Here is a 55,999-nt window from a genome sequence, read left to right as displayed (position 1 = left end):
GTCTCGCCCGTCAGATGGCCGGTCACGGGTGGCGTGCGCAGGCGATCCATCACGATCACCCGATGCGGCATGCCGTCGAAGAACCACAGGCCGTTGGGCACGTCCGAACGGGGCTGGCCGAAGAACAGGCGCTGCGCGAAGTCGGTGCCGCTGGCGAGTTCGATCTCGCCCTCCTCCCGCTCTTCCGGGTAGCGGGTCAGCGCGTAGAAGCGTTCCCGGTCTTCGGCAGTGGCGCCGAGCAGGGTCGGATTCGGGTTGAACCAGCGCATCAGCCAGGCGTGGATGTCCGCCGCGCCGAGACGTCGGGCTTTCACGCCGGCATTCGCCAGCCCGCCGACGAGGCGGTCGCAGATCGTGGTCAGCGCCTGCTCGGGCGACTGGCCGCGCCGCGGGGTCGGCGCCGCGGACGTGCGGCGGTAGACCACCATGCGCACGCGCCGCACCTGGCCGCGCCACGGCAGGCGCGTCACCGTGGTGTCCTCGAACAGGCCACCCGGCTTGGCGATGGCCCGCAGATGATGGGCGAAGAAGCGCAGGTAAAAGTCGCTGAACGCGCTGCCCTGTGCGCGCGGCTGCAGGTAGTTCGCCAGGGAGCGCAGATAGTTGTCCCAGTCGGCCTCATCCTGGGCGTAGAGCTGCACCACCCAGGGGTTGTCGTCCAACTCGTCGAAGGAGTCCTGCAGGGCGTTCTCCAGCGCATCGCGCGCCTGCCATAGCCAGGCCATCTCGCGGCCCTCGGTGCCGACCGGCGCCAGCTCGAAGAAGGCCGCCACCGACTGGCCGTCTTCCAGCAACATGCACTTGCTGCCGGGCAGGTACTCGACCCAGGGCAGCAAGTCCGCGAACGACGGCGCGACGCCATAGAGCGCATCGTGGTCGGCCTGAGTGGCCGACCTGCGCCGGCCCCGGCCGAGCGCGCTGCCCGGCTCGGCGACACCCTGTGCCGCCAGGGCCGTTACGTGCCGTGCCCAGGCATCATCGGCCGCATCCACGGCGTCAGCAGGCGATGCGCCGGGCTTGCGTGACCACGGCAGCGACCAGGCCATCAGTAGTCCTCCACGCGCTCGCCCGGCATCGCGTACTGCACGCGCTGGTAGAGCGGGAACACCGTGCTGTAGCCGGGCACCGGCACCGGATCGGTGCCCGCCAAGTGCGGGAACACGTACATCACCAGGTCGGGGTTCGGCAGGCGGTGGAATTGGCGGTAAATCTCGTTCTGCGCGGTACGGGTGTAGCGAGCCTGCACGCCGGGCGCCGCCTGCACATCGGCATCGGCCAGCGGCCGGCGCAGGCCCTGGCGCGCATCGAGCAGTTGCCGCGCGGCCTGGCCGCCGCCCGCGCTGCCGCCGGTTTCCCGATGCCAGATGTCGAGCATGGTGCTGTCGCCGTGCGGCAGCAGCTTCTCCTTGCTGGTAGCGCAGCCGCCGAGCAGGGTGGCCGCCAGCAGCACGGCGGCCGCGTCAATCCAGATCCGAGGCATGGGCTTCTCCGGTGCGGTGGTGGACCCGACGCCCCTTGGCGTCGTAGTCGATGTCGAGCGGCTGCTCCAGATGCACGGCCACCTTGGCGCCGGGCTGCACGTAGACCGCCGCGAAGGCCTGGCCGTAGAGCTTGTTGACCCAATCGGCCATGTCGCGCACGCCGCCCGCGAGGATGCGGCCCATCGCTTCGTTGCCGCTGATGCCGACGGTGCCCAGCGAGCCGTTGCTGTTGGCGACCACGGCCACGCTGCCGTTGTCGGACTTGATGAGCGAGGCCGCGCCCGCGCCGGCCGCGGTGATGAGCGCCTGGCTGCCCAGGTACTGCTGGGCGTTGCTGCGCCGCTCGCCGCTGACGCAGGGAATGCCGTAGGGGTCGCTGATCCAGCCCAGACCGCCCTGGATGCTGGCGCCGTTGTGACCGGAGTTGCCGCCGCTGCTGCCGCCCTTGCTGCTGTCCTCCGGCACCGTGCGGATGGTGCCGTCCTGGAACACGAACGTGACCGAGCGGATTTGCCCGCGCACGCACGAGAGCGTCCAGTCGCCCGAGGCCGTGCCGCTGACCACGGCGCCGGCCACGTCGGGGATGTCGATGCCGTTGGCCGTGAGGTTGTCCGGGCCGATCAGCACCTTGAATGGATAGGGATCGTTGACGGTTCCATCGATCGGCACGCGCCCGATCAGCGCCGTCATGGCAATCGACCCCATGAGCGTCGAGTTCGACGGCACGGTGTAGACAGCCTTCGTGGATGCGCCCACCGCGCGGCTGCCGACGTCGGCGACGGATTCCGCTGCGGCCGACAGGCTTTTCTGGGCCGGCCCGAAGCTCAGGGGAAAGCTCGGCTCCTTGCTGCTGTTCTTGGCGTCGACCTTGGCATCGTCGGGCTCGACCCACTGCGTGCTAGCGACGCCGCGGTTGAAGCGCTGGCCGTCACCCTCTTCGAGCCCCAGCCCGACGGGCAGATCGGACGGGCCACCCTTGCCGGAAAGGCCGTCCAGTTGCCGCTGCAGATCCTGCAGCAGCCCCTGGGTCTGCTGCCTGTCGCTGGCCACCTGATTGCGCTCCTGCTCCAGGCGGTTGCGCTCGCCTTCCAGCGCGCTCTGGATGCGTTGGTCGATCGCGCCTTCCCGCGCACGCAGGCGCTCGTTCTCGGCCTTGTGCTGCTTGTTGTCGCCGAGCGCGCTCTGCAGCTCGGTGCGCAACTGCTTCACCTGGGCCACCAGCGTGGCGACGGTATCGCGCGGCGTGTCGCCAGCGATGCCCAGGGCTTTCATCTCCTCGGGCGTGAGCGTACCGGCCGCGCCCTTGGGGGCGGGCTGGCCGCCGGGGGCGCCGGAGAACAGCTTGATGCCGACGAACACCAGCAGCAGCGCCATCGGGATCAGCAGCCACTTGAGCAGCGGATTACTCTTCATCGCGCGCTCCTCCGGTGGAGCCCGCCGCGGCGGCCGGCGGCAGGTTCACGCTGGCGTCGATCGGGCTCAGCGCCGGCAGCAGCGACTCGGCCAGGCCGTGACCGCGCGTGACCAGGTAGAGCACCGTGGTGTCGGACGCGGTGCCGGCCGGCCCCAGGTTCGGATGCTGGAAGGTCGCCGCCACGAAGTTCCCCTGCAAAGCGCGCGGGTCGAGGTCGAGCCAACGCGCGGCGGTGTTGGTGAGCCGCACGGCCGTCACCCACTGGTCTTCCAGCCGCCACGCGGCCAGTGCCCGCGCGTGCACCGGCAGCGTCGGCAGCAAGGTTTCCAGCGCGAGGCCGCGGCGCAGGTTCACGCGCCCGATGCCGGCGACCGGCTCGACGGTGCGCAGCGGCGCGTACAGGTTCTGTGCGGCATGGCGCGTCAGCACGACCGGTACCGGCGTCTCGCGCCGGGGAACGGATTTGTCTGCGGGCGCGTCGGCCTGCTCGTCCGCGCCGCTTGCCGCACCGCCGCCGTAGCGCTTCGCGGGGGCTTCCGCTTCCACGATGCGCACCGGCTCCAGCGGCGCCTGACCGTCCTTCGCCGGCTCGGCGGCGATGTCGAGCAGGATCAGCGCGCCGGATTCCACGTCCTGCAGTTGCAGCCGCGTGGGCGGAATCGGCTCGCTCGCCCGCAGGTAGATCGCGCCGCCCGCACTCTGCACGCGCAGGTGGTCGCCGACGCTGGCCGGCACGCCGACGCGCACATTGCGGTCGATGAAGACCACGCGCTCCTGGCCGACCACCAGCGGCACCGGCAGGGGCAGGCGCTCCCAACGCAGGATTTCCACGGCCTGGCTGGCCGGCACGAAACCGAGGGTCAGCAGGACGCCGGCCAGGGCCGACAAGGCAACGGACTTCATGGGGAGTCTCCCTGCAGATGGCCGGAGGTGTTGGCGGGCGCGCCGGCCTGGGTCGGCGTCGGCGGCGTTTCGATGCGCTGGGGTGCGCTGGCGTAGCAGTCCAGCGCCAGGCCGAAGGGGTTGTGCTCGGGGTCGATGTCCAGCCGGACGACCTTGATGGGGTAGCGCACCAGGGCGCGCTTGACCTGCTCGGAGCCGTAGTATTCGTCCGCGCTCACGTCGAGCGTGACGATCCAATCGCGGTCGGAGAGCACCTTGACGCGCGCGGCCGGATCATCGCCGTAGCCGCGGCCGGGAATCTCGTAGATGCCGCGCACGCGCTGACGCAGCTCGCCACTGGCGCGCCGGTACTCGTAGTCCTGTTGCAAAAAGGCCCGGCAGCTCGGCGTCAGGTAGGCCGACAGCGCGCGCAGGTTGCGCGGATAGTCTTCTTCGCCGTTCGTGGGCCAGCGCTGCACCTGCTGCCAGATGTAGAAGGAGAAGGCATACACGCTCTCGGGCGGCACGTCCCACCACTTGCGCGTGCTGCCCGAGCGCAGGTCCGGCGGCACATGGATGGTCAGACTCTTCGGTGCACTCCACCAACCGAAGCCGAGCAGCAGCGCCACCACGAACAGCGCGCCGGCCCCCAGGCGCAGCGTCTTCACATGCGCCTGCAGGTGCGCAACCTCGTTCTTGAAACGGCTCATGGCGCCCCTCGATCGGCGTTGCGCCGGGTCGTCCAGTAGCCCGAGCGGGTGATGAGGCGCCGGCCGCCCAGGAGCGCTGCCAGCGCCGGGTGCCGCAGGGCCAGCCGCCACTGGAGCTGCCGGTACAGCCAGGTGTCGGGCCGGCCGCGCTTCTGCGCGCGCAGGAAACCACCGCCGACGAAGACGCCCAGCGCGATGCCGGCGACGATCAGCGTGGGCACCATGGCGATGCTGTGCGTGAGCCAGGCCAGCGGCAGGCCGAGCGCGAACCCGGCTGCGGCCGACAGGCCGGCGCAGATCCACAACTCGTCGGCGGTCAGCCCGCGCACGACCACCGGCTGGCGGTTCAGCCGGTGCGGCAGGAACGTCACCAGCGTGTCTTGCGGGGTCTCCGAAGGGACGGCCATCGCTTACCGCCCTCAGAGCACGCCGGTGGCCTTGGTGAGCAGCCAGATGCCGACCACCAGCAGGATCGCGCCCACGGCGACCGTCAGGCCGAACTGGCCCCAGGTGGCGCGGCCGGTGTGGATCTCCGAGTAGCGGGTGTAGGCGTGATAGCAGACACCGACGAACATCGAGGCGACCACGAGCAGCGCGATCAGCAGCACGATGTCGTAGCCGTAGTTCTGCAAGGTCTGCAGGATGCCGCTGCCCTGGCCGCGTGATGGGTCTTCCATGGTCGGCAGGCCCTGCGCGAAGGCCGACAGCGGCAGGCCCGCGAGCGCGAGCGTCAGCGGCAGCAGCGGAGCGGCGATGCGGGACGGAATGCGATGGGATGTCAGTGGCGTGTTCATGGCGTATGGCCTTTCGTGACGGTCAGGAGAGGAGGAAGAAGGTCAGTACGAGGTACATCGCCACGAAGCGCACGACGACGGCGAGGAACTGACGTTCAGTGATGCGGTGCTCGGCCCAGCCGACGTAGGCGGTGCGCATGGCCCACACGCCCCACAGCAGCAACACGGCGAACACGAAGCCCAGCACCACGGCAGCGACGGCCGAAGGCGCAAAGCCGCCGTTGGCCTGGAAGGCGGCGACCTGATCGGCAGAGGGCGTCATGGCGACGGCTCCTCGTCGTCGGCGCGGTCGCGGCGGACGTAATCGCCGGCCAGCGGGACGGGATCGCGCGGCTGGGCGCGCTGGGGCACGAGGTAGTCCTGCAGGCCGGCGCGGACGCGATTCAGGTCTGCGCGCAGTCGGGCGTAGTCGAAGTGGTAGCGGGCGCGTTCCTGCGGAGCGGCGCTGGTGGCGTGCTCGGCGAGGCGATCGATCAGGTCGAGCTGGCGGGCGAGCGCGGCGAGCTGCTCACGCTCCAAGGCGAGGCTGTCGGCGGCGAAGGCAGGCTGCAGCGCCGAGAACGACACAGCCAACACCACGGCAAGCGCAGGCCATGCGGATGTGCGGCGGTCGGTCTGTCCCATCGTGCCATTCCCCGTTGATGCGGATGGCACGATGCTGTGGCGCGCTCTCGCTTTGCGCCGCAGGGAATGGGAACTACGGCATGACCGGATTTGTTGGTCGCGCTGGCCGGCATTAGGGCAATGCCTGGTGGATTTCTTGTTGGCTAGTGCCTGCCACCTTTTGGTAGAATTGAGCAAACTTGGCAATCCAAAGTCACGAAAGACCAAACCAGATGGTTTTCAGATGAGTGGAGTCGAAAGCGAGATCCTCACGCTGGAGGAAGTCGCGGCCTACCTCAAAGCCGGCAAACGGACGGTCTATCGCCTTGCCCAGAAAGGAGAGATTCCGGCGTTCAAGCTTGGGGGAACCTGGCGCTTTCGCCGCTCGGAGCTGGATCGGTGGATCGCCGAAAGCATCAACAAGAAGAAGCCGGAGGCCGAGTGAGCGCGGACCATGCCAGCCGCCGAATCACGCTCGGGGAAGAACAAGGGGAGGATCGCCGTTGACGACACAGCAGCTTCTGACGCCGCACCAGAGCCAGTACTTTGCTTGGCTGCTGACCAGGCGTGCAGCAGGCGACTCGGTGGAGTCTCTGGCCTCGACCTTGGTCGATTCGCAGGTCGATCTCAATCCCCATCAGGTCGATGCTGCCCTGTTCGCCTGCCGCAACCCTCTGTCGCGCGGGGTCATCCTTGCGGATGAAGTTGGTCTCGGCAAGACCATCGAGGCGGGCCTCGTCATCTCGCAACGCTGGGCCGAGCGAAAGCGCAGGATTCTCATCGTCGTCCCGGCTAACCTGCGTAAACAGTGGCATCAGGAACTGCAGGACAAGTTCGGCCTGCAAGGGCTGATCCTCGAAGCTAGGAGCTACAACGCGATCCGCAAGCAGGAGCAGCGGAACCCGTTTCAATTCACCTCCGGCCCGGTCATCTGTTCCTACCAGTTCGCAAAGGCTAAGGCCGACGATGTCAAGGGCATCGACTGGGACCTGGTTGTCCTCGACGAAGCGCATCGCCTGCGCAACGTCTACAAAACCAGCAACGTCATTGCCAAGACCCTCAAGGAGGCGCTGTCGCATGTCCACTCCAAGGTGCTCCTGACCGCGACGCCGTTGCAGAACTCGTTGCTAGAACTCTACGGACTGGTCAGTTTCATCGACGACCGCGTGTTCGGGGATCTGGACAGTTTCCGCTCGCAGTTCACCGGCCGGGAGCAGGCCTTCAGTGGCCTGCGTGACCGGCTGGCGCCCATCTGCAAGCGCACCCTGCGCAAACAGGTGCAGCCCTATGTTTCCTACACGGCGCGCAAGGCCATCATCCAGGAGTTCACGCCATCGAGTGAAGAACAAGAACTGTCTAGGCTTGTCGCTGATTACCTGCGCCGCCCGAACCTCAAGGCTCTGCCCGAGGGGCAGCGCCAGCTGATTTCACTGGTGCTGTGGAAGCTGCTCGCGTCCAGCTCGCACGCCATCGCAGGTGCGCTCGAGACGATGGCCAAGCGCCTTCAGGGAGTGCTGGACGAAACGGCTGAAATCCCCGATCTCGTCGAAGAGCTGGATGAGGACTACGAGTCGCTCGACGAAACTGCAGACGAATGGAGCGATCAAGGCCCCGGCTCTACGGCGCTGAACCGCTCGGAGCGGGATGCCATCGCGCAGGAAATCGAAGAGCTTCGCCACTTCAAAGAGCTGGCCTCCAGTATCCGCGAGAACGCCAAGGGCAAGGCGCTGCTCACCGCACTGGATCGGGCTTTTGCGGAACTGGACCGGCTGGGTGCGGCGCGGAAGGCCATCATCTTCACCGAGTCCAAGCGTACGCAGGAATACCTGCTCAACTTGCTGGCTGACACGCCATACGGCGACGGCATCGTCCTGTTCAACGGCACCAACAGCGATGCCCGTGCGCAGGCGATCTACAAGGACTGGCTCAAACGCCACGAAGGCACCGACCGCATCACCGGCTCCAGGACCGCCGACACCCGTGCGGCACTGGTCGAGCACTTCAAGGAGCGCGGCAAGGTAATGATTGCCACCGAGGCCGGAGCCGAAGGCATCAACTTGCAGTTCTGCTCGCTGGTCATCAACTACGACCTACCGTGGAACCCGCAGCGCATCGAACAGCGCATCGGGCGCTGCCACCGTTACGGCCAGAAGCACGACGTGGTGGTTGTGAACTTCGTCGATCTCAGCAACGAGGCGGACAAGCGCGTCTACGAACTGCTGTCGCAGAAGTTTCAGCTGTTCGAGGGCGTGTTTGGGGCGAGCGACGAAGTGCTGGGTGCCATCGGCTCCGGTGTCGATTTCGAGCGGCGTATTGCCGAGATTTATCAGAACTGCCGTGACCCGAACGAAATCAAGTCCAGCTTTGAGCAGCTCCAGCTCGATCTCTCTGCCGAGATCAACGAGGCGATGGTCAAGACACGACAAGTGTTGCTGGAGAATTTCGACGAGGAAGTGCAGGACAAGCTGCGCATCCGTGCCGAAGACAGTCGCAGCGCCCGCAGCCGCTTCGAGCGCATGCTGATCGAGCTGAGCCGTGCTGAACTGGGGGATTGTGCCAGTTTCGACAATGACGGCTTCAACCTGCATCGTTTGCCTCAAGGTCTGTCGGAGGTTGACGTCAGCCTGGGCCGCTACGAACTGCCGCGCCGTTCTGGCGAAGCGCATCTGTACCGGATCAATCACCCGCTGGCCCTGTGGGCCGTGGAACGGGCCAAGTCCCGCCAGCTGGACAATGCGCGGCTGGTGTTCGACTACGACGGATATGGCACCAAGGTCAGCACCCTGGAACCCTATCGCGGCAAGACCGGCTGGCTGACCTGCAAGCTGATTTCAGTCGAAGCCCTGGGCAATCAGGAGCAGCACCTTCTGGTCTCGGCCGTCACCAGCGATGGCATCGCACTGGCAGAGGACGACCCGGAAAAGCTGCTGCGCCTGCCGGCCACCGAGCAGCCCGCAGAACTACTCGACAGCGCGGAGTCTCCTGCGTTGACCGCCGATACTGAAAGCAGGCGAACGGCAATCCTGCGGGAAATCAACCAGCGCAACCTCGGCTACTTCGAGCAGGAAGTCCAGAAGCTGGATGCCTGGGCGGACGACCTGAAGCTCGGCTTGGAGCAGGAGATCAAGGAGATCGACCGCGAGATCAAGGAAGTGCGTCGAACCGCCGCGACCTCGCCGACGCTGGAAGAAAAGCTGTCATGGCAGAAGAAGCAGCGCGAACTGGAAGGCAAGCGCAGCAAGCTGCGCCGCGAGCTGTTTGCCCGGCAGGACGAAGTGGAAGCGCAGCGCAATGACTTGATCAGCCAGTTGGAGCTACAGCTCCAGCAGCAGGTTGAAGAACGCACGCTGTTTGTCGTCGAATGGGAGCTGGTGTAGTGAATAATCAATTGGCACCGTTAGACCTGAGTATGACCAAGCCGCGGTTGAAGCGCGCCACGAATTGAGGAGAGATATGGCTAGCGGAAAATTGTTGCGGCAACTTATCAAATCTGGAGTTCATGGCGATGCCGCGGCTTTTCGTTCGGCATCCGAGGCTGTTATCAAGGAGGAGCGAGAAAAGAATCATCACCTGCTCGCTAATGATCTCGAACGCCTGCTTTATGGCGATCAGACCTTTGCCGGGAACAGTAGCCGCAGGTCACACAGCCTTTCCGGTCTGCCAACAAACAAGGACAACGGTCTTGCGCTGCTTGAAGAGCGCGCGGTTGTGCGAGAGGAGAAAGACATTGTCCTGTCCGATGCGACGCAGTCGGCCCTGGACGAAATCCTAATGGAGCACAACCGGGCCGACACATTGCGCTCCTACGGCTTGCAGCCTGCGCAGAAGCTGTTGTTTTGCGGTCCTCCAGGTTGCGGCAAGACCTTGGCTGCTGAGGTCATTGCCAACGCCGTGTCCATGCCGCTCGTTCTGGTTCGCCTGGACTCGGTGATTTCATCTTTTCTCGGAGAAACGGCTGCCAATCTGCGCAAGGTCTTCGACTATATCGCGCAGCAACCCGTCGTCGCGCTGTTTGACGAGTTCGACGCACTGTCCAAAGACCGTGGTGACAGTGGCGACCATGGCGAACTCAAGCGCTCCGTCAACGCAGTCCTGCAGATGATGGATAGCTATCGGGGGGAAAGCATCCTCATTGCCACGACCAACTACGAAACGTTGCTCGACAAGGCTATTTGGCGGCGCTTTGATGAAGTCGTGCACTTCGAGATGCCGAACTTAGAGCAGATCAAGCGTCTGCTCGCGCTCAAGTTGTCAGGGATACGGCGCAACTTTGAAGCTGATGATGCGAAAGTAGCTTCGCTGTTCAAAGGCATGTCGCACGCGGATATCGAGCGTGTCCTGCGAAGGGCTGTCAAGGAAATGATTTTGTCTGGCCGCGAGTTTCTGGAAAAAAACCATCTGAATAACGCGCTTGCCCGCGAGTACCGGCATAAGGACTAAAAATAAATACAGAAAGGACGGAGCGACGGCATGGCCTATGAACACTTGCGCCTGGAACGGGAAACACCGATCAATCTGCGTCATCCGCGAAAGTATGGGGGCGGACTCCAACCGGAGAATCCGCGTGCATATGGTGCAGAGCTTTCAAATAAGCTCCGAGATGCAAAATCCCGTATTTTGGATCCTGAACAAGCAGATATCGGCGGCTTCGATAATCGAAAACTGCTAAAGATCCGGTTGCATGCTGGGGATAAGAGTGTTCCTCCCTTTGATGCCATCCCTGGTGTCGAGATCGTTAGTCAAGAAGACGAGGCGGTTGTTCTGGCTTTCGCCACCGAGGAAGGCCTGGCTGAGTTCGAACGGCGTTTGGCATCGTTGGCGCGCGACGGTAGCGTTACACGAAAGGAGCTGCTGTACGCCATCGAGGACTTCGACCACTGGACACCGGAAGACCGCACTGGCAATGCTCTCCGCGAACAGGGATTTCCCGCACGGGCGCCATTCACGCTTGATATTGAGCTCTGGCCTCAGGAGCGGCAAGACAAGCGTCAGGCCATGTTCAGCGCCTTTGTGGCCTGGTTGCAGGAACGCGGTATCGAGAAGCTGGACGCGCTTCAGCAACCCTCGCTTGTGATGCTGCGCGTGCGCTGCAACCAGCAACAGGCAGAACTGCTTCTGCGCCACCGGGACGTTCGCAAGGTGGACTTGCCGCCTCGCCTGGGCGTTTCCGTTCAGCTGTTGATGACAGACATCAACCAGTTTCCGGCAGTCGATCCACCGCCTGCTGATGCGCCTGCGATTGCTGTTCTTGACTCCGGCTTGACCTCGGGCCACCCTCTGCTGGCCGCAGCGGTCGGCGATGCTCAGGGCTATCTGGAGCCGCATCGAAGTGCTCATGATGCAGCGCCGTGGCATGGCACTTTCGTCGGTGGACTTGCCTTGTACGGTGATGTCCATGGTGCCATCCAGCAGCGCCAATTCGTCCCGCAGCTGCGCCTGTTCTCCGGCAAAGTGTTCGAAGACGACGGACAAGACCAAACCGAGTTCGTCGAAAAGGCGGTCGAGGACGCCGTGCGCGACCTGCACGCGCAATACGGCTGCCGGGTCTTCAACTTAAGCTATGGCGATCTGAACAAGGTCTACGATGGCCGTCATGTGCGCGGGCTTGCCTACACGCTGGATCGGCTGACGCGCGAGCTGGGGGTTCTGTTCGTAGTGCCAGCGGGCAATTTGCTGTCATCCCAGTTGCCAGCCGATGCCCGCGCGAGTTACCCGAACTACCTGTTCGACGGCCACGCCCGCCTGCTGGACCCCGCCACATCGCTCAACGCCTTGACCGTTGGCGGCTTGAGTCTGAACGAGGCCACACGCAATGCTCAGCGCCATCCCAACACGATTGAAGACCACGTATTGGCACGGGCGGAGCAGCCGTTTCCATTGACTCGCAGCGGTCCTTCCGTCAGCGGCGCCATCAAGCCCGACGTGGTCGCGCCTGCCGGCAACATCGCCTTGCGGCGCACTGGAGGGGGCACAGACCATGCCGGTCTGGGAGTGGTGTCGCTCAACGGCGGCTTTGCCTTGGGGCCGGCATTCAAGGAAGACATCGGCACTAGCTACGCCGCCCCCCAAGTCGCCCACCAAGCCGCGCGGCTACTGGCCGAAGTGCCCGACGCCTCGCCCAACCTGCTGCGCGCACTGATCGGCGCCCATGCCCGCTGGCCGCAAGCCTGCGAAGCGCTGTTGAACCCCGACAACAATGCCGAAGGCCGCGACAAACTCCTGCGCCTCGTCGGGTATGGGAGCGTGGACGATACGGCGCTCTTCCGCTCGCTTGATCACACCGTCACCCTGCTGGCCGAAGAGCGCGTCGGCAACGACCAGCACCACTTCTTCGAATTACCTTTACCAGACGCCTTTTGGGATGGGGGCCGCCGCACGCGTGAGGTGACCGTCGCGCTCGCCTACAGCCCTGCCGTGCGCACCACGCGACTGGACTACCGCAGAGCCAAACTGTGGTTCCACCTGGTGACGGCTGGCAGCCTGGATGAGGTCACCCAAGCCTACCGGCGCAATCGGGAAGAAGGCATGGGCGAACGTGCCAATGGCCGCTGGCTGCCCAACGACACCCGCAAGAACGGCACGTTGCAGGTCTCTCGATGGCGCTTCAAACAGGCGCTGGCCAACGGTCACAAGGTGTTCGTCGTAGTGACCCGACAAGATAGTCCTTGGTCCGATGGGCGCGATGGGGACGAGCCCTATGCCGTCGCCGTGGTACTGGCGGATCGGGAGCAGGCCAACGCTCAGCTCTATGCCCAAGTGCGGGCGGCGCTGCAAGCCCGTGCCCAGGCACGTGCGCGTGCTCGGATTGGCGGGAGGGGCTGATGGCTGCGCTCGAACCTCAGTACATGACCATTCTGGAGACGGTGCAGGCCAAGCGATTTGTGCCTTTGCGCTCGCACCAAAATTTCAGATCCCAATCATTGGGCTATCCGGGGAAGCAGGTGCGTCATCATGGATAACACCCGCGACCCGTCACTTCGGCTTCGTCCATGGGCATCGCTGGTGCTCTTTCTGAGCGCCTATTCGCCCCTTATGCTGATTCTGATCATCAAGGATTACGATGCAACCAGCCCCGGTCTGCTTCCCCAGAATCCGGTATTCAGCGGCATCCTGTTGCTGATCGCAGTGTTCAGCAGTTTGGCTGTGCTTCGTTCCGTCAGAGAAATCGATGGCGGGCTGACGGTGACGGTCACCAAGGCGTCCAACAAATCGGGCGACATGTTCGGCTACACCATCCCCTACATGCTTTCGTTCATGAAGGTGGACCTGGGAGACTGGCAGGTCATTGTGAGCCTCGCCCTTTTTCTAGCCATTCTTTTCATCATGGCCTACCGCACCCAGACGGTTTTCGTGAACCCGATTCTCGCTCTTGCGGGTTACATGCTGATCGATTGCACCTTCAAACGCGGTGACAAGGAAATTCAGGCGATGGTCGTGACACGGCAACCGCTGGCCGTGGGTGACACTTGCCGCATGGAGCGGATGTCGCACTATCTGTATGTGGCCGTCAAAGACAACGCCAATCTGGATAAAAAGGGCACAGAAAAATGAGCAACAAGGCGCACAAGGCCACCTTGAAGGCGATCAAAGCGATCGATCTAAAAAAATGGGGGGTCACTTTCTGGCTTGTCAAGCGCTACATGGCAAATCACGCGGCACATTACTCAGTACTGCGCGTCAACACCGATGCCAAGCTCCAGAAGCGGTTGAAGGGCTATGTAGTCAATCAGTTGCAGGGCAAGGACTTTCACTTGGCCGAATACGATTTCAATAATGCCGATGGTGATGACACGCTGTTCACGATTACGGCAGACGCCACCGATTTCCCTAAAGTCGAAGTGGCGATAAACGCTGGCTTTGACAATGCCATCGCCAAGGAATACCAAGACCTGCTCAATTCGTGGGCGTATGTCGTCCAGCTTGAACACGGCAATGATCGACTCTACGCCTGGCGCAAGATCAGCACACTCACCCAGCCAAAGAAAGTTCAATCGCGCCAGGCGACGTTCTTTGTCGAACACAAATTGGTGGACGTAGAAGACAAGGAAGTCTTTCTGATCGATCCGCGCTTCGACTTCTTCGTGCATGGCGGCATGATCTTCATTGCCAACAAGAAGGAGTTCGAAATTTCCATGAACTTCCGCGAGGGCATGAAGGCCAAGGCTGCCGAGGTCATCCAGAACTTCAATGAGAGTGGCCGTTTCAAGAATGTCGACCTCATTCAGAAGCACGTGGGCGACAACCTGCACCACTTGCGCAAGATGGCATCGATCCTCAAGGCCGGTTACTACCAACAGCCCGACTATATCCAGCGCATGATTGAAGTCAGCAAGGAAGAAGGCTGGGAGCTGAAAGTCGAGGATGGGCAAGTCGTGGTCGAGGCGGAAACGATCGACGTGTTGTTGAAGCTGCTCAACAACGACCGCCTGCGCTCGCCGATCAACAACGAAATTTTCGACGCGGCCGCCAAGGCACCTGTGAAATAGGCTGGAATATCATTGAAATGAGCAAGCAAAAACTTGAACTGACTTGGATCGGCAAGGAGAAGCGGCCCAAGCTGGAGCCGCGCATCCTGCTGGAAGATCCGGAAAAGTCGTATCACGCCAAGCATCGCGTGACGGACAACGACATCTTCGACAACCGGCTGATTTTTGGTGACAACTTGCTGGCGTTGAAAGCATTGGAACATGAGCTTTCAGGGGAGATTAAGTGCATCTATATTGACCCGCCGTTTAACACGGGGAGTGCGTTCGAGCATTATGATGACGGTGTCGAGCATTCGATTTGGCTCGGACTAATGCGAGATCGCTTTGAAATATTTAAAAGACTCCTTGGAGAGGATGGGGTATTGGCGGTTCATCTCGATGATTCAGAGATGGCATATTGCAAGGTTCTACTTGATGAGGTGTTTGGGCGCAGCAACTATTGCAACACGATCACGCTGACCACAAATGACCCCTCCGGCTTCAAGGCTACCGGGGCAACCGTTTTTTCTACCGCTAACTACATACTGATTTACGCAAAGAATAAGAGCAGGAAGCCAATCAAAAAGATATGGATACCAAGGGGATATGACCCTGCATATAACAAGTACCTGATAAATCAGGAAGACCATTATTCTTGCTGGAAGTGGATGGGCATCGCAGATGCAACCGCAGAAAGTCTCGGCTTTGACTCCTCAGCGGCCGCCAAGAGGGAGTACGGGGAGTACTTTGATGATGAAATAGCTCGGTTTGCTATTGATAACGCCGACAGGGTTTTCCAGTTGGTCGCAATAGGCGGTGGGGCAGCGATCAAACGAAGGGAAACCATCAACAAATCAAGAGCCGCTCGGGACGTAGTCTTCGTTCACCCCGAAGAAGACGTTCAGGACTTTTATATAGTGAATGGCCGACAAATGGTCTTCTACGAAAAGAGGCTCGCCCGTATCGATGGAGAGTTAGTGCCAGCGGAGCTAGTTACAGACGTGTGGACTGATATATCGTGGAATGGCATTGGGCCTGAGGGGGGGGTTGATTTTAAGAACGGAAAGAAACCGGAAGAGCTAATTAAGCGAATTCTGGAAATGACGACCGAACAAGGGGACTGGATTCTGGACTCATTTGGCGGCTCCGGTACAACGGGGGCGGTAGCTCACAAGATGGGCCGCCGCTGGATCATGGTCGAACTGGGCGAGCACTGCCACACCCACATCATTCCGCGCCTCAAGAAGGTGATTGATGGCGAGGACCAAGGTGGTATCAGCAAGGCTGTGAACTGGAAGGGTGGCGGTGGCTTCCGCTATTACCGCCTCGCTCCCAGCCTGATCGTCAACGACCGCTGGGGCAACCCGGTGATCAACCCGGAGTACAACGCGGCGATGCTGGCCGAGGCGCTGGCCAAGCTGGAGGGCTTTACCTACGCGCCGTCGGAAACGCACTGGTGGCAGCATGGCCATTCCAGCGAGCGGGACTTCATCTACGTCACCACGCAGAACCTGTCCGCCGAGCAGTTGCAGGCGCTGGCCGATGAAGTCGGCCCGGAGCGCAGCCTGTTGGTGTGCTGCGCCGCTTTCCACGGCGTTACCGCGGCCAAGGCGGAGGAGCGCTGGCCGAACCTGACGCTGAAGAAGATTCCGAAGATGGTGCTGGCCCGTTGCGAGTGGGGGCGCGACGACTACAGCCTGAACGTGGCGAACCTGCCGATGGCCAAGCCTGATCCCGTTGCACCTCCGGCTCAGACGGAAGCGAGCAGAAAGAAAAGTAAAAAAGCGTCGGCTGCGGATGTGAGCCAGGGCGCGTTGTTTGGGGAGGATAAGTGATGAACAGCCGCGTTCTGCACGCCGTGACCGGCCGCCTGTCGCTGCGGCCGCCGCAGGAGGAGTCGCTGAAGCGGCTGGCGCACGCCATTCAGGCCGCGCCCGAGCTGTTGAGCCACGATCGGGAGGTGGGGGCCATTCTTCCCACGTTGAAGGCGGAGTTCCCCACGCTGGAGGATTTCGAGCGGGAGTTTCCCTCGCTGTGCTTCGCGCTGGCCACGGGCGTGGGCAAGACCCGCCTGATGGGCGCCTTCATCGCCTACCTGCATCTGGCGCATGGCATCAACAACTTCTTTGTGCTCGCCCCCAACCTGACGATCTACAACAAGCTGATCACGGATTTCACGCGCAACACGCCGAAGTACGTGTTCAAAGGCATTGCCGAGTTCGCGCAGCAACCGCCGCTGATCATCACCGGCGACAACTACGACCAGACCGGCGCGGCGGTGGATGATCAATCGATGGGCTTTGCCCACGACGTGCGCATCAACATCTTCAACATCTCCAAGATCAACTCCGAAGTGCGCGGCGGCAAGGAGCCACGCATCAAGCGGATGCGCGAGGTGCTTGGCGACAGCTACTTCAACCATCTGGCAAACCTACCCGACCTGGTGCTGTTGATGGACGAATCCCACCGCTACCGCGCGCAGGCTGGCATGCGCGCCATCAATGAGCTGAAGCCCTTGATTGGCCTGGAGCTGACCGCGACACCCTTTGTCGAATCAAGCAAAGGACCGGTGCCGTTCAAGAACGTGGTGATGGACTACCCGCTGGCGCGGGCGATGGAGGATGGTTTTGTCAAAGAGCCAGCCGTCGTTACCCAACGCAACTTCAAGGCCAGCGATCACACGCCCGAAGAAGTCGAGAAGGTCAAGCTGGAAGACGGCGTGCGCTTGCATGAAACCACCAAGGTAGAGCTGCTGACCTACTCCCGCGAGAACGGCGTCAAGACGGTCAAACCTTTCATGCTGGTGATTGCCCGCGACACCACGCACGCGGCTCAGCTCAAGGCGCTGATCGAGTCGGAAGCGTTCTATGAGGGCCGTTACGCGGGGAAGGTGATCCAGGTGGACTCCAGCCGCTCCGGCGCGGAAGAGGAAGAGATGATCTCGCGCCTGTTGGCCGTGGAGAGTGTGGACGAGCCGACCGAAATCGTCATTCACGTCAACATGCTCAAGGAAGGCTGGGACGTGACCAACCTGTACACCATCGTGCCGCTGCGCGCCGCCAACGCACGCACGCTGATCGAGCAGTCCATCGGACGCGGCCTGCGACTGCCTTACGGCAAGCGCACGGGCGTCGCGGCGGTGGACCGCTTGAACATTGTCGCGCACGACAAGTTCCAGGAGATCATCGACGAGGCCAACCGCGGCGACTCGCCCATTCGCCTGAAGCAGGTCATTCTCGATGCACCGAGCGCCGACGACAAGAAGGTCAGCGTGCAGGTCGAATCCGGTGCGGCGGCGCGTCTCGGTTTGACGGAAGCGCCAGTCGTGATTACAGGGGGGGCAGCCATTGACAGTGGAGCGGAAGTACCGGCGCCCAACCCGGTGTTCACTTCGGATGCTGAGAAGCAGGCCGCGCGCGTGGTCATGGATGTGATCGGCAAGTACGAGGTCAAGCGCGATCTGGTGCCCACCAGCAGCGCGCTGTTGAAACCCGAAGTGCAGGAGGAAATCCTCGCGGAAGTGGCGGAGCGGTTGAAGCCGCTGCAAGGCGAATTGCTGGCGGGCGTGGATGAATCAATCCCCGCACTCGACTTGTCCGCCGTGGTCGCGAAGACCACCGAGATCGTGGTCCAGCAGACCATCGACATCCCACGCATCGCAGTGGTGCCGACTGGCGAGGTCACGACGGGCTTCCACGCCTTCAAGCTGGATGTAAGCCAGCTCCATCTCCAGCCGGGCCAGCGCGAGATCGTCGGGCAGATGCTGCGCACCAACGACCAGTTCACCCTGGCCGCCGAGGTCGGGCTCAAGGAACAGCGCCCGGAGGACTACATTGTCCACGCGCTGGTGGACTTCGATGACATCGACTACTTCACCCATGCCGACCTCCTCTACGACCTCGCAGGCCAGATGGTGCAGCACCTGCGCAGTTATCTTTCCGAGGAAGAAGCCATCAGCGTGCTGGATCGTGACCGCCGCTTGATCGCACGGGAAATTCACGCGCAGATGATGGCCCACTTTTGGGAAGAGGCGACTGGGTACGAGGTGCAGGTCAGTCGCGGTTTCACGGAACTCAAGCCGTGCAACTACACCGCCACGGCAGGCCAGACGGCTCACCACTTCCGGGAGACCGTGACCGAGACCAGCCGCATCAAGCAGATGCTCTTCGGCGGCTTCGCGCGTTGCCTGTACCCGCTGCAGAAGTTCGATTCGGACACCGAACGGCGCTTCGCCATCATCCTGGAGCGCGACGCCTTGAAGTGGTTTAAGCCCGCGAAGGGGCAGTTCCAGATCTACTACAAGCTCGGCACCGAGCAGCCGGAATACATCCCCGACTTTGTCGCCGAGACGGACACGACCATCTTCATGGTGGAGACCAAGGCACGCGCCGACATCAACACGCAGGAGGTTCAGGCCAAGGCCGCTGCCGCCATGCGCTGGTGCAAGCACGCATCTGATCACGCTTCGAGCGTAGGCACCAAGCCCTGGAAGTACCTGCTGGTGCCCCATGACGAAGTCAGCGAGTCGAAACGGCTCGCCGATTACCTGCGCTTTGAGGTCAAGGCTAATTGAGTTGCCCTCGATCGATTTCGGTGAGCAAGAGCGATTCCGGCAAGGCACCCAGGCGGCGGGAAATCGCCGCTTCACTGGCATGATGAACCGGCAGGGAAGAGGAACAAGAAATGCAGAAGCCCGCCGCACAGCAAAAGACCGTCCTGGAAACGATTCTGGACTGGTCAAAGGATCGCCCACTCTGGCAGCGTGACGCCCTGCGCCGCATCATCGCAAACGGCCGTCTAACGGACGCCGATATCGGCGAACTCGTGGACCTTTGCAAACAAGGCAAAGGTGCCCCCGTAGGCGCGCTGAAAGCGGTACCGCTGGAGAAGGCCCACCTTCCGGCCAACCCCGGTCAGACCGCGGCGGTATCGCTTCTGTCGATTGCCGACGTGACCGGTGTGAACAACCTTGCCGCCGGTCAGACCCTCGGCTTGGAGCCGAATGGAATCACGATCATCTACGGCGACAACGGTGCGGGCAAGTCCGGCTACGCACGCATCCTGAAGCGCGCATGTCGTGCAAGGCATGCCGGAAAGATCGAACCCAATGTGTATGCCGATCAGCCCCCGAAGCGCGTCGGCGCGAACATCGAGTACGGGGTCGGCGGTGTGCCGCAGCCGGTCGAACAGTGGCAGAACGGCGCAAATCCGCATGCAACGCTGTCTGCAGTGAGCGTGTTCGATAGCGACTGCGCCTCAGTGCATATCCGCGAGAAGAACGAGGTTGCATTCCGGCCCTTCGGTCTGGACGTACCGGATGAGCTTGCTGCAGCCTGTCAGGCGGTGAAGGATGCCCTCGCGGCTGAACAAAAGCAGCTTGAGAAGGCCCGCAATCCGATCTTTGCGGCGCCGACCTGGAAGGCCACCACGGCCGTGGGGAAGGCGCTTGCCGCGCTGAACGCCAATACAGACGCAAAGAAGATCGAAGCGTTGGCGGCGCTCTCGGCAGACGAAAGCGTCCGTCTTGAGCGTCTGCGGGAAGACCTGTCGAAGAATCCGACCAAGGCAGCGGCGGAACAGGCCGTCAAAGCCGACAACGTCATGCGGCTGATTACCGCGGTGAACAGCGTTGCAGCCAAAACCACCGATGAGGAACTGCTGGCGGCCGCGGCCCTCGCCAGGGACGCACGGTCGAAACGGGGCGCCGCACGTCTTGCCGCGGAGAAGGCCTTCACGGGCGAACCCCTTGCCGGCGTCGGCGGCGAGACATGGCGGGCGCTATGGGATTCCGCCCGACGCTACTCGACGGAGATCGCATACCCCGGACAGCCGTTTCCGCCGTCGGCCGAAGACGCGCATTGCATGCTTTGCCAGCAGCCATTGGAAGCTGAGGCACGTGCACGGATGGTGCGTTTCGAGGATTTCATACAGAAGGACACGGAACAGCTTGCACGCGAGGCAGAGAAGGCAGCTCAGACCGCACGTCAGACCATAGCTGCCGGGGCAATCGGCACGCGGGCGGTGAAGGCCAGTCTTGACGAGCTGGGCCTTCAGAATGAAGTGCTGCAGCAGCAGACGCGCCGCTTCATCGCCGCAGCCCGGCTGCGGCGCCACGTTCTGCTCAAAGCCCTGGGCGGAAACGGCGAGGGGTGATGGATGCCTTGGAACGCACCAAGGCGCGCATTCGTGCCAAGGGTGAGCATCCGTTTCGGGTACTCAAATGCCAGTTTGGCTACCGCAAGACGCCCTATCGAGGCTTGGCCAAGAACGGCGCGCAGCTCAACGTCCTGTTTGCGCTGGTCAATCTGTGGCTGGCGCGCAAAGCCTTGCTGGCTGCGACGGGATAAGTGCGCCCGCAGTGGGCTCACTGGGGCCGGATGAGGCTGCAGAGGGCCCACGAAGGGGCTTGCTGGAGCCCAAGAACCGTTCAGCATCTGTTTCGATCCCATCCTACGAAACGATATTGACCCTGAACTCGTCGCCACGAACGAGTGGGCGGGGTAGTGCAGAGGTTCCTTAACAGGCCCTAGCGCCACGCGGTCCTGGTGAGTATCGAAGAAGAGCGAGGTCATGGGGCGGTTTTCCTGCGAGGTCGGTCAGCCGCTACGGTACAACGAATCGGCAGGCTCTGCCTGCCCACCATCAAGCCGCGTCGGGTTGCATCGCCGGCGCCGCCTTGCGGAACGCCTCCAGTTCTCCACAGGCTTGGTCGATGGCGCTGATGAGCGGCCAGCGAGTCAGGTCCACCTTGAAGCGGCGTGCACTCTCGACCTGCGGCACCAGGTACACGTCCGCCACCGTGGGCGCATCGCCGTAGCTGAAGCGACCGCGGTGCGGGTCGCTGGCCAGCAGGGCTTCATACGCGTCGAAGCCTGCCGTGATCCAGGTTCCGCACCAGGCGTTGATGGCGGCCTCGTCGGCGCCAAACGTCTTGCGCAGGGTTTCGAGGATGCGGCGGTTGTTGATCGGGTGGATATCGCAGCCGACAATGGCCGCCAGGGCTCGCACACGGGCGCGAGCGTCGACGTCCGCGGGCAGCAGGGCCGGCGTGGGGTGGGTCTCTTCCAGCCATTCGATGATGGCGGGCGACTGGATCAGGACCTGCTTGCCGGTGTCCAGTGCGGGCACCAGCTGCTGCGGGTTGATGGCCTTGAAGGCATCCGTCAGGTGTGCGTCCTTGCCCAGGTGAACAGCAACGTACTCGACGTCCAGGCCCTTGAGGTTGAGTGCGATGCGCAAGCGATGCGAGGTGCCGCTGCGCCAGAAGTTGTGCAACTTCATGGCGCTCAGGCCGCCGGACCGACGGTCAGTGTGATCTCGGCCACGCCTTCGACACGGCCGGTGATCTTGTCACCCGTCACCACCGCGCCCACACCCTCGGGCGTGCCGGTGTAGATCAGGTCGCCGGGCTGCAGGTGGTAGTAGGTGGACAGGTCCGCAATGATTTCGCGGATGTTCCAGATCAGCTTGTCCACGTTGGACGACTGCTTGGTCGCACCGTTGACCTCCAGCGCGATGGCACCCTGCTCGATCACCACGCCTTCCATCGGCAGGATCTCTGAGCAGACCGAGCCTTCCTCGATGTCCTTGCCGGTGTCCCAGGGGAGGCCCTTGTCGCGTGCCACCAGTTGCAGGTCGCGCCGGGTCATGTCCAGGCCGGCGGCGTAGCCGTAAATCAACTCGTGCGCCTGGTCTTCGCTGACGCGGAAGCCGGGCTTGCCGATCGCCAGCACCAGCTCCATCTCGTAGTGGTAGTTGCTGGTGCGCGGCGGGTAGGCCACGGTCGCACCACTTTCCACCAGGGTTTGTGGCGATTTGGTGAAGTAGAACGCTTGTTCGACGCTTTTGTCGACCGGACGGCCCATTTCCACCGCGTGGGCGTGGTAGTTGCGGCCGACGCAGAAGATGCGGTTGATGGGGAAGCGCTCGGTCTTGCCGCGGATGGGCAGGGACTGGATGGCGGGTGGGGTGAAGAGGTATTGGGTCATGGGAGGGCTTCCGAAAAATCAGAGGGAGGACGGCATGGCTGGCTGATCGTCCTGGCGGACTTCGTAGACGCCGAGCTTGCGGTGCAGCGGCGACTCGTCGGCGATGAACAGGAACGCAGGTTCGGTCGCCGAAGCGTTTTTCAGCACCGTCGGCGTGTAGCCGGGGATGCAGCAAGTGTCGGCCGCGACCAGATCGAAGTCCTGGGCGCCGGTCGAAACACGGGCCGCGCCTTCGATCACGTGATAGACCACCGCAGGTGATCGTGCCGGCAGCGCCAGCGTCTGGCCCGGGCGCAGCATCAGGGCGTAGAAACCGAGGATGTTCTCTGCGTCTTCGCCGGTTTCGGGATTGACGTAGGTGACCTGCACGCATTCCTGCTCAGGCTGGTCGGCCGCCAGCGACAGCAGGGCGGCACGGGTGTCGGCCCAAGGGTAGCGCAAGAGAGGATAGCGCTTGTCGCTGCGCTGGAACACGGGGGTTGGCACCACGCCCGCACGGGTCCAGGCGCAGTCGCCCCGGCCGGGGTCGACCTGCTGGCGCTCGCCGTCGATGTGGTAGCTGGCCTCCATGTAGTACACCAGCGGCAGGTCCAGCACATCGAGCCACACCACGGGCTCGTTGCCGTCGTGGCCGTGCTCGTGCCACAGGCCGGTGGGCGTGAGGATGAGGTCACCCCGGCTCATGGGGCACTTCTCGCCATCCACGGTGGTGTAGGCGCCCTCGCCCTCCACGATCATGCGCACCGCGTTGGGGGTGTGGCGGTGGCTGGGCGCCCACTCGCCGGGCAGCAGCAACTGCATGCCCAGGTATATGGCGGCGCTGGCTTGCATCTTCTCCAGGCCGTGGCCGGGGTTGGCCAGCACCAGCACGCGGCGCTCGGCCTTCTCAATGGGGGTCAGCTCACCGGCCTTGAGCAGCAGCGGCTTGAGCGTCTGGTAGGACCAGTAAGTCGGCTGCGTCTGGCGGGTCGGGACATTGGGCGGCAGCACCGCGCGTAGGCTGGGCCATAGCGGCACCAGGTTAAGTTGTTTGAGTTCGTCTCGGTAGTCCTGCGGCAGGTCTTCCAGTCGGCCAAGTTCGTGACTCATGGTGATACGCTCCTCTTCATCAAGCATGTGGATAGGGGAAGCCGATATCCCTCACGCTTCGATCAGACCAAAGCAAGTATCGGCAATTTCTGAATCCGACCGCAGTCGGAAAAAGGGGCTCGTAATCTGTGTGCATCGAAATTTGATCGAGGCCGCTGCCCACGGCTGCCCCGCGGCATGGCTGGCCGCTCATGGAGGCTGGCCATGCTTTATTTATTTCTCTAAAAAAATCAGATCAAACCTTCAGCCGACAATGTGGCCCGGACTGCTGGACGTTCAGCCACGCGGTTGAGGTAGCCTTGCAGGCCGGGCCAAGGCGAAAGGTCCACATTCACGTAAGCCCCCCAGCCAAGCACAGTAAACAAGTAGGCGTCCACCACGGAAAAGTCGTTCCCCATGGCCCAAACCTTGTCACCGAGCATCTGCTCGGTATGGGCAAGACGGCTTTCCAATTGGGCCTTGATGACTGGCTTGGCATCCTGTGGAAACACCGGGCTGAACAGCGCTCCGAAGCTTTTATGCAATTCGGTGGAGATGAAATTCAGCCATTCCATCAGTCGGTAACGCTCCAGCGAGCCAGCTGCCGGTGCCAGGCATTTTTCTGGCACACGGTCAGCGAGGTATTGAACGATGGCCGGCCCTTCGGTGAGCACCTGCCCATCATCCATTTGCAAAGCGGGGACACTGCCCACGGGATTGACGGTCTTGTAATCAACACCAGTCTCAGTCACCTTGGTGCCGAGATCAACCTTTTCTAGCTGAAAGTCAAATCCACCTTCACGAAGGATGATGTGAGGCGACAATGAACATGCGCCGGGGCTGTAATAAAGCTTCATGAGACTCCTTAAAATCAAGGCGTGGTTGAAAAATCAGAAAAATCGATGCACTGAGAATTTATGGTTGCGTTTCCTTTTGCAACCTGCTCTCAAGCATGAAAAGGCGGTCATTTCCCCACCACATTTGATCATCCCAAAACACGGTGGGAACCCCGAAAACCTTTCGGTCAATGGCCGCCTGCGTCTCTTCGTCGTATGCCTTGGCGGCATTTTCGCTGTTCAAAAAATCTTCAAATTCACCGAGATCCCAGTTTAGCTTGTCGCATACCTCAGCCAGCAAGCTATCAGCATCCAGTGCCCACCCTTTCCCCCAAGCCGAATCGAAAACAAGGCGAACATATTCAGCGGCTCGCTCCCTGGCTGCCGGGTAATACAGTCCGGCATTCACCCGGCGGCTGTTGAAGTTAGGGGGGAAAACCAACGGAATCCTATAGAGATCGGCCCATCGCTGCAAATCCACCTTTAAGTAGTCAAGCTTGACCTTGAGGTCCCGATTGGATGGCCCGATGTTGCCAATGGCCGTTTTTGCTCGCGCCAAATCAATGGCGTGATACTGGATGGAGAATCCATAACGCCCGGCGAGCACCGACAAACGGTGGTTGGCCAGATACGAAAATGGGCTCAAAAAATCGAAATAAAAATCGACCATCACGATCATGCAATCCCAACAAAGAGAAGATGGCAATAGTGTGAGATTGCTTCAGGGCGATCGGTGCACCCTGCGCTTGTGGCGCTTCCACTCTGTACTGGCATATTTTTAACTCGCCGACTGCACTAATCCAGAAAACCTCCAGATCAGCAGGTTGTGCTGATCGGAGATGTCTGACTCAGGGCCTGGACTTACTTCTTTTTCGAGTTGGTTGCCGTTTTGGTTTTCCTCAATTCCTTGGCATACTTGGTATGCAGTGCGGCCCAGGCCTTGCCTGATTTTCGGGCACCTGCAAGGTATTCGTCGGGAACCAGCGTATAGGGTGGCCGGCACGGCCCCGCCTTGAGCCAGCCGGCCGCGTCCATTCGTGCTTTTTCGAGGCCAATGTTGTATTTTGAGAATTCCGAGAAATCGCCGCGTGGAAACAGTGTGGCATCGGCTGCGCGCATGTCATCTGAAATAGCCTTGGCCTTGGCCCAATCACCGGTCTTTTTGGCCTTTACCACCTCATCGCGCAGCACAAGGGCGGTCGCTGGGCCGCACATGGAACCGCTAGACCAGAAAGCAGTTATGCGCTCGGGATTGATCCGGGCCGCAGCGTAGTAGTCATCCTCATGCGGAAGGAAGCGAATATTTGGGGCCAATTTCAGATCCAAGTCCAGCATCCCGATGCCCAAGTACTTGGCTGTGACAACCTGCGGGATTTTGGACATTTCGGCCCAAAACGGGCGAGGAAAATCAAATTTGAAAGCCTCCGGGTTGGCGTAGACAGCGATGGCTGCATCTGGCACTGCTTCCGCCACATCGCGATAAAATTGCACGGCAGTAGGCAGATCCATCTTCACCCACATCGGCACGCCGAGCATTGTTCCTTGGGCGCCAATGTCGATCAATTCGCGGGTCTGGCGTATGACTTCACGGGTATTCAAGGCCGTTGTGCCGCAGAAGTAGGGCACTCGACCGCGCGCGGTTTCCACGACCGTTGAAACAAAATCCCGCTTCTCCTCCCACGTCAGCGTCGCGCATTCGCCAAAGGTGCCGTGGCTCAGAATGCCATTGACGCCGGCCGCAATCAACTCCTCGACAATCCGGGCCGTCTCGTCGAGATCGACCGTGTGCGTGCTGCGCCAGTCCGAGGCATCCGGCGTGGACGGGGTCGGCATGATGACCCATACGCCTTGAATATCCGCGGCGGTCAGGCGCACCGCTTTGCTCGTCTTTCTTGTCATTCAAATTTCCTTTGAAAATGGTGATGCAAACAGAATTTTGGAATCAATGTGGACCGATCAGAATCTCCGGCCAATCGCAATCGACGTCAGCAGCGGATTCAACGTTACGCGGGCTGTAGCAACTTGAGGCCCAAGAAACCCCGATGCATCTGTTTTTAGATAAAGTTTTCGGATATCAAAGCTGACGAACCAGTCGCGGTTGATGTTCGCTTCTGCACCGATGTGGAGCACAGGTGCCCACGCATGATCTGCATCGAATGAGGTCAGATTGGCATCTTTGCTTTTCAGAATTCGGGTGTAGTTGATCCCCGCCCCCACGTACGGGCGAATCAATCCCATCTGCGGCAGGTTGTAGGTCGCCGACAAAACCGCAGGAGCATATTGGACACGGCCCAGCAAAATCGGGGGCAGCGTGCCTGCGCCTGTCACTTTTGTGGTGGGTGGAATGCCAACAATTAATCGCGCGTTCCAGTTATCGTTAATGATGTAGCCGAAGTCAAATGTCAAAGCGTTGTTGTCACTAGCGTCAGCGCTTCCACCCGGAACCCTTGTTCCGTCAATCGAAACTTTGGCGCTCGCATCGAAGGCTACGTTGGTGGCGCCGATGCGATATGACCAACGGGAATCCTCGGCATATGCGGTGCTGAGCATCAGCATCCCAAGTCCTGCGAGGGAAATGGCTTCTTTGATCATCATTGTCTCCTTTTGTTATATGGAACAGAATGGGAAAAACAGATGCGATCGATTTCGCATCTTTTGCATGGCTAGCTCAGTTTGACGTCCAATCCATAACCGGTGGCCTCGATGGCGTGACCGAAAATGTCGCCGACGTAATATTCCGATTCATCAATGGCGGGGGCGCCTCGCCACCCAGGTTCGATCAGCCAGCCGGAAGGTGTTGCCCCGTAGAACGTCAGCGCCTTATCGTTGGAATGGATGCCCAATTGCAAGGCAATGTCAATCTTTTCCTTCTTGAAAAGCTGGTATGTGTAACCCAAATCTTCGATATGAGTGTATTCAATCATCAGATGATTGAGGCGCTTGGCCGCAGGCATTGAACCGAAAGCGATGGAATGATCGCGAGCATTGCAATGCATGAACGTCAACTCAGCCGTCATGCCGTTGGGCAAAGGAAGGCGGTACTCGACATCTCCACGAAATCCCAGCAAGCTATAGAACTTACGCGCCGCTTCAACATCATTCTGACGCACGATGCAGTGGCCTAGGCCCTGATCGCCGGTTAGAAATTTTCCGTGCAAGGGACGACCGGGGTGGAAGGGATTGTTCAGGTCAATCCGAGGTCCCCAGAAAATCTCGGTCGGGTTGCCCCCCGGATCTTCTGTCTTCATCAGGCCCAGTACCATCCGTTCTTGTGCTTCGGCTTTGTCGCACACGCGGACTTTGTAGCCTGCGTCCACGAGCTTTTGACCCAATGCCTCGAATTCCGGTTGACCGGCGACACGCCAGCCTAAGTATTCAAGGTCATCAAGGTCATCTTGACCGTTGTGATGAACCACGATCCGGTGGTGCCAATTGTCCATTCGCAGATAGAAGCGATCCTTGTCACCCTCATCGAGGACTTGAAGTCCCAGCATGTTTGCGGCAAAGGATTTCCACGCTGCGGGATCCTTGACCGAAATGCCCATGTACCCCAATTCAATGACAGTTGCTGGCTTGTTCATGGTTTAACTCCTTTGTTGCTTCAGCTTAGAAGGGATACTGCTGCTCGAATGGTTCAATGGTCAGCCACTTGAGTTCCGTGAACTCGTCGATCACCGCGCGTCCGTCGAAGCGGCCATAACCGGTGGCCTTTGTGCCGCCATAAGGCGCCTGCGCCTCGTTCTGTACGGTGGAGCCGTTGATATGGACCGAGCCGTATTCGATCGCCATGCCCACGCGCAGAGCCCGGTTCACGTCCCGGCCAAACACGCCCGATGACAGGCCATATGCACTGTCGTTGGCAATACGGATGGCATCGGCTTCGCCCTTGCACCGGATAACCACAGTGATGGGACCGAAGGTTTCCTCATCGTAGATCTGCATGTCGGCTGTCACGTGGTCCAGGATCGTGGCGGGCATGACTGCACCCTCGGCCATGCCGCCGCACACGACCTTGGCGCCCTTATCGATGGCATCTTTGAACAGAGCATTGATCCGGTCCCCCGAGTTGGGCGACACCATCGGGCCGATGATGCAGTCCCCGGTGACGCATGGATCGCCTGCGCTCAACTGCTTGGTTTTCGCGGCGAATTTCGCGACAAATTCGTCCGCGATCTTCTCGTCGACCACCAGGCGTTCGGTGGACATGCAGATCTGGCCTTGGAACAGGAAGCTGCCGAACACCGCTGCCTTGACCGCCGCGTCGATGTCAGCGTCGTCCAGAACGATCAGCGGGGACTTGCCGCCCAACTCCAGCAAGCAACGCTTGAGATGTTGGGCCGCTTTCTGGGCGATGATGCGCCCCACGCGAGTGGAGCCCGTGAAGTTGATGCGACGAATCTCTTTAGACGAAATCAGCGCATCGGCGATATCGGGCGAGCGGTCCGGGGACGAGTTCAGATAATTGAGCACGCCAGCAGGCAGGCCGGCCTCCTGCAGGCACTTGGTGATCAAAGCGTGCGTGCCGGGGCTGAACTCGGAGCCTTTGAACACAACGGTATTGCCGCAGACCAGCGGATAAGCGATGGCCCGCGCCGCGAGCACGGCGGTGCCGTTCCAGGGAACGATGCTCAAGATGGGGCCGACAGGCTGACGCAGCGTCATTGACAGGGTGTCAGGCTTGTCCGTCGGAATGGTTTCGCCTTGAATTTGGGTGGCCAGTGAGGCGGCTTCCCGGAATACATTGGCCGACAGGTGCACGTTGAACCCCGCCCACAGCGCGGAGGCTCCCACTTCCTTGGCCATCACTTCGATGAACTCGGGCGTTTTGCTCTCCATGACGTCTGCCACCTTCAAAAGAAGGCGCCGCCGCTCCGAAGGCCCAACGGCCTTCCAGGACTTGAACGCCTCTTGAGCGGCTCGAGCCGCATCGACCGCATCGTCCACCGTGGCGTTCGCGCATTGGGTCACGACCTCGCCACTGACAGGGTGCTTGCGATCGAATGACTTTTTGTCACTCGAAGCGCGCCAGGTGTTGTTGATGAACAATTTCGTCTTCATGGGTTGTCTCCTGGGAATGGGGTTGAAAAATCTGATTTGATTGGAAATTCACTTGCGGCCGAGAGCCATGCCGCCATCAATGCTGATCACCGTGCCAGTGATGAACTTCCCTTGTTCCCGGGAGGCCAGCAAAAGGTACGGTGCCACCACGTCCTCGGGCCTTGCCGCGAACCCCAGGGGAGTCAGGCCTTTGATCATGTCATCGATGCCGGGCATGTCTTTCATTTTGGTTTTGTCGAAGCCAGCGCTTGCCGGGCCAGCCAAAGAAGTGACCGTGCCACCTGGCGCAACGCCATTGACCCGGATGTGCGGAGCCAATTCGTAGGCCAACGCCTTGACCATGCCCAGCACTGCATGCTTGCTGGCAATGTAGCAAGAGCCGCCGCCGCCGACCGCATAGGAAGAAACGGAAGCCGTCACCACCACCGATCCGTTCGTCTTTTTGAGCTCCGGCAAGGCCGCGCTGATGCCGCTGAAATAGCTTTTGACGTTGATGTCAAATATCTCGTCGAAACTGCCCGAGAATTTCTCCCAAGGCTCATCGATGCTCAGCATGTAATCCCATATCCCGGCATTTCCGATGAAGCAATCCAGGCGCCCGAACTTGGCAACCGTCTGTTTAACCAGCTTCTCATTGGTGGCGTGATCACGGACATCGCCCGCCACGATCTCAATGGCATCTTTGAATTCACTGCGAAGACCCGCCTCTTGTTCCTCATTGCGAACAAGTGCGGACACGCAATAGCCAGCTGCTTTGAAGGATCGAACCAGTTCCAGCCCGATGCCCGAGCCGGCTCCAGTGATGGCAATAACTTGCTGTGTGCTCATGGCAATAAATTTCTGTTTAAAACAATCAAGGATGACCGCCATCCAGGCAGGCATCCCCAGGGTTCACAGGAAGATCATCATATTGTGGGTTTGGAGAATGCGCTCCGGGTAGTCCACAAAGCGTTCGACCAATTTGATGCCACCACCTTCGATGCGTTTCCATTTGTCTTCCCGCGTTGCATAGAAGACGTCAACTTGATTGCCGCGTCTGGCGCGGTGGAGAATGAGGTTGGAACGCACATGCAGCAGATCCGGTACGATCTTGTCCTTGGCCGCTGTGACATTGGTGACGAAGCGGGTGAAACGGATCTTCGGGCTGTTGGCCCAGTTCTGCGGGTCCATCTGGTGTTCAACTCGAACTTTCAGCTGTTGATAGTTCTCGTTGTAGATGTTCACCGCATCATTCAGTTGGTATCGACGCTCGGAAGTGGAGCGAAGTTCTCGCGAGATCACTTGGTATTTGATCTCGGGGGCAACGCAGTGTTCAAGCCAGGCTTTGTAGGCCTGAATGTCCAACAGATGTGCTTCTCGGGTCAGGAGTGTGGTGACTTCTTGCTGCAGATCGCTGTCGTGCCCGACGAAGAAACGATGAAATTCTTCGGCGTCGTGCGCGGAGAGGTCCTTCGTCATTTCGTGTGGAACCCAACAGTCACAATGACTCCTGGTCGTCGAGCCCGGTGGGCATGTGTGCAGGCCGCTGGCCGGCCTGTGCACATGTCCACGAGGCGTGTTTGATCAGGAGGATGAGTCCATGGGCATTGCCGTAGAAGCTCTGTTCACCAGCGCGCTGGGCTTGCAGCCGCCGTGGGTCGTCGATGACGTCAGGCTCGACACGGCCAAGCGGCGTATCGACTTCGAGATCGGCTGCCACACCAGCAGGCTCGCCTGCCCGGCATGCGGTGCGGCCACGCAACCGGTGCACGACCGGCTGCGCCGATCCTGGCGGCACCTGGACTTCTTCCAGTTCGAGGCCTGGCTGCACTGCGACGTGCCGCGCGTGGCCTGCGGTGCCTGCGGCAAGACCACGCAGGTGGCCGTGCCCTGGGCGCGTCCGGGCTCGGGCTTCACCGCGGCGTTCGAAGCGCTGGCGCTGACCTTGTGCCTGGACCTGCCGGTGCGCCAGGCCGCCGAGTTGCTGCGCTGCAAGGACAAGCGGCTGTGGCGGCGCATCGAGTTCTACGTCGAGCAGGCGCGTGCGCTGGAAGACTTCTCCGGCGTGCGCACGGTGGGCATCGACGAGACCAGCCTGCGGCGCGGGCAGCACTACATCACCGTCGTGCACGACCTGGATCGCAAGCGGCTGCTGTTCGCCACCGAGGGGCGCGAGCACCGCACGGTGGTGGAGTTCGCCGAGGATCTGAAGGCCCATGGCGGCGATCCCGCCCAGGTGCGGCACGTGTGCATGGACATGAGCGCGGCCTACGCCAAGGGCGTGGCGCTGGCGCTGCCCGAGGCGCAGATCAGCTACGACCGCTTTCACGTCGTCTCGATGGCCATCGATGCGATGGACCAGGTGCGCCGCGCGGAGATGGCCACCGACGCGCAGGCGGTGCGAGCCGCGCTGGGCGCTGGCGGCCGCAAGACGCTCAGGCAGCTGCTGTGGGGCATGCGGCGCAACCCCAGCACCTGGAGCGCCCGCCAGCTCCAGGCGATGCACTGGCTGCAGCGCTCGACGCTCAAGAGCGCGCGGGCGTGGCGGCTGAAGATGGCGCTGCGCGAGGTGTACGCACGGGCCACAGCGCACAACAGCATCGAACAGGCCGCATCCGACCTCAGGGCCTGGCTGAGCTGGGCGCGGCGCTGTCGGCTCGAGCCGTTCAAGAAGCTGGCCGCCACGCTCAAGGAGCGGTTCGACGCGGTGGTGCGCGGCATGGTCGATCACCGCAGCAACGCCTTCGTCGAGGCGATGAACGGGCTGCTGCAGCAGGCCAAGCGCGCCGCGCGCGGCTTCAGGACGAGCCAGAACTTCATCGCCATCGCCTACCTGCGCATGTCCAAGCTCAAGCACCTGCCGGCCAGCCCATTCGCGCCGGCGATGCCCCAGTGACAGTGTTGCTTTCCACACGAAACGACATGGAGCCCGCGGAGACCAGCTTGTCTTCCTGGGTATTGATCATCATGGTTGGCTCCTGGATTAGCGATCAGTCGTCTTGGTGAGTTCGGTGTGCCAATTTCGGGAGGCATTTTCGAACTCGGCCCAATTGGAGCTGCTGATGTGAGCCTGGTAGGCACGGTAGAATCCGCGATAGCTGGTTTCGCCGATTGCCGATTTGCCAACGACGCCCGGATAGCATTCGTCGCCGTAGACGTCCTTGCCGAAACCCAAATTGGCAATCAGATCACTGTTGCTGGATTGGTATTTCTTGGCATTTTGCGACTCCGTCTCCATGTTGTCGTTGTCGTCGCTTTCCCAGAATCCTGCTGGTCCGAAAGTGCGCTGAACCGCGTCAGCCAAGCGACGCTTTAAGTCCTCAGGCATGTCTTTTTCCACGATGGCATACGTCCAAACCTCGGTCGTGTTTTCATCGATCGGGTTCCAGACCTTGAAGACACCGGAGCAGGTCAAAATGCTGTTGTTCGGGAAAATCGTGCAGTTTAGATGGCTGCGGTAAATCCGTGCCCGGACATCGCCGATTTCCTTGGCGAGTTTTTCCTGTTTTGCGCCGCCGAATGCCATCATTTCGGGAACCAGATCAGCGCTGTGGACACCGGAGTAGGCGTCCCACAATACGCCCATTCCACTGCCATACTTGCTGGTCATTTGTAAGCCCGCGCCTTCGGGTGGAAGCATAGCGTTGCCCGCAAGAGGGGTAAATATCGACTGACCTGAGCGCAAAGACGATGCGTGCGTCCAACCAACGTGGTACGCGTCACCCACAAAGTTTTCCGCAGGAGCCTTCCAGTTGGCCTTGATCACCACTTTGCCGGGGGGGCCTACAAGTTCCAGGCCACCAGAGTACTTGAAGATGGGTTCTAAGTACCAGGCTGCATCACCCAGATAATCGATGAACGGGGGAGCTTCTGCATCAAAACAGCCGTAGATAAAACCATGAAAGCTTTCGATGCGGGGGACTTCTTTCAAGCCCAGGCATTTCTTTTTGATCGCATCGCCGTACAACTCTTTTTCAAAGGGAACGCTTTGCAGTTCGCCGTTGGAACCGAAGCCCCAGCCGTGGTAGCTGCACACAAAGCCTTTCGCATTTCCGGCTTCAGCGTGAACTAGTGTCTTGCCCCGGTGACGGCAAACATTCAAAAAGGCTCGCACCGACCCATCGTTCTGGCGGGAGACGATGACTTCATCGACGCCCATTTTGGCAGTGACATAGTCGCCGGGGGAGGGAATCAGACTGTCATGGGTCAGAAAAAGCCAGTTCCGCGCGAAGATGGTCTTCATCTCGTGCTGGAAAAGTTCTTTGTCGCCATGAATCAGGTGCTTTTGCGTCAGCCCTGCTTCACTCACTAAGTTTTGGTAACTCATAATTGCTTGTCTCCTCTTGTTTGAAAACGGGTAGTGATTGGGTTGGGTGGGGTGATTTCCGGATTTGGCTTTCCTCCTGCAAAGAGTTTTAGTCCAGCTTGATCATCACGCGCATGTTTTCGATTTTTACGGGGTAGGTTTTGATGTCCTGTGTCAGGGGTGTGCACAAGGCTTTACCCGTGCAAACATCGAATCGGCCTTGATGCAAAGGACATTCAATTTCCCGGCCTTCGAGAAAGCCGTCGCTCAAGCGCGCAGCCCCGTGGGTACACAAGTTGTCGGTGGCGAAGACCTCACCTTCCACCTCATAGAAGGCAATGTCTTTGCCTGCCACGATGGCTCCGACCACATCGCCCTCAGGCACAGCGTCCCGTGCGATGGCATCAATCCAGTTCTCGGACATGTTCTGCAACCTCAAATGGGGTAGATGAGGGAGTTGGGGATCATCTCGCTGTCGTACACGCACAGCCGAGACTGCAGCTTCAGCCCTTCCGGTGTGCGCACGATGACGTCGCGGTAGTAGCCTGCGTTGAAAACCGTGGAGTCCCCATCTAGCTTGGTTCGAATGACCACGTAGTTGGCTTCCGACTGGATGCGCTCGCCACTGACATCACGCTCCACGGACAGGATTCGCGGCGTGCCCACGATGTGGCGCTGGTAGTAGGGGTCGTGGTACATGGTTTCTTTGACGCCGTACACACGGTCGCGAATCATGGCCTTGCTCTCCAGAGCCAGCAGACACAGGGGCAGGCCCTGCTCAAAGTTTTCGCGAGGCTGCAGACGGTAGGTGCCCGATTCGACGAAGAACTCAGGCCACTTCTCCCATTCGGCGGAGTCGCAGACCATGGCGTAGTCGCTGTACAGGTTGAGCAGATCGAAGTACGTCTTGAAGTCGATCATGTTCACTCCCCCATCACTTTGCGCCAGTAGTTGTACATACCGCGAATCAAGGTTTCGGTCACCATGTGGTCGGTGTCCTCGATGTCGTAGCCACCCATTTCCACCACCGTGCGGTGTGACGGGTTCTGCTCGAAGCCCTCCTGCGACCATTCGATCACCTCGCCATCGTCTGCAGAGACGAAACCCGCGGGGCCGAACAGGTTGGCCTGGATCAGGCGACGCTGGTGCATCTCCGGCGTGTCGTCTTCAAAGCCGAAATGGGTCCAGACGAAATCAAAAGATCTGTGCCCGTTGGGCTGGATGTGGCGAGTGGAGACGCTGTTGACCTGCTGCTGGATGATCACACTGGGGAAGATCGTGGTCATCACGGCGGTCGGGCCGCCCCACCAGGGCTCGGGCACGATGTCCAGCAGACGCGGGTCGTTCACCTTCATCTGCTCCTTGAAGCTGTCCACGCCGGACACGACCTCCTCGTTCTTGCCGCCCTGACCGCGCGTGGAGATCATCGCGGCGTGGCGGAATTTGGCGTCCATCTTCAGTTCCGACTTGTTGTCGGCGCGCCAGAGCCCGAAGGTCGAGAACCAGGTGTGCAGCAGGCCCGGGTGGTAGGGGTCCTTGATGTTCTCCTGCATCAGCTTCCAGTTGCCCGGGATGCGCTGGCGGCGGTAGCCCAGGATCTTGAGCTTGCGGCCATTGAAGACGCGATCGAAGTAGTGTAGGATGGTTGGGCCCAGGAAGTCCTCGAAAGGCTCGACATCGTGGTCGAAAGAGGCAAACACTGCACCGCCTCGGGCGGCCACCTTGAGCTTGGTCAGGCCGTGTTCTTCGAGTTTGAAGTCCTTGGGCATGCCGCCGTTGACCTTGCCGTCCTGCTTGACGCCACGGCGGAAGGGCACGCCCTGCAGGTCACCCTTGAGGCTGTAGTTCCACTGGTGGTAGGGGCAGAAGAAGTCCTTGGCGTTGCCGTGGCGCTCGCGGCAAAAGCGCATGCCACGGTGGGCGCAGACGTTCTCCACCACGTTGATGCCGCCATCCGGATCACGCACCATGATGACCGAGCGCTCACCGATCACCGTTCGCTTGAAGTCGCCTGGATTCGGAATCTCGGCTTCCAGGCCTACGTAGCACCAGTGGCCGGAGTAGAAAAAGCGGTCGAGTTCGCGCTTGTAGTGGTCCTCGCTGGTGTAAGCCCAGAAGGGGATCCGGCTGGTGCCGTCTCCTGGCCAAACGGGGTCTTTGGGAAACACTGTCTTGGTTTCACTCATCGTGCGTCTCCTTGGGTGGAATGCACTGGGAACGATCGGTGGGGTTCAGACACCGCTGGGATAGAAGGCATCGGCGTGAACATGCTCCGACGCAATGCCAAGCTTGGCGACGATCAAACTGAGGGCATCGACCATGGCGGGAGCGCCGCACAGGTACGCTCGCCAGCCATCGAGCGACTTAAAATCGCTCTCGATGGCATCGGTGACCAGGCCGCTGCGCCATGCACCGTCCACCGGGCCGGTGGCGACGACAACGTGGACCTTGAGCTGAGGGTGTTGATCGGCCATCGCCTGGAGCCGCTCGGCGTCGTACAGGTCTTCTTGGCTGCGCACACCGAAATAGAGGTGAATAGGGTTGGTCATGCCCTCGGCCAACGCGCCGCGCACGATCGACAAAACAGGGGCCAGACCGGTACCACCGCCCACGCACAGCATTGGGCCGGTGTGCTTGCGACGCAGGTATGCCGTGCCCAGCGGCCCACTGATGCGGATGTTCGATCCGACCTTCAGTTCACCGAAGATGTATTCCGTGACGCGGCCTCCATGCACTTTTCGGATGTGGAACTCCATCTCCTCATCACCCGGCAGGCCGGCCATGGAATATGGGCGGATATGGTCGGGCGTGAACTGCAAAATGGCGTACTGCCCCGGGCTGAATTCCAGCGGCTTGGCCAGCTTGACTTTGATGCGGCGAATGTCGTGCGTGGCCTGCTCGATCGATGTGACCGTGCCCTTGATGATCTTGGCCGGATGGGTAACCACCTCATCCACATCGGGAACCTCGATGGTGCAGTCCCCGGTCAGGGTAGCCTGGCAGGCCAATACCTCACCGGCCTTGGCCGAATGGGGGCGTCCTGTCTCCGGTACGCCGCCCAGCACGCTGCCTTCGATCACCTTGCAGCGGCAGGTGCCGCAGCGACCGGACATGCAGCTGTAGGAAATGGGAACGCTGTGCGCACGCAGCACGTCCAGCAGATTTTTCCCAATCTCTGTCTGCAGCCGCAGCTTCAGTGGCTGTACGACCAGTTCCATGTTGTGCGCTCTCTTTGTCTCCGAATGACGCGATTCTGGATAGACAAGTCGTATAAGTCGATGCAGCGAACCTGATGGTTAGAATCACCAGCATGAATAGTGAGGTACAGCATGAGGCTTCGCGACATTGATCTCAACCTGCTGGTGGTGTTCAACCAGATGTTGATGGACCGCAGCGCGTCCACTGCTGCCGAGAAGCTCAACATGTCACAGCCCGCCGTCAGCAACGCGCTGCGTCGCCTGCGTGAGCTGCTGAACGACGAGCTCTTCATACGCACATCCAAGGGCATGGAGCCGACGCCCTACGCCCTGCACCTGGCAGAACCCGTCGTGTACGCACTCAATGCGCTGCAGACAGCTCTGTCGAGTAAAGAAAGTTTCGACCCCCAGACCAGTGCCCGGACCTTCAACCTGGCGATGACCGACATCGGCGAGATGTACTTCATGCCGCCGCTCATGGACGCGCTGTCCCGGCTGGCACCGAAGATCCAGATCCATACCCACCGGCCCGGCTCGGGCGACCTGAAGGAAGGCATGGAGTCCGGCGCCATCGATCTCGCGCTGGGTCTGATGCCCAACCTGCAAACCGGTTTCTTCCAGAAGCGGCTGTTCAGGCAACGTTACGTGTGCATGTTCAGGAAGGGACACCCCGTCGCAAAGTCGCCCATGACGCTGGCCCAATTCAGCAAGCTTGAACATGTGGGTGTTACGGCGCCAAACACAGGCCATGGGGAGATCGACAGCCTGCTAACCCGTGCGGGCGTCACGCGCCGCGTTCGACTGGTGGTGCCGCACTTCATCGCTGTGGGCCACATCCTTCAAAGCACCGACCTGATCGCCACATTGCCCGAGCGGTTTGCTGACCGCAGCAAGGGCCCATTTGACTTGGTCGTCTCCCCTCACCCTGTCAAGCTGCCCGAAATTGCCATTAACATGTTCTGGCACGCCAAGTACAACCGTGACCCGGCCAATATGTGGCTGCGGCAACTTGTGAGCGATCTGTTCGCGGACAAGTGAAGCCTTCGGCGTCACCGCAACAGTTTGGACATGCGGGGTTTCGCCTTTCACTGCATCGAAAGATCTTCGTGAACGATCGGTGTGCACCCGCTACACCCAAGTCTTCGACTTCATCGCATCGACCCCCGGCGGCCACCCAAAGTGCTCCACTTATGGGCTCTTCGTCATTTCGTGTGGAACCCAACAGTCACAATGACTCCTGGTCGTCGAGCCCGGTGGGCATGTGTGCAGGCCGCTGGCCGGCCTGTGCACATGTCCACGAGGCGTGTTTGATCAGGAGGATGAGTCCATGGGCATTGCCGTAGAAGCTCTGTTCACCAGCGCGCTGGGCTTGCAGCCGCCGTGGGTCGTCGATGACGTCAGGCTCGACACGGCCAAGCGGCGTATCGACTTCGAGATCGGCTGCCACACCAGCAGGCTCGCCTGCCCGGCATGCGGTGCGGCCACGCAACCGGTGCACGACCGGCTGCGCCGATCCTGGCGGCACCTGGACTTCTTCCAGTTCGAGGCCTGGCTGCACTGCGACGTGCCGCGCGTGGCCTGCGGTGCCTGCGGCAAGACCACGCAGGTGGCCGTGCCCTGGGCGCGTCCGGGCTCGGGCTTCACCGCGGCGTTCGAAGCGCTGGCGCTGACCTTGTGCCTGGACCTGCCGGTGCGCCAGGCCGCCGAGTTGCTGCGCTGCAAGGACAAGCGGCTGTGGCGGCGCATCGAGTTCTACGTCGCGCAGGCGCGTGCGCTGGAAGACTTCGCCGGCGTGCGCACGGTGGGCATCGACGAGACCAGCCTGCGGCGCGGGCAGCACTACATCACCGTCGTGCACGACCTGGATCGCAAGCGGCTGCTGTTCGCCACCGAGGGGCGCGAGCACCGCACGGTGGTGGAGTTCGCCGAGGATCTGAGGGCCCATGGCGGCGATCCCGCCCAGGTGCGGCACGTGTGCATGGACATGAGCGCGGCCTACGCCAAGGGCGTGGCGCTGGCGTTGCCCGAGGCGCAGATCAGCTACGACCGCTTTCACGTCGTCTCGATGGCCATCGAGGCGATGGACCAGGTGCGCCGCGCGGAGATGGCCACCGACGCGCAGGCGGTGCGAGCCGCGCTGGGCGCTGGCGGCCGCAAGACGCTCAGGCAGCTGCTGTGGGGCATGCGGCGCAACCCCAGCAGCTGGAGCGCCCGCCAGCTCCAGGCGATGCACTGGCTGCAGCGCTCGACGCTCAAGAGCGCGCGGGCGTGGCGGCTGAAGATGGCGCTGCGCGCGGTGTACGCACGGGCCACAGCGCACAACAGCATCGAACAGGCCGCATCCGACCTCAGGGCCTGGCTGAGCTGGGCGCGGCGCTGTCGGCTCGAGCCGTTCAAGAAGCTGGCCGCCACGCTCAAGGAGCGGTTCGACGCGGTGGTGCGCGGCATGGTCGATCACCGCAGCAACGCCTTCGTCGAGGCGATGAACGGACTGCTGCAGCAGGCCAAGCGCGCCGCGCGCGGCTTCAGGACGAGCCAGAACTTCATCGCCATCGCCTACCTGCGCATGTCCAAGCTCAAGCACCTGCCGGCCAGCCCGTTCGCGCCGGCGATGCCCCAGTGACAGTGTTGCTTTCCACACGAAACGACATGGAGCCCACTTATGGCCACCCAAATTGCTCCACCTGACCAGTGGTGACCTGATGCATTGAGCTTGGCATGTTGGTCGCCCGCTGGCCGACAGGCAGGACGTTACTTTCACCCCCTCACCAACGAGGGGACCACCGGAGTGAACGTCTTGAAGCCACACTTGCAAACCACCATATGGACGCTGCTGGAGGCCAACGCCAGCCAGCGAGAGATCGAGCGGGTCACAGGTATCTCCCGTCACACCATCCGCGCCTACCGGCAACGCTTTGCGGCCGAACGGGCAAACTGCCCCGGGGTGGCCACCGGCTCTGAGGCGGTGGCCAGTCAAACTGCCCCACCCCGGCCACCGGCTCCTGCTGTTGCCCCTGCGCCACTGGCCTCCTCCCTGTGCGAACCCCACCGTGAGTTCATCCAGGCGCAGTTGCGTCTCAAGCGCAACGCCATGGCCATCTTCCAGGACCTGGTCGACCAGCACGGCTTTGCCGGCCAGTACAACTCCGTCAAACGCTTCGTGGCCCGACTGCGCCAGAAGGAGCCCGAGCAGTTCGACCGCCTGAGCTTCCTGCCCGGCGAGGAGATGCAGGTCGACTACGGCGAAGGCGCTCCCACCCGGGTGCCGGGTTCTGATCGGTACCGCAAACCCCGCCTGTTCGTGGCCACGCTGCGCTACTCGCGGGCAAGCTTTCGCTGCGTGGTCTGGAAGTCCAGCCACCAGATCTGGGCCGAGCTGCACGAGCGGGCCTTTCGCTTCTTTGGTGGTTGCCCCCAGTACGTGGTGCTGGACAACCTCAAGGAAGGCGTCATCACGCCCGACCTGTACGAACCCGAACTCAACAAGGTCTACGCTGCCACCCTGGCGCACTACCATGTGGTGGCCGACCCAGCCCGGGTACGCGACCCCAACCGCAAGGGCACGGTCGAGCACGCTATCGGCCACACCCAGGCCACGGCCTTGAAGGGCCGGCGCTTCGAGTCCATCGAGGCCCACAACGAGTTCCTGGCGCACTGGGAGAAGAACTGGGCGGCCAAGCGCATCCACGGCACCGAGCGGCGCCAGGTGCAGGCCATGTTCGAGGAAGAACGCGCCTACCTCAAGGCGCTGCCGCTGTTGGGCATGCAGTATTTCAGCGAGGTCGAGCGCACGGTGTGCGATGACAGTTGCGTGCGCGTCGCGCACAGCAGCTACGCCGCGCGCCCGGCGGCCATCGGATCGAAGGTGCTGGTGCGCATCTACGCCCAGCGCATCGAGATCCGTGAGGCCAGCACGGGCGATCTGCTGCGCACCCACCCCAAGGCCGAGCGTCCTGGCTCTGTCGTGCTGCCCCAGGACGAGCGGGTGTTCAACCCCTCGCGCGAGACCCGCTACATCCTGCGCCAGGCCAGCGAGATCGGCGAACATGCGGCCCGTCTGTGTGAGCTGCTCTTTGCCATCGAGGGGCGGGTCGGGCAGCGCAAGCTCTGGGGCATCGTGGCTCTGGTGCGGCGCTACCCGGCCCACTGCGTCAACGCCGCCTGTGCCCAGGCCCTGGAGCAGGGCATCTACAGCTACAAGCGCGTGCTGGCTTTGAGCGAGGGTCTTTTTGCCCAGGCGCTCGCCGCCATTGAAGCCCATGCCAGCGGTGACAACGGCGCGGTGCTCACCACCCCAGAGCTGACCCAGCAGCACGGGCTCATCCGCGATGTCGATGAGTACGGTGATCTCTTCGCGCACGCCGCAGCCACGGCCACGGCAACCGTATCCAGTACCACCGCTGCCACCACCACCGCACCGGGGAGCCTGGCATGAACCTGGCCGAGATCGAACGCGCGCTGCGCGAATTGCGCCTCTCGGGCATTGCCGAGACCCTGTCGACCCGCGTGATGCAGGCCCAGGCCAGCCAGGAGCCGTTCCTGGAGACCTTCGCCGCCATGCTGCAAGACGAGCTGGACCGGCGCCGAACGCGCCTGATGGAGCGCCGCTACAAGCGCTCGGGGCTGGATGAGAAGGTCACGCTGGCCGACTTTGACTGGCGCTTCAACCCCAAGCTGCCCAGATCGGCCTGCTTTGAGCTGCACACGCTCAAGTTCATCGCAGAGGGCGCCAATGCACTGATCGTGGGCAAGCCCGGCACGGGCAAGAGCCACTTGGCCAAGGCGGTGGCCTACCAGGCCACGCTGGCCGGTCACGATGTGCGCTATCTGGAGGCGGACACCGAGTTTGGCCGCTACGCGCTGGGCAATGCCACCGAGCGGGGCTCACTGCTCAAGGAGTGGGTGCAGCCCGACCTGCTGGTCCTGGATGACCTGTTCCTGGCGCGGCGCATCAGCGAGCACGCCGCCGAGGTGTTGCAGGCCATCGTGCACCAGCGCTACAAGTTGCGCAGGTCGATCGTGGTGACCTCCAACCGGGTGGTGCAGGACTGGGGTAAGTATCTGGGCGACGCCACCATGGCCACCACCATCCTGGACCGCCTGATGCACCGCTGCGCGATGCTGGAATTCGAGGGCAAGAGCTACCGCCTCAAGGAGGCCGCCGCGCGCATCGCCATCAGCCCTGAAGCCTCATAATTCGACCGTCCTGCCTGGAGCAGTTTGACCGGCCACAAGTGGGGCAGTTTGGGGTGGCCATCGGGGGCGAGGTACAGCTTCCGCCCGTTCCACCGTCGCCGCTGCCTGATCTCGGCCAGCTTCAGACTACGATCCGCGACTACGCCGCGGAGCTGCGCAAGTCGGCTGACGCAGATGAACGCAAGAAGCTCGAAGCCGATTTCGCCGAGCTGAGCGACCGGGCGCTGCTCGCCGGCATGCTGCCGGTCGTCACTGACGAAATCCAGCGGCTGAAGACCATCCGGTTTCTGACCGAGTGTGCGGGCGACACGGCGACGAACACAATCACCAAGATGGGCAATGACATTGCCGACACCGTGATTACGCCTCGGCTGCGCGACAGATTTCAGGAAGAGATTGTCAGGCTTGCGGCGTCGAAGGTTCGCGTCGAAATCGTGCGCTCCGGCGGCAAGTACGGCTGACCGCAGTATCAGGTGCGCCTCTTCGCCAAGCCGGATGCCAAGGTCCACGAAATCCTGAGCGAAGGGGAAAAGACCTGCGTGGCGCTGGCCGCCTTCATGACCGAGCTTGCCACCGCGATGCACCGCTCTGCTCTGGTCTTCGATGACCCGGTGTCCTCGTTGGACCATCGCTGGCGTGGGCAGGTGGCCAAGCGTCTCGTGGAAGAAGCGGAAAACCGTCAGGTCATCGTCTTCACGCATGATTTGGTGTTCGTGAACGATCTGAATGACCACGCGACGAAGACAGGGCGGGCAGTGCGGCTCACGACGCTCAGTCGTGGCGCCGCGGGAGCCGGTATGGTGGCCGACGGCCTGCCCTGGAAGGCCCAGAGCGTCGAAGATCGCATCGACAAGCTGGAGAAGGCGGCACGTGCGGCAAAGCTGCTGCATGACAACAACCAGGAAGACGAGTACGCCGTTGAGGTGGCAAAGCTCTACAACGCGCTGCGCGCCACATGGGAGCGCGGCCTGGAGGACATCGCTTTCGTCCGCGTTATTCAACGCCACAGGGACTACATCAACGCCAAGGACCTGAAGAAGGTCAGTGCGCTCACCGAGGCTGACTGCGATGCTTTCGCCGCCGGATTCAAGAAGTGCTGCGACATTGTTGACGCACACGATCCATCCAGCGGCAGGAATGCCGTGCCGCCGCCACCCACTGATCTCTTTCAGGACATCCAGGCCTTGAAGGACTGGGCCGCGTCTCTGCGAGACAGGCAGAAGAAGATTGCTTGAAACGTATTCGTTCACGCCAATGCTGACGTACTTGACGAAGCAGAGAACCGAAACCATGGCATCGTTCATCTGACCTGGCGCAGGGCTGCCGCTACAGATACTTCTTGAACGTCGCCGCCGCAATGCACACCGCCACGCCGAGCAGTGCCGCGCTGGGCAGCAGGATCAGCAGCGGGTTCACGCTGACCGGCAGTGCCAGGTAAGTCACCCACGGCAGCACGGCCAGCGGGATCAGGCTGGCCCTGGCGCGGTGATAGATGAACCCCGATTCGCGGCCCGCACCGAAGCGGCGGATGTCCCGGCGCACCAGGCCATCCACCAGCCCGACGAAGGCGGCCATCAGGAACAGCGGCAGGGTCAGGCACAGCACCAGTAGCCGGACGAGGAAGACCAGCGTCGTGTAGGCCGCCGCGATCAGGTAGCGCTCCAGGTTCACGGAGACCAAGCCGATGTAGTAGCGGAAATCCTTGGTCGGGCGATGGCTGCCGGCGGCGGCCTGCGCCGAGGCGTCGCGTATCCAGTCCAGCAGGCCGCTCTTCACGAACAGCCAGTCGTAGCCCTGCTCGACCAGCCGGTGCGCGGTGCGGCCCGGCTCCTGCACCAACGCGCTGCGCGTGAAGTGAGTGGAGAGCTGATCCAGCTCGTAGTGCAGCATGCCCTGCGCGTGGCGCCAGCCCTGATCGGGCCAGAAGAAGTGCATGCCGACGCACGCGATCAGGATGCACAGCAGCAGCGCGCCGGACAGCACACCGAAGAAGCGGAACGGCAGCGTGACCAAGCTGGCGATCAGGCCTTGCTGTCGTTGCTGCTGGCGCTGGGCCGCGACGGCCGGATCGCTCATGCTTCGGCCTCTTCCGCGGCGGCCATCTGCTTGAAGTCGTCCAGCAGGTCGTCGGGCAGCGCCTTGTCCTGCAGGCCGGGGATGCCTTGGTTCTCCCACCAGTCTCCTGCCTCGACATAGTGCTGCCGCATGTAGCCGGCCAGCTCCTGCAGATCCTTCGGCATGGCTTCGTCGGGGTCGGGTGCCGGCAGCGGCATGCGGACTTTCCAGAGGTTGCCACCCTCGGTCAGCGCGAAGCACTGCCCCTTGGGCAGCGCCACCACATGCGCCGGCTCGATCAGCGGCACGCTGTTGCTGCTGATGCGGTCCTGGGTGTTGGACGTGAACGCGGTATTGCCGTGTGGGTCGGAGCTGTCGGTGGCGCCGCTCATCAGTGCCGTGGCGTACACCTCGACCTTGGGCAGTTGTCGCGTCAGCAGTTCGGCGGTGGCGGTCTCGCGCACGCGCAGCATGAACAGGTTGTTGAAGTTGCCGACCACCTGGCCGGCCTTGGCGCGGTTGCCGATGCGCGCCTCGATGTCGCTCAAGGTCTGCGTGTAGGCCGTCACCTGCACGCCGGCGCCGCCGCCCTTGTTGACCATCGGAATGAACTCGTCGCCCATGAGTTCATTGAATTCGTCGGCGTGGACGTTGATCGGAATCTTGGCGCCCACCGCGGCGCCGGGCAGCCCGTCGTCGATGCCGAACTTGTAGATGTGGCCGGCGACCGAGACCAGGTCGCTGAACATCGAGTTGCCCACCGCTGCCGCGACCTCGGCGTCGGACAGCGCATCCAGCCCCACGTAGACCACCGCGCGTTTGCGGATGACCTGCATCCAGTCGAAGATCGGCCGCGGGTCGGACAGGTCGGAATAGTTCGGTGCAAGCAGTTGCGCGATCTTGCCGGTGGTGAGCTTCTCCAGCAGCGGCAGCAGCGAGGCGACGATCTTGTCGAAGTACGTCCGGTCGTAGCGCACGGCGCTGCGCAGGCCATCGAGCACCGGGTCATAGACGCGCACCTGGGACAGGTACTGTTCGAGGGCCACCACGCGCTTCTCGCGCCCGATCATGTTGCGCGGGATGTTCTTGTCGTTCAGCTTCGCTTCGAGCTGGACGATGACCTCCCAGGCCTTCGGCTCGTTCCTGGCGAAGTAGTGCTGGGCGTACTCGATGAACAGCGCGTCGATGTTGATGACGTGGCGCTGGATCAGCAGGTAGTCCGGCCGCTGCCCCAGCTCGACCAGGGCGCGCGCGATGATGTTGACGAAGCGCCAGGCGAATTCGCGGAACGCGGCGCTGTTGCCTTCGCCCGAGAGCTGTCCGGCGATGCGCGTTGCCACCTCGGAGATCCGCCCGAACCGGCCCACGGCGTTGTAGCGCGCCGAGATGTCCGGCCAGCCCAGATGAAACACGTAGAACTCGCCTTCGCGCCCGGCGCGCTTGGCCTCGACGTACATGCGCTTCAACAGGTCGGCGTCGCCCTTGGGGTCGAAGACGATCACCACCTCGTGCTCGCCGCGAACCTTGCGGCGGATGTCCTGGGTGATGAACAGCTCGGCCAGCCGCGTCTTGCCCACGCGCGTGGTGCCCAGCACCAGGCTGTGGCCGACGCGCTCGCCCAGCGGCAGGGTGACGTCGACCTCGTGCGGCTCGATGCCATGCAGGCGCGGCAGTCCGCCGACCGGCGGCAGCGGCCGCGCCGGGTTGAGCGGGCTGTCCCAGGCCAGCGCGCGCGCCAGCTTCGAGACAGGAAACGGCGCGAACTCAAGCCGCTCCTCCAGCCGCCGGGCGGCCCGGTAGATCGCCGTCGGCTCGACATAGCGGCGGAACTCCGGCCGGTAGGTCTGCATCAGCCGGTGCGTGTGTCGCTGCTCCCAGCGGAAGCCCCGGCCGACGAACAGCCGTTGCTGACTCACCGGCACGTCGCGGCTGGTCATTACGTAGCGCGACAGGCGGCGGATGTTGCGGCGATAGCGCAGGATCGCCCAGGCATCGCGCAGGCGAATCGCGCCGAAGGTCAGGAAGGCCAGCGCCGAGCCCAGGCCGAGCAGCGGGTTCAGCGCGAGCGACCACGGTGCCACCAGGCACAGAATCGCGGCGCCAGTGCAGACCGCCACGGTGTAAAGCTCCACCGCTGGCCGCAGCAGCACCTCGACCGCATGCGGTTGGGCCATTTGCGCACCTACTGCTCGACGCCGGTGGACGTGATGAGCACCGGGTAGTGGCGCAGGCCCAGGCGCTGGGCCAGGTCGTCGCCGGAGGCCGGCGAGAGGGTCAGGCCAGGAGCCAGCCTGCGCAGCGCCGTCAGCGCGGCCATCGATTCCACGTTGACCACCAGGCCCACGGCCTGCAGCTCTCGCAGCGCCGCCTGCCGCTGCCGCAGCCAGGCGCGCGACCGCTCGTCGTCGCCGATCAGGAACAGCGCCGTCAGGCCCGGTGCCCGGATGACGCGGGTCTGCACATCGCCCGGCGACAGTTGCGTCGAGCGCACCGGCAGCATGGCGGCTTCGGCGTCGGCCGCGTTGCCCACGCGAGGGGCCGGCATCGGGGCCGGCGGTGTGGCCTGATCCGGCTGAGGATTCAGCGACCGGTAGTACGGCAGCGGGGAGTCGCCGCCGCGGTCTTCGACGACGATCAACGGCGCGGAGGCGGTCTGCGCGAAGACGGTGGTCGTGGGCAGCAGCCCGATGGCGGCGATGAGGACGATGTGGTTCATGGCGTGGTGGCCTGGAGGGTGGGAACGGGAACGTCGGGGTCGAGCACGCGGGTCAGGTGCCGATGCACACTGCGCCGGTAGCGCGCTGCGGGTGCCCCGCCGGCGGGCCGGTGGTAGCGGCCGATGGCAAGCAGCCAGTCCTCGCCCGGCGTGTGCTGTTCGCGCAGGATTTCCGCAGCGATGGCGAGGTTGCGGTACGGGTCCAGCAGCTCGCAGGGCTGCGTGTAGCGATGCGTGTGGTAGCCGAGATTGACCTGGCCGAGGCCGGCGTCGATGCGATTGGCCGGCGTGTGGGCGAGCGCACGGTGCAGCCCCGCGCAGGCCTCGGCGCGGGTGGCGTAGCGCTGTGGCGAGCCGGCGACGTTGAGCGTCCACGGCCAGGGGATCAGGCGCCCGCGCAGCATGGCGCCGCTCTCCTGCAAGGCCACCGCGTACAGCACCGCCGCCGGCACGTCTGCACGATGCGCCGCCAGTCGATAGGCCGGCGGCGGGACTTCCCGCGCCAGGACGGCCAACGCCCAGCCGCCGGTGGTGAGCAGCAGCACGGCGCTGGCGCAGCGGATGGCGACGCGGGACGGCCGACGCTCCCGGCCCGGAGTACCTATTGCCGCTGCCATTGGCCGTTCACCTCGCGCACCACGGCCGGCAGATCGCCGGGCAGGCCGAGCGACAGCCAGCGCCCCGCATCGTGGTTGAGCGTGATGGTGCGGGCGCGCACCCTGGCCGGGTCGATGCCCGCCTGGGTGGCCCACTGCCGGATGCGCGCGTCGTCCTGACGGCTGCCGACCATGTAGAGATCGAAGGCAGTGCCGGCCGCCTGCAACTGCTGCACGCGCTGCGCGCACGGTGCGCAGTCGGCCTTGACGAAGACCGCCACGCGCCCGGAGCCGGTGTTGCCGGCGCCCTGCGCCTTGGCGCCGGGCAGGCTCACGCGCGGCTGGCCGGGAAACAGGCGCTGCCACGCCGCGTCGTAGGCCCGCTGGTAGGCCAGCGTCTTGCCGACGCGCCGCGCCTCGGCCTGCACCTGCAGTTCGGCGTAGCGCCTGCGCTCCTCCTCGCTGCGGGCCTCGATGCCCAGCGCCGTGAGCGGATCGAGCTGGGGCGAATAGACCCCGAGCGGCCCCTGCATCAGTTGCCGGTAACGTGCCCACTCCTCGGAGCGAAGCCCCCACTCCCGCGCCTGTCTCTCGTCGAGCGCGGCATCAGCGCCCGGCTGCACCTGGGCGGGCACCATGCGCGAGTTCGTCACCGGGGCCGGCTGGGCGGATGCGCCGAAAGCAGCGAACAGGACGAAGGTAGCGAGCAACGACCGCAGGATCATGGCGACCTCCTACGGCACCGCAACGCGCTGCGTCTGGCCGTTCACCTGGAACACGCCCGCCTGCGCCTCGATGGACTGCAGTTGCCAGCCGCCCTCGGCATCGCCCTCGCGCAGCAGCCGGGCGCCCGCGAGCGAGGCCGCGGCGGTAGAGGTGATCGACAGAAAGCGCTCGCCTCCCCGCAGCTCCACGCCGAGCACACGGAACGGCGGCTCCGGCACCTTGGGCTTCGTCGCAACCGGAGTGCGCGGGCGAGCGGCGGATGCCACCTGCCGGGTTTTCTCAAGGCGGGTTTCGATTGCGTTCACGCGCGCCAGCAGCGTCTGCAGGTCGACGGCCAAGGCCCTCGCCTCATCGGCCTCTTCGAGGCGCGTAATCCGTTCGTCCAGCGCCTGCCGCGCGTTGGCGAATTCGGCCTGGCTGATCGGCGCCGGCCGGCGCTTGTCCGCATCGACCTGTCGTTCGAGATCGGCCACGCGCAGGCCCAGCGCATTGACCTGCGCATCCTGTGCGCTGCTCTGGGTCTGTTCGGCGAGCCGCGACAGGCCGACGCTGTTGATGAGTGCCACGGCACTGATGAGCAGCAGCCAGAAGGCCGCGGCGATCTTGAGCCAGCGCGTGCGGGAATCGCGCTCGGATGGCGCTTGGGGAAGGGTCATGGCTGCAGCTCCTCGGGCCGGTCGGCGTCCGGCACGGGCGTGGCGGTGCCCGGCGGATTGGCGGAAAGGAAGGTGGGAGCACCGTGCCGGCTGAAGCAGACCTGGCGGGTCAAGTCATCGACCGACAGCTCCCAGGCGGGGCCGGCAAGGGTCAGCAAGGCATCGCGCAGCATCAGCGGGCCCAGGCGCAGGTGTGCGGCGGGCAGCGGCAGCGCGTGGAGCGATGCGGCCTCGGCCGCATCGCAGAGCCGATAGCCGGAGCGCAGCAGCACATGGCGCATGGCATCGCCCACGCTGGCATCGAGCATGGGCGGAATCGAGACCTCCACCGCCTGCTGCAAGAGATCACGCTGCGCAGGTTCCGGCACCAGCTCGACCAGGGTGTAGCGGCCGTAGCGGGCCACAGGCACCAGTCGCTGCTCCGAAGCTGTCTCGTCGGGCGGCGCTGCTATACGGTCAGAGGTGGCCGGCGTCGTCGTGCAGCCGGACAGCAGGCCGCTGAGCACGGCGAAGATGCAGAGGAAACGAGGCAGAGACGGCAGCATGTGGCACCCCATGGCGATGAGATGCCTTCACCATTGCAGAACCGTGCTGCGCGGGATGCCGGAAATCCGAAACGCGCGGCGCCCCGTTTCCGAGGGAAGTCAGGACGGGTTCGGGCCCGTCATTTCGCCGGTGGCGATGGCGCTCGGGTTCGCCGTTGAAGACGCCGCCCGGTCCGGCAAGTGCGGCCGCACCGGTTCGATCCGCTCGATGAACCGGCGAAGTTGCTCCGGTGACTCGGCGCTCCGACACGGCAGCTGGTCTTCGATGATCAGGATGCGCATGACGGCACCGTTCCAGACGGATGCCGTCAATCTATGGCCAGCTTCGCGACCGGTCTACTGAAGTGTTTCTGACTTTCCCATCAGGATCGGGCGCGGGGACCGGCCTCACGGCGTAGCCTCCCCGTGCCGTCGGAAGGCGCGCCAGAGCGCGAGGTCATAGGCAATCTTCAGCGCGCCACAGGCCACCAGCGGCGCGGCCAGCCAGCCGGCGGCGAACAGCGCGCCACCGATGGCCGGGCTCACCGCGGCCGCGAGGCTCCTGGGCACGGCGGTGAAGCTTGCCGCCGCGGCGCGCTCAGCCGGCGTGACTACCGCCATGACGAAGGCCGAGCGCGTCGGCACGTCCATCTGCGACAGGGCGCTGCGCAGGAACAGCAGCGTGAGCGCCACCGGCAGACTCTCGGCGAGGGCGGCGAGGATCAGGCAGACGCTCGACGGGATGTGGGTGAACACCATCGTGTTGACGAGGCCGATGCGGCGCGCCACCCAGGGCGCTGCGAGCTGGGAGCCTGCCGAGAGCAGCCCCGCCCAGAAGAAGAAGTGGCCGGCGGCGGCGAGCGAGAGGTCGAAGCGCTCGAACAGCCAGAGCGCGAGCAAGGTGTTGACGATCAGTCCTCCGGCGAAGGCGTCGACCGAGAACAGCGCGGCCAGTTTGATCACGATGCCGCGCGAAGGCCCCAGTGGTGCGGGCGGCGCCGCCTGTGCGTGGACCGGATGGTTCGGCAGCGTGCGGTAAAGAAGGAAGATCGCGACGCCGGTCAGCCCGTAGGCGACGAACATGAGGCGCAGCGCGTCGAGCTGCACCAGGCCCGCATTCGTCAGGGTTTGCGGAATGGCCGTCGCCAGAGAACCGGCCGCGGCGCACAAGGCGCCGACGAAGGTGTAGCGCGCGAAGAGGAAGGTGCGCGCCTCGCCTTGCGCCGATTCGGCCAGCCGCGCCTGCTCCAGCGGCAGGAAGACGCTGACGTCGCCGGAGCTGGGGTTCATCGTACCGACGAAGGCGACGATCAGCAGCGGCCAGAAGGCGCCGATGCCGCCCAGGCCGGCCAGCAGCAGACCCGTTGCGACCATCAGCCAGGCGGCGGCGAGGAGTAGCCGGCGCTGCGGGAAGCGATACCCCCACTGCCCGACCGCCAGGGTTGCCAGCGCCGACCCGAACAGGGTGGCAGTGCTGATCAGCCCGACCTCCCACTTGCCCAACCCCAAGGCCAGCAGATAGACCGGCAGCAGGATGGCCACAAAACCGTCGGTGAAGGCCCGCAGCGCCCGACCGATCAGCAGCAGACGTGCCTCGGGCGCAGCTCCGGGGGGCAGCAGCATCACTTCAAGCCAAGCAGGCGGGCGACCTTCTTCAGTGGCGTGTCGGCGCACCAGGCGTAGAGCGCGTCGTACATCACCATGCCTGCCTTCAGCATCTCGTGGTCGTCGGCGAAGTTGAGCGACAGCCCTTTCGAGATGGCCAGCAGGCCGGCTGCCTCCTTCGCGAGCTGGGGCTGGCCGCAATCGGCGGCGCGCACGATGAGCGCCAGCTTGTTCAGGGCCGGGTCGTCGAGTTCGTATTTGTCGATGAAGGCATCGAAGCTGCAGCGGTCGCCATGGTGGCCGAGCTCGACATTCGGCACGTCATAGGGAATCGCGCCGGTGTCGACGGCGACCTTCAGGACCTCGCCAGCCGGCACGTAGAGGAACTCGGGGGCCTCGTCGATGAAGCGCGTTACCAGCCAGGGGCAGGCGATACGGTCGATCTTGGGGCGTTCGCGGGTGACCCATTTCATCGGGGTCGTCTCCTGTTCAGAAGCCGTCGGCTTCGCTTTCCTGATAGGCCTGATAGGCGTTGCGGCCGTTCAGCTCCTTGAAGTTGGCCAGCGATTGCCAGGCCGAGGCGTCGAAGCCCGACTTCGCCGATTCAATGTCGGTGCCTTTCTTCACCGCATCGTCCATGTGGCGTTTGATGCGTGCCAGGTAGTCGCGGGTTGGATGCTCGAAGGCGGCGAGCGGCGCGGGCTCGCCATGCCCGGGCACGAAGATGGCGCCGTCCAGGGCGCGCAGCGCATCGAAGGCTTCCAGCCAGCCCTTGACGCTGCCATCCGGAATCAGGGCCGGCACTCGGCCGCCGTACAGGATGTCGCCGGCAAACACGGTGCGGTCCGGAAGCACCTGCACCACCAGGCTTCCCTTGGTATGGGCCGTGCCGGCGTGGCGCAAGCGCAGCACGATGCCGCCGCCGAGATCCAGATCGACGGACTCGCCCGCGCCAAGCAATCGGTCCGGTGCGGCCGGCACGGGCCATTCGGCGATGCCGAGAATGCCCGCCGCCGCGCCGGCCATCATGGCGCCGTCGCGGCCCATGCGCTCGGCCGCCTCCCGGCCGGCGAGGATATGGGCACCGGCCCGGCGGAAGACATCGTTGCCGAGAAAACGATGGGGCTGCGAATTGGTATTGACCACATAGCGCACCGGCAGCGCGGTGCGCGCGCGGATGTGGCGCAGCATCGCCTCGGCCATTTCGGGTGAATAGCCGCTGTCGATGACGGCCACGGCCTCCTTGCCGACTACGAAGCCGAGATTCATGCGGAAACCCCGATTGGCCGTGCTCGGGCCCTCATAGGGACCGATCCAGGCCCAGGCATGGGGAGACAACTGTCGAGGTGCAGGCAGAACGTCGGCGTATGACGCCCCCACCCCCAGCAGGCTCAGGAGCACGAGGCCGATCGACCGCGCGAGGCACTGCACGGCTCGACGCGCGCCGCCCCCATTCGGCGTCGGCCTGCTGATCGGTTCATGCGAGAACGATGCAGAGGTAGTGGCGTGCTTCATTCAGCCCTCCACGTTGGCCAATGCGGCCTCGGCCGCCGTCCAGGACAGGTTCTGCATGAAGGCGTCCACATAGGCCGCGGCCTTGGCGCCGAAGTCCATGTGGTAGCTGTGCTCGTACATGTCGAGGGCGATCAGCGGCGTGGCGCCGGCCAGGTTGTGGGCGTGGTCGGCGGCCCAGGCATTCACGAGACGCCTGCGGCGCGGGCTCCACACCAGCAGGGTCCAGCCGGAGCCGCCGCCCTGGGCCTTGCCCATGGCCGTGAACTCGGTGCGCCAGGCGTCCACGGAGCCGAAGTCCCGCTCGATGGCCGCTTTCAGCGCCCCGTCGGGGTCGCCCCCCGTGCCGCCGAGGGAATCGAAGTACACCTCGTGCAGGATCATCGAACCGCTGGCGATCATCTCCTCGCGCTTGAGGCCGTTGATCTCGAACACCGGGGCGCTGGCCCAGTTCAATTCGGCCAGGCGCTGCTCGATGGCATTGAGGCGCTTCACCGCCCCGCCGTAGTTGTTCTCCCAGTGGCTGACGATGAGTTTCTCGGACAGGCCGGTGAGTTTGGCCGGATCGCATGAAAGAGGTTTCAGTTCGTAAGGCATCTTGGTTTCCTCAAACAAGGTAGGTAAGAACGGCGCGACGAAGGCTGGTTCGATCAGGTTCAGCCTTGGTTCGGAAACACCAGCCACCCCGCCAATCCAGCCGCGAGGATCACGACGACGACGTTGAGCTTGTTCTTCCAGGCATAAAGGAATGCCAAGGCTGCGGCGAAGATCGACATGCCCACCGTCAACGATGGGACACGTTCAGCAGTGACCTGCGCCAAGTCGATGGTGGTTGCGCCGATCAGGCCGACTACGCCGGCCGCGACGCCATCCAGAAAGGCATGCAGCCGTTTGTTCTCCACGACCGCCTCCAGCCGGTCGTAGAAGATCAGCGAGAACGCAAAGGCCGGAAGAAAGACCCCCATCGTCATGGCCACCGCCCCGATCGGCCCTCCCGCCACATAGCCGACGAACGTCGCGAAGATGATGAGCGGTGCCGGCAGCACACCGGACAGCGCCAGGCCGTCCAGGAACTGCCCATCCGTCATCCACCCGCGCCCGACGGCGTCGTTGCGAACGAACGGAATCGCCGTGTAGGCGCCGCCGAAGGTGAGCAAGCCGGCCTTGAGGCCCGAGGCGAAGATGAGCAACACCGAGGCTTGGCCCTGAACGACCGTTTCTACCAGCTTTGCTGTTGGCTCAGCCCAAAATGCCATGGCCGTGGCCAGCGCCACCGCTGCCAGCGTCACTAGCAGTGCTGAGGCCCGATGCTTGAGCACGAGCAGGGCGTACACAAGCCCACCCGCCGGCAGGGTGATCCAAAAGTCGACACGAACTATGGCTGCCAGCGCGCAAACGATGGCAATGGCCCACAACCAGCGATCGAGCAGGATGTGCTCGCCGATGCGGTGCACGGCGCGCACGATCAGTGCGATCACGGCCGCCTGCACGCCAAAGAATGCCGCGCCCAGCGCGGTGCCCACGAATTCAATCTGGAAGTACAACCAAGACAACGCGAACATCAGCAAGAATCCGGGAAGCATGAACCCGAGTCCCGCCAGTACGCCCCCCAGCCGCCCCTTGGCTCGGATGCCCAAATGAACGCATATTTCGTGTGCTTCGGGTCCGGGCAGTACTTGCATCACCGCAAGCAGCTTGTTAAAGCGTTTGCTGGAGATCCAGCGTTCCTCGTCCACGAGCTCGCGGCGCAACATGGCGATCTGAGCTACAGGCCCGCCCCATGCGAGCAAGCCGAACTTGAGAAAGCGGACGAAGAGCTGCAGGTAGCTCATCGCTGGAGGGACGGCTTCAGTCGTAGCATCCGTCTGAGGACTGGTCAGGGCGTTCACGTTGTTTTTTCCTCGTAACTCTTCAACAGCCAATCAAAAACTTCGCACGCGCGAACGAGCAGCGCGTCGTCGTCGGATTCGGATGCTCTCAGGCCCGCGAGCAGCTGCTCGATGCCCGGCGCTTCCGGTACCGGCAGTCCGCCCACGTCCAGGCAATGCACCAGTTCGCCCAGGCGCGTCAGCGCCGGGTCGTCCTCCAGGCCAAAACTCGCCAGCAGCGTCTCGAAGGTGACCTTGGTACCGACGTGGCTGAACGTCGCACCGTCGAAATCGAAGCCCAGCCAATCGGCTTCGCAGTCGGCGGGGCTCGCCAGCCAGACGATGCGGGCGTTCGGGTCGATGAACCGCCGGATCAGCCAGGCCGAGGCAAGCCGGTCGACCCACGGACGGGCCCGCGTGGCCCAGACACGGCCCCGATAGTCGGCGCGCTCCATTCGCGGAATGTCAGCCTGCCGAGGGGTCGGCTCGTCGGGAGAAAGCCGGCGGGTGAGCGCGTCGCGCAGGTCGTCGAGCAGGCTCAAGGTCTGCCGCTGCGCCTCGCCGGGAAAGAAATCGATGCGCGCCACCTGCTCGAAGCGGCGCACGAGTGGCTGGAGCTTGCGCGCGGCGGCGGCACCATCCAGGGATGCCAGGCTCCGCCCGAGTTCTTTAATCTCCTCGGCGATGCCGGCGTACTCCTCGCCGCGGTCGAACAGGGCGCGCAGGGCGGCCTCCTGGGCTTCCTCACACTCCGACAGGCGATAGACCTCGCCGCTGCCCCCGGCCTCGACCGACTGCGCCGCCACTTCGTCCAGCGCCGTAGCGCTATCAGCCGAGTCGGGCAGCAGATAGACCCCATCCCTCAGCGTCGCGCAGCCCAGCGCCTTGACGGAGCGCCAGACGCGCATGCGGCCGGTCGATGCCTTGGTGGGCAGGCTGATGAACAGCGCGAGAAAGCTCAAGCACGGACTCCTTTATCGCCAAGGGGTTGGTAATGAGTTATATATCTTACTGCATGTTATAGATCAAACGAAATCTAAGAAGTTGCGTAGCGAGTCCGTCGGATCTGATCCCAAATCGCATGGTGCCCGCCGATGCGCCGACCAGCCTTATCAAGGAACGCTGGGAGAAGCTGGCGATGGCCGATGCTGGCATTGACCGGCACTACTACGGCCGCGCTTTTTTGTTTTCTGAAACGCTCCCCTGAAATAGCGACTGCGGCAACGACCGAAGACAAGAATTCGGCCCCCGAAGGGGCCGACCAAGAGTGAAACAATCTCAATGCACCAACTGCCGCGCCAGTGCCACTTCCACCGAGTCTCCGTCCTGGTTCAGGACATCCAGCCCGGATTCGGGCACGTCTCCCGACGTGCTCTGCGACACCATGATCTTCCTGGCCATCAACCCCAGGCAGGTCATCTGCGAGGAGTTGGCGTAGCCGAGGTAGATCACGCGCACCGACTGCTTCTGACCGATACGCCATGAACGGCGTGCGGCCTGCTGCAGCGAATACACGTTGTAGCCCGACTGCATGAACACGATCGTCGGGAACTCCAACAGGTCCAGGCCGGTTTTCACCAGTTCGGGATTGGTGACGAGCACGTCGATACCGCGGTCCAACTGCTCGGCGATCCAGTCTTCCCGGCGGGAGGCATCCACGCTCGCGCGCAGTACCGCCACCTTGAAGCCTTCCTGCTCCAGCAGCACCTTCAGGCGCGACGTGGTGTCGCGCGTGCCGGTGTAGACCGTGTAGACCAGGGTCTT

Annotated in this window: 57 protein-coding genes and 1 pseudogene (2 of these 58 only partly in view); 18 read left to right on the top strand and 40 right to left on the bottom strand. The window is 62.8% G+C overall.

The annotated features are described in order from the left end of the window. The 9 genes in view from TK49_RS08095 to TK49_RS08055 are tightly spaced (at most 22 nt apart) and all read right to left on the bottom strand, a layout consistent with a single transcriptional unit that may run on beyond the window. Window positions 1-1,046, bottom strand: the start of a protein-coding gene (locus TK49_RS08095; protein WP_045786218.1) for a conjugative transfer ATPase. 1,843 nt of this gene lie to the left of the window's left edge; only the first 1,046 of its 2,889 coding nucleotides appear in the window; its start codon is at window positions 1,044-1,046; its stop codon lies off the left edge, out of view. Next, window positions 1,046-1,480, bottom strand: coding sequence for a TIGR03751 family conjugal transfer lipoprotein (locus TK49_RS08090; RefSeq protein ID WP_010792122.1), 435 nt, complete (start codon window positions 1,478-1,480; stop codon window positions 1,046-1,048). Before TK49_RS08090 ends, TK49_RS08095 begins: the two co-directional genes overlap by 1 nt. Continuing rightward, window positions 1,461-2,894, bottom strand: coding sequence for a TIGR03752 family integrating conjugative element protein (locus tag TK49_RS08085; protein ID WP_023124329.1), 1,434 nt, complete (start codon window positions 2,892-2,894; stop codon window positions 1,461-1,463). Before TK49_RS08085 ends, TK49_RS08090 begins: the two co-directional genes overlap by 20 nt. Next, window positions 2,884-3,798, bottom strand: a complete 915-nt coding sequence (locus tag TK49_RS08080; protein WP_023124330.1) for a TIGR03749 family integrating conjugative element protein — start codon at window positions 3,796-3,798, stop codon at window positions 2,884-2,886. Before TK49_RS08080 ends, TK49_RS08085 begins: the two co-directional genes overlap by 11 nt. Further along, the gene (locus TK49_RS08075; protein WP_023124331.1) at window positions 3,795-4,487 is read right to left on the bottom strand and encodes a PFL_4703 family integrating conjugative element protein; all 693 of its coding nucleotides are present in this window, start codon (window positions 4,485-4,487) and stop codon (window positions 3,795-3,797) included. The genes TK49_RS08080 and TK49_RS08075 overlap by 4 nt, the downstream gene beginning before the upstream one ends. Then, entirely contained in the window at window positions 4,484-4,894 is a 411-nt protein-coding gene (locus TK49_RS08070) for a TIGR03750 family conjugal transfer protein (RefSeq protein ID WP_017244834.1), read from the bottom strand. The genes TK49_RS08075 and TK49_RS08070 overlap by 4 nt, the downstream gene beginning before the upstream one ends. Before the next feature lie 12 nt (window positions 4,895-4,906). Continuing rightward, window positions 4,907-5,281, bottom strand: a complete 375-nt coding sequence (locus tag TK49_RS08065; RefSeq protein ID WP_017244833.1) for a TIGR03745 family integrating conjugative element membrane protein — start codon at window positions 5,279-5,281, stop codon at window positions 4,907-4,909. A gap of 22 nt (window positions 5,282-5,303) precedes the next feature. Beyond that, window positions 5,304-5,543: a TIGR03758 family integrating conjugative element protein gene (locus TK49_RS08060; protein WP_003294214.1), complete on the bottom strand. Its 240-nt coding sequence runs from the start codon at window positions 5,541-5,543 to the stop codon at window positions 5,304-5,306. Further along, window positions 5,540-5,905: an integrative conjugative element protein, RAQPRD family gene (locus TK49_RS08055; protein ID WP_023124332.1), complete on the bottom strand. Its 366-nt coding sequence runs from the start codon at window positions 5,903-5,905 to the stop codon at window positions 5,540-5,542. Before TK49_RS08055 ends, TK49_RS08060 begins: the two co-directional genes overlap by 4 nt. A 31-nt stretch (window positions 5,906-5,936) precedes the next feature. Here TK49_RS08055 and TK49_RS25270 point away from each other — a divergent pair, with 31 nt between their 5' ends. The 10 genes and pseudogenes from TK49_RS25270 to TK49_RS08005 form a co-directional block, all read left to right on the top strand. After that, a complete protein-coding gene (locus TK49_RS25270) occupies window positions 5,937-6,329 on the top strand; it encodes a helix-turn-helix domain-containing protein (protein WP_449046156.1) in 393 nt (130 codons plus the stop codon). Window positions 6,330-6,387: 58 nt separating this feature from the next. Further along, entirely contained in the window at window positions 6,388-9,261 is a 2,874-nt protein-coding gene (locus tag TK49_RS08045; RefSeq protein ID WP_045786217.1) for an SNF2-related protein, read from the top strand. A 76-nt stretch (window positions 9,262-9,337) separates the two neighbouring features. Beyond that, the gene (locus tag TK49_RS08040) at window positions 9,338-10,324 is read left to right on the top strand and encodes an AAA family ATPase (protein ID WP_045786216.1); all 987 of its coding nucleotides are present in this window, start codon (window positions 9,338-9,340) and stop codon (window positions 10,322-10,324) included. 30 nt (window positions 10,325-10,354) lie between these two features. Further along, window positions 10,355-12,706, top strand: coding sequence for a S8 family peptidase (locus tag TK49_RS08035; protein WP_240479959.1), 2,352 nt, complete (start codon window positions 10,355-10,357; stop codon window positions 12,704-12,706). A gap of 129 nt (window positions 12,707-12,835) precedes the next feature. Continuing rightward, on the top strand, window positions 12,836-13,435 hold the full coding sequence (locus tag TK49_RS24850) for a hypothetical protein (RefSeq protein ID WP_023124337.1): 600 nt from the start codon (window positions 12,836-12,838) through the stop codon (window positions 13,433-13,435). Next, entirely contained in the window at window positions 13,432-14,370 is a 939-nt protein-coding gene (locus tag TK49_RS08025) for a DUF4868 domain-containing protein (protein WP_023124338.1), read from the top strand. Before TK49_RS24850 ends, TK49_RS08025 begins: the two co-directional genes overlap by 4 nt. 17 nt (window positions 14,371-14,387) lie before the next feature. After that, on the top strand, window positions 14,388-16,184 hold the full coding sequence (locus tag TK49_RS08020; RefSeq protein WP_023124339.1) for a site-specific DNA-methyltransferase: 1,797 nt from the start codon (window positions 14,388-14,390) through the stop codon (window positions 16,182-16,184). Further along, window positions 16,184-18,922 (top strand): DEAD/DEAH box helicase family protein, encoded by a 2,739-nt coding sequence (locus tag TK49_RS08015; RefSeq protein ID WP_023124340.1) that lies wholly within the window; start codon window positions 16,184-16,186, stop codon window positions 18,920-18,922. Before TK49_RS08020 ends, TK49_RS08015 begins: the two co-directional genes overlap by 1 nt. Before the next feature lie 110 nt (window positions 18,923-19,032). After that, entirely contained in the window at window positions 19,033-20,502 is a 1,470-nt protein-coding gene (locus TK49_RS08010) for an AAA family ATPase (RefSeq protein WP_240479958.1), read from the top strand. Next, window positions 20,499-20,696 (top strand): annotated as a pseudogene (locus TK49_RS08005) (transposase); the annotation flags it as partial. The gene TK49_RS08010 and the pseudogene TK49_RS08005, both read left to right, overlap by 4 nt. Window positions 20,697-20,991: 295 nt before the next feature. Here the strand turns inward: TK49_RS08005 and maiA are convergent. From maiA to nagAd, 11 genes are all read right to left on the bottom strand, one after another. Continuing rightward, on the bottom strand, window positions 20,992-21,630 hold the full coding sequence (gene maiA, locus TK49_RS08000) for a maleylacetoacetate isomerase (protein ID WP_045786213.1): 639 nt from the start codon (window positions 21,628-21,630) through the stop codon (window positions 20,992-20,994). A 5-nt stretch (window positions 21,631-21,635) separates the two neighbouring features. Further along, window positions 21,636-22,337, bottom strand: a complete 702-nt coding sequence (locus TK49_RS07995) for a fumarylacetoacetate hydrolase family protein (RefSeq protein ID WP_045786212.1) — start codon at window positions 22,335-22,337, stop codon at window positions 21,636-21,638. An 18-nt stretch (window positions 22,338-22,355) separates the two neighbouring features. After that, complete coding sequence (locus TK49_RS07990) at window positions 22,356-23,426, bottom strand: cupin domain-containing protein (protein WP_045786211.1); 1,071 nt, start codon at window positions 23,424-23,426, stop codon at window positions 22,356-22,358. Window positions 23,427-23,656: 230 nt separating this feature from the next. Next, entirely contained in the window at window positions 23,657-24,262 is a 606-nt protein-coding gene (gene gstA, locus TK49_RS07985) for a glutathione transferase GstA (protein WP_026437506.1), read from the bottom strand. A gap of 58 nt (window positions 24,263-24,320) precedes the next feature. Then, on the bottom strand, window positions 24,321-24,920 hold the full coding sequence (locus TK49_RS07980) for a 2-hydroxychromene-2-carboxylate isomerase (RefSeq protein WP_032489823.1): 600 nt from the start codon (window positions 24,918-24,920) through the stop codon (window positions 24,321-24,323). 182 nt (window positions 24,921-25,102) lie between these two features. After that, entirely contained in the window at window positions 25,103-26,140 is a 1,038-nt protein-coding gene (locus tag TK49_RS07975) for a dihydrodipicolinate synthase family protein (protein WP_045786210.1), read from the bottom strand. A 57-nt stretch (window positions 26,141-26,197) separates the two neighbouring features. Then, a complete protein-coding gene (locus tag TK49_RS07970; protein ID WP_045786209.1) occupies window positions 26,198-26,833 on the bottom strand; it encodes an OmpW/AlkL family protein in 636 nt (211 codons plus the stop codon). Between the two features lie 71 nt (window positions 26,834-26,904). Beyond that, on the bottom strand, window positions 26,905-27,822 hold the full coding sequence (nahC, locus tag TK49_RS07965; RefSeq protein ID WP_045786208.1) for a 1,2-dihydroxynaphthalene dioxygenase: 918 nt from the start codon (window positions 27,820-27,822) through the stop codon (window positions 26,905-26,907). Window positions 27,823-27,847: 25 nt separating this feature from the next. Further along, window positions 27,848-29,299 (bottom strand): aldehyde dehydrogenase, encoded by a 1,452-nt coding sequence (locus TK49_RS07960; protein ID WP_045786207.1) that lies wholly within the window; start codon window positions 29,297-29,299, stop codon window positions 27,848-27,850. A gap of 48 nt (window positions 29,300-29,347) precedes the next feature. Then, the gene (nagB, locus tag TK49_RS07955) at window positions 29,348-30,127 is read right to left on the bottom strand and encodes a 1,2-dihydroxy-1,2-dihydronaphthalene dehydrogenase NagB (protein ID WP_045787804.1); all 780 of its coding nucleotides are present in this window, start codon (window positions 30,125-30,127) and stop codon (window positions 29,348-29,350) included. 63 nt (window positions 30,128-30,190) lie between these two features. Next, a complete protein-coding gene (nagAd, locus tag TK49_RS07950; RefSeq protein WP_045786206.1) occupies window positions 30,191-30,757 on the bottom strand; it encodes a naphthalene 1,2-dioxygenase system small oxygenase NagAd in 567 nt (188 codons plus the stop codon). A gap of 121 nt (window positions 30,758-30,878) precedes the next feature. Here nagAd and TK49_RS07945 point away from each other — a divergent pair, with 121 nt between their 5' ends. Further along, on the top strand, window positions 30,879-32,174 hold the full coding sequence (locus TK49_RS07945) for an ISL3 family transposase (RefSeq protein ID WP_045785873.1): 1,296 nt from the start codon (window positions 30,879-30,881) through the stop codon (window positions 32,172-32,174). An 87-nt stretch (window positions 32,175-32,261) separates the two neighbouring features. Here the strand turns inward: TK49_RS07945 and nagAc are convergent, their stop codons facing one another. From nagAc to TK49_RS07920, 5 genes are all read right to left on the bottom strand, one after another. Beyond that, a complete protein-coding gene (gene nagAc / locus TK49_RS24095) occupies window positions 32,262-33,605 on the bottom strand; it encodes a naphthalene 1,2-dioxygenase system large oxygenase NagAc (protein ID WP_082076300.1) in 1,344 nt (447 codons plus the stop codon). 88 nt (window positions 33,606-33,693) lie between these two features. Beyond that, complete coding sequence (locus TK49_RS07935; RefSeq protein WP_045786205.1) at window positions 33,694-34,008, bottom strand: non-heme iron oxygenase ferredoxin subunit; 315 nt, start codon at window positions 34,006-34,008, stop codon at window positions 33,694-33,696. 11 nt (window positions 34,009-34,019) lie between these two features. Continuing rightward, a complete protein-coding gene (locus TK49_RS07930) occupies window positions 34,020-34,505 on the bottom strand; it encodes an aromatic-ring-hydroxylating dioxygenase subunit beta (RefSeq protein WP_045786204.1) in 486 nt (161 codons plus the stop codon). Window positions 34,506-34,507: 2 nt separating this feature from the next. Continuing rightward, window positions 34,508-35,770, bottom strand: a complete 1,263-nt coding sequence (locus tag TK49_RS07925; protein WP_045786203.1) for a Rieske 2Fe-2S domain-containing protein — start codon at window positions 35,768-35,770, stop codon at window positions 34,508-34,510. Between the two features lie 45 nt (window positions 35,771-35,815). Further along, the gene (locus TK49_RS07920; protein WP_045786202.1) at window positions 35,816-36,802 is read right to left on the bottom strand and encodes a 2Fe-2S iron-sulfur cluster-binding protein; all 987 of its coding nucleotides are present in this window, start codon (window positions 36,800-36,802) and stop codon (window positions 35,816-35,818) included. Between the two features lie 111 nt (window positions 36,803-36,913). Here TK49_RS07920 and TK49_RS07915 point away from each other — a divergent pair, with 111 nt between their 5' ends. The 6 genes from TK49_RS07915 (at window position 36,914) to TK49_RS24930 (ending at window position 43,212) form a co-directional block, all read left to right on the top strand. After that, window positions 36,914-37,819 carry a LysR family transcriptional regulator gene (locus tag TK49_RS07915; RefSeq protein WP_045786201.1) on the top strand — a complete coding sequence of 302 codons (906 nt, stop codon included), beginning with the start codon at window positions 36,914-36,916 and terminating at the stop codon, window positions 37,817-37,819. 289 nt (window positions 37,820-38,108) lie between these two features. Then, window positions 38,109-39,404, top strand: coding sequence for an ISL3 family transposase (locus TK49_RS07910; RefSeq protein ID WP_045785571.1), 1,296 nt, complete (start codon window positions 38,109-38,111; stop codon window positions 39,402-39,404). Between the two features lie 165 nt (window positions 39,405-39,569). Beyond that, window positions 39,570-41,216 (top strand): IS21 family transposase, encoded by a 1,647-nt coding sequence (gene istA, locus TK49_RS07905; RefSeq protein ID WP_045786200.1) that lies wholly within the window; start codon window positions 39,570-39,572, stop codon window positions 41,214-41,216. Continuing rightward, window positions 41,213-41,977 (top strand): IS21-like element helper ATPase IstB, encoded by a 765-nt coding sequence (istB, locus tag TK49_RS07900; RefSeq protein ID WP_045786199.1) that lies wholly within the window; start codon window positions 41,213-41,215, stop codon window positions 41,975-41,977. Before istA ends, istB begins: the two co-directional genes overlap by 4 nt. 53 nt (window positions 41,978-42,030) lie before the next feature. Next, entirely contained in the window at window positions 42,031-42,438 is a 408-nt protein-coding gene (locus TK49_RS24935) for a hypothetical protein (protein ID WP_240479954.1), read from the top strand. Window positions 42,439-42,450: 12 nt separating this feature from the next. Continuing rightward, a complete protein-coding gene (locus TK49_RS24930) occupies window positions 42,451-43,212 on the top strand; it encodes an AAA family ATPase (protein ID WP_240479952.1) in 762 nt (253 codons plus the stop codon). Between the two features lie 91 nt (window positions 43,213-43,303). Here TK49_RS24930 and TK49_RS07890 read toward each other — a convergent pair whose 3' ends face one another. The 14 genes from TK49_RS07890 to TK49_RS07825 all read right to left on the bottom strand — a co-directional run bounded on the left by TK49_RS07890 (window position 43,304) and on the right by TK49_RS07825 (window position 55,197). Further along, on the bottom strand, window positions 43,304-44,053 hold the full coding sequence (locus tag TK49_RS07890; protein ID WP_023121148.1) for a TIGR03747 family integrating conjugative element membrane protein: 750 nt from the start codon (window positions 44,051-44,053) through the stop codon (window positions 43,304-43,306). After that, window positions 44,050-46,206 (bottom strand): type IV conjugative transfer system coupling protein TraD, encoded by a 2,157-nt coding sequence (gene traD, locus TK49_RS07885; RefSeq protein ID WP_045786198.1) that lies wholly within the window; start codon window positions 46,204-46,206, stop codon window positions 44,050-44,052. The genes TK49_RS07890 and traD overlap by 4 nt, the downstream gene beginning before the upstream one ends. 8 nt (window positions 46,207-46,214) lie before the next feature. After that, window positions 46,215-46,748 (bottom strand): integrating conjugative element protein, encoded by a 534-nt coding sequence (locus tag TK49_RS07880; RefSeq protein ID WP_045786197.1) that lies wholly within the window; start codon window positions 46,746-46,748, stop codon window positions 46,215-46,217. Continuing rightward, window positions 46,745-47,365, bottom strand: coding sequence for a lysozyme family protein (locus TK49_RS07875; RefSeq protein WP_045786196.1), 621 nt, complete (start codon window positions 47,363-47,365; stop codon window positions 46,745-46,747). The genes TK49_RS07880 and TK49_RS07875 overlap by 4 nt, the downstream gene beginning before the upstream one ends. Then, window positions 47,350-48,069 carry a TIGR03759 family integrating conjugative element protein gene (locus TK49_RS07870; RefSeq protein ID WP_045786195.1) on the bottom strand — a complete coding sequence of 240 codons (720 nt, stop codon included), beginning with the start codon at window positions 48,067-48,069 and terminating at the stop codon, window positions 47,350-47,352. The genes TK49_RS07875 and TK49_RS07870 overlap by 16 nt, the downstream gene beginning before the upstream one ends. A gap of 9 nt (window positions 48,070-48,078) precedes the next feature. After that, on the bottom strand, window positions 48,079-48,726 hold the full coding sequence (locus tag TK49_RS07865; protein ID WP_045786194.1) for a hypothetical protein: 648 nt from the start codon (window positions 48,724-48,726) through the stop codon (window positions 48,079-48,081). Next, a complete protein-coding gene (gene pilL2, locus TK49_RS07860; RefSeq protein ID WP_045786193.1) occupies window positions 48,723-49,271 on the bottom strand; it encodes a PFGI-1 class ICE element type IV pilus protein PilL2 in 549 nt (182 codons plus the stop codon). Before pilL2 ends, TK49_RS07865 begins: the two co-directional genes overlap by 4 nt. Window positions 49,272-49,370: 99 nt before the next feature. Beyond that, a complete protein-coding gene (locus tag TK49_RS07855; protein ID WP_033986571.1) occupies window positions 49,371-49,553 on the bottom strand; it encodes a hypothetical protein in 183 nt (60 codons plus the stop codon). A 105-nt stretch (window positions 49,554-49,658) separates the two neighbouring features. Then, window positions 49,659-50,873 carry an MFS transporter gene (locus tag TK49_RS07850; protein WP_045786192.1) on the bottom strand — a complete coding sequence of 405 codons (1,215 nt, stop codon included), beginning with the start codon at window positions 50,871-50,873 and terminating at the stop codon, window positions 49,659-49,661. Then, window positions 50,873-51,328 (bottom strand): chromate resistance protein ChrB domain-containing protein, encoded by a 456-nt coding sequence (locus TK49_RS07845; RefSeq protein WP_045786191.1) that lies wholly within the window; start codon window positions 51,326-51,328, stop codon window positions 50,873-50,875. The genes TK49_RS07850 and TK49_RS07845 overlap by 1 nt, the downstream gene beginning before the upstream one ends. 16 nt (window positions 51,329-51,344) lie before the next feature. Next, window positions 51,345-52,370: an MBL fold metallo-hydrolase gene (locus TK49_RS07840; RefSeq protein WP_082076299.1), complete on the bottom strand. Its 1,026-nt coding sequence runs from the start codon at window positions 52,368-52,370 to the stop codon at window positions 51,345-51,347. After that, window positions 52,371-52,964, bottom strand: a complete 594-nt coding sequence (locus TK49_RS07835; protein WP_045786190.1) for a superoxide dismutase — start codon at window positions 52,962-52,964, stop codon at window positions 52,371-52,373. Between the two features lie 59 nt (window positions 52,965-53,023). After that, window positions 53,024-54,199, bottom strand: a complete 1,176-nt coding sequence (gene chrA, locus TK49_RS07830) for a chromate resistance efflux protein ChrA (protein ID WP_045786189.1) — start codon at window positions 54,197-54,199, stop codon at window positions 53,024-53,026. Window positions 54,200-54,252: 53 nt separating this feature from the next. Further along, window positions 54,253-55,197, bottom strand: a complete 945-nt coding sequence (locus tag TK49_RS07825; protein WP_045786188.1) for a chromate resistance protein ChrB domain-containing protein — start codon at window positions 55,195-55,197, stop codon at window positions 54,253-54,255. A 119-nt stretch (window positions 55,198-55,316) separates the two neighbouring features. Between TK49_RS07825 and TK49_RS25080 the strand changes: the two genes are divergently transcribed. Next, window positions 55,317-55,442, top strand: a complete 126-nt coding sequence (locus TK49_RS25080; protein ID WP_255321382.1) for a hypothetical protein — start codon at window positions 55,317-55,319, stop codon at window positions 55,440-55,442. Window positions 55,443-55,513: 71 nt separating this feature from the next. Here TK49_RS25080 and TK49_RS07820 read toward each other — a convergent pair whose 3' ends face one another. Further along, window positions 55,514-55,999: the 3' end of a helicase-related protein gene (locus TK49_RS07820; protein ID WP_033986562.1), read on the bottom strand. It continues 1,800 nt past the right edge of the window; 486 of the gene's 2,286 nt are visible here — the last part of the coding sequence; its start codon lies beyond the right edge, outside the window; it ends in the stop codon at window positions 55,514-55,516.

It is taken from the genome of Ralstonia mannitolilytica (assembly GCF_000954135.1).
Classification (GTDB): Bacteria; Pseudomonadota; Gammaproteobacteria; order Burkholderiales; family Burkholderiaceae; genus Ralstonia; species Ralstonia mannitolilytica.
This window is presented reverse-complemented; position numbering and strand designations above follow the sequence as displayed.

Coding starts and splice junctions, on each gene's coding strand:
- TK49_RS08060 (WP_003294214.1), bottom strand. CDS start 5,543: ATGACGCCCTCTGCCGATCAGGTCGCCGCCTTCCAGGCCAACGGCGGC.
- nagB (WP_045787804.1), bottom strand. CDS start 30,127: ATGAGCACACAGCAAGTTATTGCCATCACTGGAGCCGGCTCGGGCATC.
- TK49_RS08080 (WP_023124330.1), bottom strand. CDS start 3,798: ATGAAGTCCGTTGCCTTGTCGGCCCTGGCCGGCGTCCTGCTGACCCTC.
- TK49_RS07920 (WP_045786202.1), bottom strand. CDS start 36,802: ATGGAACTGGTCGTACAGCCACTGAAGCTGCGGCTGCAGACAGAGATT.
- TK49_RS07845 (WP_045786191.1), bottom strand. CDS start 51,328: ATGAAATGGGTCACCCGCGAACGCCCCAAGATCGACCGTATCGCCTGC.
- TK49_RS24850 (WP_023124337.1), top strand. CDS start 12,836: ATGGATAACACCCGCGACCCGTCACTTCGGCTTCGTCCATGGGCATCG.
- TK49_RS08040 (WP_045786216.1), top strand. CDS start 9,338: ATGGCTAGCGGAAAATTGTTGCGGCAACTTATCAAATCTGGAGTTCAT.
- TK49_RS07970 (WP_045786209.1), bottom strand. CDS start 26,833: ATGATCAAAGAAGCCATTTCCCTCGCAGGACTTGGGATGCTGATGCTC.
- TK49_RS07945 (WP_045785873.1), top strand. CDS start 30,879: ATGGGCATTGCCGTAGAAGCTCTGTTCACCAGCGCGCTGGGCTTGCAG.
- traD (WP_045786198.1), bottom strand. CDS start 46,206: ATGGCCCAACCGCATGCGGTCGAGGTGCTGCTGCGGCCAGCGGTGGAG.
- TK49_RS07925 (WP_045786203.1), bottom strand. CDS start 35,770: ATGAGTGAAACCAAGACAGTGTTTCCCAAAGACCCCGTTTGGCCAGGA.
- TK49_RS08035 (WP_240479959.1), top strand. CDS start 10,355: ATGGCCTATGAACACTTGCGCCTGGAACGGGAAACACCGATCAATCTG.
- nagAc (WP_082076300.1), bottom strand. CDS start 33,605: ATGAGTTACCAAAACTTAGTGAGTGAAGCAGGGCTGACGCAAAAGCAC.
- TK49_RS08010 (WP_240479958.1), top strand. CDS start 19,033: ATGCAGAAGCCCGCCGCACAGCAAAAGACCGTCCTGGAAACGATTCTG.
- chrA (WP_045786189.1), bottom strand. CDS start 54,199: ATGAGCTACCTGCAGCTCTTCGTCCGCTTTCTCAAGTTCGGCTTGCTC.
- TK49_RS07915 (WP_045786201.1), top strand. CDS start 36,914: ATGAGGCTTCGCGACATTGATCTCAACCTGCTGGTGGTGTTCAACCAG.
- TK49_RS07975 (WP_045786210.1), bottom strand. CDS start 26,140: ATGACAAGAAAGACGAGCAAAGCGGTGCGCCTGACCGCCGCGGATATT.
- TK49_RS07880 (WP_045786197.1), bottom strand. CDS start 46,748: ATGAACCACATCGTCCTCATCGCCGCCATCGGGCTGCTGCCCACGACC.
- gstA (WP_026437506.1), bottom strand. CDS start 24,262: ATGAAGCTTTATTACAGCCCCGGCGCATGTTCATTGTCGCCTCACATC.
- TK49_RS08055 (WP_023124332.1), bottom strand. CDS start 5,905: ATGGGACAGACCGACCGCCGCACATCCGCATGGCCTGCGCTTGCCGTG.
- TK49_RS07875 (WP_045786196.1), bottom strand. CDS start 47,365: ATGGCAGCGGCAATAGGTACTCCGGGCCGGGAGCGTCGGCCGTCCCGC.
- TK49_RS07930 (WP_045786204.1), bottom strand. CDS start 34,505: ATGATCGACTTCAAGACGTACTTCGATCTGCTCAACCTGTACAGCGAC.
- TK49_RS08025 (WP_023124338.1), top strand. CDS start 13,432: ATGAGCAACAAGGCGCACAAGGCCACCTTGAAGGCGATCAAAGCGATC.
- TK49_RS08075 (WP_023124331.1), bottom strand. CDS start 4,487: ATGAGCCGTTTCAAGAACGAGGTTGCGCACCTGCAGGCGCATGTGAAG.
- TK49_RS07995 (WP_045786212.1), bottom strand. CDS start 22,337: ATGACCCAATACCTCTTCACCCCACCCGCCATCCAGTCCCTGCCCATC.
- TK49_RS07840 (WP_082076299.1), bottom strand. CDS start 52,370: ATGAAGCACGCCACTACCTCTGCATCGTTCTCGCATGAACCGATCAGC.
- maiA (WP_045786213.1), bottom strand. CDS start 21,630: ATGAAGTTGCACAACTTCTGGCGCAGCGGCACCTCGCATCGCTTGCGC.
- nahC (WP_045786208.1), bottom strand. CDS start 27,822: ATGAACAAGCCAGCAACTGTCATTGAATTGGGGTACATGGGCATTTCG.
- TK49_RS07910 (WP_045785571.1), top strand. CDS start 38,109: ATGGGCATTGCCGTAGAAGCTCTGTTCACCAGCGCGCTGGGCTTGCAG.
- TK49_RS07865 (WP_045786194.1), bottom strand. CDS start 48,726: ATGACCCTTCCCCAAGCGCCATCCGAGCGCGATTCCCGCACGCGCTGG.
- TK49_RS07980 (WP_032489823.1), bottom strand. CDS start 24,920: ATGATCGTGATGGTCGATTTTTATTTCGATTTTTTGAGCCCATTTTCG.
- TK49_RS07855 (WP_033986571.1), bottom strand. CDS start 49,553: ATGCGCATCCTGATCATCGAAGACCAGCTGCCGTGTCGGAGCGCCGAG.
- nagAd (WP_045786206.1), bottom strand. CDS start 30,757: ATGACGAAGGACCTCTCCGCGCACGACGCCGAAGAATTTCATCGTTTC.
- TK49_RS08070 (WP_017244834.1), bottom strand. CDS start 4,894: ATGGCCGTCCCTTCGGAGACCCCGCAAGACACGCTGGTGACGTTCCTG.
- pilL2 (WP_045786193.1), bottom strand. CDS start 49,271: ATGCTGCCGTCTCTGCCTCGTTTCCTCTGCATCTTCGCCGTGCTCAGC.
- TK49_RS07935 (WP_045786205.1), bottom strand. CDS start 34,008: ATGTCCGAGAACTGGATTGATGCCATCGCACGGGACGCTGTGCCTGAG.
- TK49_RS07990 (WP_045786211.1), bottom strand. CDS start 23,426: ATGAGTCACGAACTTGGCCGACTGGAAGACCTGCCGCAGGACTACCGA.
- TK49_RS08065 (WP_017244833.1), bottom strand. CDS start 5,281: ATGAACACGCCACTGACATCCCATCGCATTCCGTCCCGCATCGCCGCT.
- TK49_RS25270 (WP_449046156.1), top strand. CDS start 5,937: ATGCTGTGGCGCGCTCTCGCTTTGCGCCGCAGGGAATGGGAACTACGG.
- TK49_RS08085 (WP_023124329.1), bottom strand. CDS start 2,894: ATGAAGAGTAATCCGCTGCTCAAGTGGCTGCTGATCCCGATGGCGCTG.
- TK49_RS07850 (WP_045786192.1), bottom strand. CDS start 50,873: ATGCTGCTGCCCCCCGGAGCTGCGCCCGAGGCACGTCTGCTGCTGATC.
- TK49_RS25080 (WP_255321382.1), top strand. CDS start 55,317: ATGGTGCCCGCCGATGCGCCGACCAGCCTTATCAAGGAACGCTGGGAG.
- TK49_RS08090 (WP_010792122.1), bottom strand. CDS start 1,480: ATGCCTCGGATCTGGATTGACGCGGCCGCCGTGCTGCTGGCGGCCACC.
- TK49_RS07835 (WP_045786190.1), bottom strand. CDS start 52,964: ATGCCTTACGAACTGAAACCTCTTTCATGCGATCCGGCCAAACTCACC.
- TK49_RS07960 (WP_045786207.1), bottom strand. CDS start 29,299: ATGAAGACGAAATTGTTCATCAACAACACCTGGCGCGCTTCGAGTGAC.
- istB (WP_045786199.1), top strand. CDS start 41,213: ATGAACCTGGCCGAGATCGAACGCGCGCTGCGCGAATTGCGCCTCTCG.
- TK49_RS08015 (WP_023124340.1), top strand. CDS start 16,184: ATGAACAGCCGCGTTCTGCACGCCGTGACCGGCCGCCTGTCGCTGCGG.
- TK49_RS07870 (WP_045786195.1), bottom strand. CDS start 48,069: ATGATCCTGCGGTCGTTGCTCGCTACCTTCGTCCTGTTCGCTGCTTTC.
- TK49_RS08020 (WP_023124339.1), top strand. CDS start 14,388: ATGAGCAAGCAAAAACTTGAACTGACTTGGATCGGCAAGGAGAAGCGG.
- TK49_RS07890 (WP_023121148.1), bottom strand. CDS start 44,053: ATGAGCGATCCGGCCGTCGCGGCCCAGCGCCAGCAGCAACGACAGCAA.